Annotated in this window: 45 protein-coding genes and 6 pseudogenes; 29 read left to right on the top strand and 22 right to left on the bottom strand. The window is 37.0% G+C overall.

From position 1 onward, the window contains the following. Positions 1-342 precede the first annotated feature (342 nt). A complete protein-coding gene (locus tag F6K18_RS18210) occupies positions 343-963 on the bottom strand; it encodes a calcium-binding protein (RefSeq protein ID WP_287522684.1) in 621 nt (206 codons plus the stop codon). 87 nt (positions 964-1,050) lie between these two features. Here F6K18_RS18210 and F6K18_RS18215 point away from each other — a divergent pair, with 87 nt between their 5' ends. Then, positions 1,051-1,719 (top strand): DUF2301 domain-containing membrane protein, encoded by a 669-nt coding sequence (locus tag F6K18_RS18215; protein WP_287522685.1) that lies wholly within the window; start codon positions 1,051-1,053, stop codon positions 1,717-1,719. A 695-nt stretch (positions 1,720-2,414) separates the two neighbouring features. Beyond that, positions 2,415-3,074 (top strand): ElyC/SanA/YdcF family protein, encoded by a 660-nt coding sequence (locus F6K18_RS18220; protein WP_287522687.1) that lies wholly within the window; start codon positions 2,415-2,417, stop codon positions 3,072-3,074. A gap of 253 nt (positions 3,075-3,327) precedes the next feature. Here F6K18_RS18220 and F6K18_RS18225 read toward each other — a convergent pair whose 3' ends face one another. The 4 genes from F6K18_RS18225 to F6K18_RS18240 form a co-directional block, all read right to left on the bottom strand. Beyond that, positions 3,328-3,624, bottom strand: coding sequence for an RNA-binding protein (locus F6K18_RS18225; RefSeq protein WP_287522688.1), 297 nt, complete (start codon positions 3,622-3,624; stop codon positions 3,328-3,330). Positions 3,625-4,493: 869 nt separating this feature from the next. Next, positions 4,494-5,897 (bottom strand): NAD(P)(+) transhydrogenase (Re/Si-specific) subunit beta, encoded by a 1,404-nt coding sequence (locus tag F6K18_RS18230; protein WP_287522689.1) that lies wholly within the window; start codon positions 5,895-5,897, stop codon positions 4,494-4,496. Then, positions 5,897-6,187: an NAD(P) transhydrogenase subunit alpha gene (locus tag F6K18_RS18235; protein ID WP_094678584.1), complete on the bottom strand. Its 291-nt coding sequence runs from the start codon at positions 6,185-6,187 to the stop codon at positions 5,897-5,899. The genes F6K18_RS18230 and F6K18_RS18235 overlap by 1 nt, the downstream gene beginning before the upstream one ends. A gap of 278 nt (positions 6,188-6,465) precedes the next feature. Beyond that, positions 6,466-7,608 carry a Re/Si-specific NAD(P)(+) transhydrogenase subunit alpha gene (locus F6K18_RS18240; RefSeq protein WP_287522796.1) on the bottom strand — a complete coding sequence of 381 codons (1,143 nt, stop codon included), beginning with the start codon at positions 7,606-7,608 and terminating at the stop codon, positions 6,466-6,468. A 780-nt stretch (positions 7,609-8,388) separates the two neighbouring features. Between F6K18_RS18240 and F6K18_RS18245 the strand changes: the two genes are divergently transcribed. The 12 genes from F6K18_RS18245 (at position 8,389) to F6K18_RS18300 (ending at position 18,133) form a co-directional block, all read left to right on the top strand. Next, positions 8,389-8,916 carry a DUF2808 domain-containing protein gene (locus F6K18_RS18245; RefSeq protein WP_287522691.1) on the top strand — a complete coding sequence of 176 codons (528 nt, stop codon included), beginning with the start codon at positions 8,389-8,391 and terminating at the stop codon, positions 8,914-8,916. 120 nt (positions 8,917-9,036) lie between these two features. After that, a complete protein-coding gene (gene rpmH / locus F6K18_RS18250; RefSeq protein WP_124147110.1) occupies positions 9,037-9,177 on the top strand; it encodes a 50S ribosomal protein L34 in 141 nt (46 codons plus the stop codon). 57 nt (positions 9,178-9,234) lie between these two features. Next, entirely contained in the window at positions 9,235-9,642 is a 408-nt protein-coding gene (gene rnpA / locus F6K18_RS18255; protein ID WP_287522693.1) for a ribonuclease P protein component, read from the top strand. Further along, entirely contained in the window at positions 9,614-10,003 is a 390-nt protein-coding gene (locus tag F6K18_RS18260; RefSeq protein ID WP_124147112.1) for a PH domain-containing protein, read from the top strand. Before rnpA ends, F6K18_RS18260 begins: the two co-directional genes overlap by 29 nt. Before the next feature lie 191 nt (positions 10,004-10,194). Continuing rightward, positions 10,195-11,343, top strand: a complete 1,149-nt coding sequence (yidC, locus tag F6K18_RS18265; RefSeq protein WP_287522695.1) for a membrane protein insertase YidC — start codon at positions 10,195-10,197, stop codon at positions 11,341-11,343. Next, positions 11,343-11,843 carry a R3H domain-containing nucleic acid-binding protein gene (locus F6K18_RS18270; protein WP_287522697.1) on the top strand — a complete coding sequence of 167 codons (501 nt, stop codon included), beginning with the start codon at positions 11,343-11,345 and terminating at the stop codon, positions 11,841-11,843. The genes yidC and F6K18_RS18270 overlap by 1 nt, the downstream gene beginning before the upstream one ends. Before the next feature lie 402 nt (positions 11,844-12,245). Then, the gene (locus tag F6K18_RS18275; protein WP_287522699.1) at positions 12,246-12,749 is read left to right on the top strand and encodes a DUF177 domain-containing protein; all 504 of its coding nucleotides are present in this window, start codon (positions 12,246-12,248) and stop codon (positions 12,747-12,749) included. A 63-nt stretch (positions 12,750-12,812) separates the two neighbouring features. Further along, on the top strand, positions 12,813-13,406 hold the full coding sequence (locus F6K18_RS18280) for a methyltransferase domain-containing protein (protein ID WP_287522701.1): 594 nt from the start codon (positions 12,813-12,815) through the stop codon (positions 13,404-13,406). Positions 13,407-13,522: 116 nt separating this feature from the next. Then, positions 13,523-15,022 carry an AAA family ATPase gene (locus F6K18_RS18285; RefSeq protein WP_287522702.1) on the top strand — a complete coding sequence of 500 codons (1,500 nt, stop codon included), beginning with the start codon at positions 13,523-13,525 and terminating at the stop codon, positions 15,020-15,022. 104 nt (positions 15,023-15,126) lie between these two features. After that, on the top strand, positions 15,127-15,555 hold the full coding sequence (locus F6K18_RS18290) for an SH3 domain-containing protein (RefSeq protein WP_287522704.1): 429 nt from the start codon (positions 15,127-15,129) through the stop codon (positions 15,553-15,555). Positions 15,556-15,844: 289 nt separating this feature from the next. Beyond that, positions 15,845-16,021 carry a hypothetical protein gene (locus F6K18_RS18295; RefSeq protein WP_287522706.1) on the top strand — a complete coding sequence of 59 codons (177 nt, stop codon included), beginning with the start codon at positions 15,845-15,847 and terminating at the stop codon, positions 16,019-16,021. Between the two features lie 660 nt (positions 16,022-16,681). Further along, the gene (locus tag F6K18_RS18300; RefSeq protein WP_287522708.1) at positions 16,682-18,133 is read left to right on the top strand and encodes a peptidoglycan-binding protein; all 1,452 of its coding nucleotides are present in this window, start codon (positions 16,682-16,684) and stop codon (positions 18,131-18,133) included. A gap of 77 nt (positions 18,134-18,210) precedes the next feature. On the opposite strand, the gene F6K18_RS18305 is transcribed toward F6K18_RS18300, so the two are convergent. From F6K18_RS18305 to ffh, 7 genes and pseudogenes are all read right to left on the bottom strand, one after another. Continuing rightward, positions 18,211-18,723: a transcriptional repressor gene (locus F6K18_RS18305; protein WP_124147119.1), complete on the bottom strand. Its 513-nt coding sequence runs from the start codon at positions 18,721-18,723 to the stop codon at positions 18,211-18,213. Between the two features lie 670 nt (positions 18,724-19,393). Then, positions 19,394-19,804, bottom strand: coding sequence for a ChuX/HutX family heme-like substrate-binding protein (locus F6K18_RS18310; RefSeq protein WP_287522709.1), 411 nt, complete (start codon positions 19,802-19,804; stop codon positions 19,394-19,396). A gap of 245 nt (positions 19,805-20,049) precedes the next feature. Continuing rightward, on the bottom strand, positions 20,050-21,003 hold the full coding sequence (locus F6K18_RS18315) for a PhoH family protein (protein WP_287522798.1): 954 nt from the start codon (positions 21,001-21,003) through the stop codon (positions 20,050-20,052). A 28-nt stretch (positions 21,004-21,031) separates the two neighbouring features. Next, positions 21,032-21,202, bottom strand: a complete 171-nt coding sequence (locus tag F6K18_RS18320) for a hypothetical protein (protein ID WP_287273999.1) — start codon at positions 21,200-21,202, stop codon at positions 21,032-21,034. 84 nt (positions 21,203-21,286) lie between these two features. Next, positions 21,287-21,766, bottom strand: a complete 480-nt coding sequence (locus tag F6K18_RS18325) for a KH domain-containing protein (RefSeq protein WP_287522711.1) — start codon at positions 21,764-21,766, stop codon at positions 21,287-21,289. 91 nt (positions 21,767-21,857) lie between these two features. Further along, positions 21,858-22,127: pseudogene (rpsP, locus tag F6K18_RS36690) on the bottom strand (30S ribosomal protein S16); the annotation flags it as partial. A gap of 136 nt (positions 22,128-22,263) precedes the next feature. Further along, positions 22,264-23,715 carry a signal recognition particle protein gene (gene ffh, locus F6K18_RS18335; protein WP_287522715.1) on the bottom strand — a complete coding sequence of 484 codons (1,452 nt, stop codon included), beginning with the start codon at positions 23,713-23,715 and terminating at the stop codon, positions 22,264-22,266. A 969-nt stretch (positions 23,716-24,684) separates the two neighbouring features. On the opposite strand from ffh, the gene F6K18_RS18340 reads away from it, so the two are divergent. The 3 genes and pseudogenes from F6K18_RS18340 (at position 24,685) to cmoB (ending at position 29,500) form a co-directional block, all read left to right on the top strand. Next, positions 24,685-27,039 (top strand): GAF domain-containing protein, encoded by a 2,355-nt coding sequence (locus F6K18_RS18340; protein ID WP_287522717.1) that lies wholly within the window; start codon positions 24,685-24,687, stop codon positions 27,037-27,039. A 274-nt stretch (positions 27,040-27,313) separates the two neighbouring features. Beyond that, positions 27,314-27,943 (top strand): annotated as a pseudogene (locus tag F6K18_RS18345) (IS1 family transposase); the annotation flags it as partial. A gap of 558 nt (positions 27,944-28,501) precedes the next feature. After that, positions 28,502-29,500, top strand: coding sequence for a tRNA 5-methoxyuridine(34)/uridine 5-oxyacetic acid(34) synthase CmoB (cmoB, locus tag F6K18_RS18350; protein ID WP_287522718.1), 999 nt, complete (start codon positions 28,502-28,504; stop codon positions 29,498-29,500). A 212-nt stretch (positions 29,501-29,712) separates the two neighbouring features. Here the strand turns inward: cmoB and F6K18_RS18355 are convergent, their stop codons facing one another. Beyond that, complete coding sequence (locus tag F6K18_RS18355; RefSeq protein WP_287522719.1) at positions 29,713-30,732, bottom strand: polysaccharide deacetylase family protein; 1,020 nt, start codon at positions 30,730-30,732, stop codon at positions 29,713-29,715. 490 nt (positions 30,733-31,222) lie between these two features. Between F6K18_RS18355 and F6K18_RS18360 the strand changes: the two genes are divergently transcribed. After that, on the top strand, positions 31,223-31,570 hold the full coding sequence (locus F6K18_RS18360; RefSeq protein WP_192901056.1) for a hypothetical protein: 348 nt from the start codon (positions 31,223-31,225) through the stop codon (positions 31,568-31,570). An 819-nt stretch (positions 31,571-32,389) separates the two neighbouring features. Here the strand turns inward: F6K18_RS18360 and F6K18_RS18365 are convergent. Then, positions 32,390-33,226 (bottom strand): annotated as a pseudogene (locus F6K18_RS18365) (polyprenol monophosphomannose synthase); the annotation flags it as partial. 555 nt (positions 33,227-33,781) lie between these two features. Further along, positions 33,782-34,003, bottom strand: a complete 222-nt coding sequence (locus F6K18_RS18370) for a hypothetical protein (RefSeq protein ID WP_124143708.1) — start codon at positions 34,001-34,003, stop codon at positions 33,782-33,784. 180 nt (positions 34,004-34,183) lie between these two features. Here F6K18_RS18370 and gloB point away from each other — a divergent pair, with 180 nt between their 5' ends. The 4 genes from gloB to F6K18_RS18390 all read left to right on the top strand — a co-directional run bounded on the left by gloB (position 34,184) and on the right by F6K18_RS18390 (position 38,990). Then, complete coding sequence (gloB, locus tag F6K18_RS18375; protein ID WP_287522721.1) at positions 34,184-34,957, top strand: hydroxyacylglutathione hydrolase; 774 nt, start codon at positions 34,184-34,186, stop codon at positions 34,955-34,957. Between the two features lie 684 nt (positions 34,958-35,641). Beyond that, the gene (locus tag F6K18_RS18380; protein WP_287244538.1) at positions 35,642-35,959 is read left to right on the top strand and encodes a DUF2605 domain-containing protein; all 318 of its coding nucleotides are present in this window, start codon (positions 35,642-35,644) and stop codon (positions 35,957-35,959) included. Between the two features lie 264 nt (positions 35,960-36,223). Then, positions 36,224-36,541, top strand: coding sequence for a DUF2973 domain-containing protein (locus F6K18_RS18385; RefSeq protein ID WP_287275914.1), 318 nt, complete (start codon positions 36,224-36,226; stop codon positions 36,539-36,541). Between the two features lie 361 nt (positions 36,542-36,902). After that, complete coding sequence (locus F6K18_RS18390; protein ID WP_287522723.1) at positions 36,903-38,990, top strand: DICT sensory domain-containing protein; 2,088 nt, start codon at positions 36,903-36,905, stop codon at positions 38,988-38,990. 9 nt (positions 38,991-38,999) lie between these two features. Here F6K18_RS18390 and F6K18_RS18395 read toward each other — a convergent pair whose 3' ends face one another. Beyond that, positions 39,000-39,329 (bottom strand): STAS domain-containing protein, encoded by a 330-nt coding sequence (locus F6K18_RS18395; protein ID WP_287522724.1) that lies wholly within the window; start codon positions 39,327-39,329, stop codon positions 39,000-39,002. A gap of 1,139 nt (positions 39,330-40,468) precedes the next feature. Here F6K18_RS18395 and F6K18_RS18400 point away from each other — a divergent pair. Then, positions 40,469-40,897, top strand: a complete 429-nt coding sequence (locus F6K18_RS18400) for a photosystem I reaction center subunit II (protein ID WP_287522725.1) — start codon at positions 40,469-40,471, stop codon at positions 40,895-40,897. Positions 40,898-41,233: 336 nt separating this feature from the next. Beyond that, complete coding sequence (gene trpE / locus F6K18_RS18405; protein ID WP_287522726.1) at positions 41,234-42,769, top strand: anthranilate synthase component I; 1,536 nt, start codon at positions 41,234-41,236, stop codon at positions 42,767-42,769. Positions 42,770-43,077: 308 nt separating this feature from the next. On the opposite strand, the gene F6K18_RS18410 is transcribed toward trpE, so the two are convergent. The 4 genes and pseudogenes from F6K18_RS18410 to F6K18_RS18425 form a co-directional block, all read right to left on the bottom strand. Then, complete coding sequence (locus F6K18_RS18410; RefSeq protein ID WP_353735107.1) at positions 43,078-43,371, bottom strand: zinc-binding dehydrogenase; 294 nt, start codon at positions 43,369-43,371, stop codon at positions 43,078-43,080. Beyond that, a pseudogene (locus tag F6K18_RS18415) lies at positions 43,368-44,092 on the bottom strand (IS1 family transposase). Before F6K18_RS18415 ends, F6K18_RS18410 begins: the two are co-directional and overlap by 4 nt. A gap of 170 nt (positions 44,093-44,262) precedes the next feature. Beyond that, positions 44,263-44,374 (bottom strand): annotated as a pseudogene (locus F6K18_RS18420) (zinc ribbon domain-containing protein); the annotation flags it as partial. Positions 44,375-44,418: 44 nt separating this feature from the next. Continuing rightward, positions 44,419-45,387: an SDR family NAD(P)-dependent oxidoreductase gene (locus F6K18_RS18425; protein WP_287522727.1), complete on the bottom strand. Its 969-nt coding sequence runs from the start codon at positions 45,385-45,387 to the stop codon at positions 44,419-44,421. 43 nt (positions 45,388-45,430) lie between these two features. Between F6K18_RS18425 and F6K18_RS18430 the strand changes: the two genes are divergently transcribed. Continuing rightward, a complete protein-coding gene (locus F6K18_RS18430) occupies positions 45,431-46,675 on the top strand; it encodes an alpha/beta hydrolase (protein ID WP_287522729.1) in 1,245 nt (414 codons plus the stop codon). 472 nt (positions 46,676-47,147) lie between these two features. Here the strand turns inward: F6K18_RS18430 and F6K18_RS18435 are convergent, their stop codons facing one another. Further along, the gene (locus F6K18_RS18435) at positions 47,148-48,620 is read right to left on the bottom strand and encodes an NAD(P)/FAD-dependent oxidoreductase (RefSeq protein WP_287522730.1); all 1,473 of its coding nucleotides are present in this window, start codon (positions 48,618-48,620) and stop codon (positions 47,148-47,150) included. 181 nt (positions 48,621-48,801) lie between these two features. Between F6K18_RS18435 and F6K18_RS18440 the strand changes: the two genes are divergently transcribed. Next, positions 48,802-49,599 (top strand): SDR family oxidoreductase, encoded by a 798-nt coding sequence (locus F6K18_RS18440; protein WP_287522732.1) that lies wholly within the window; start codon positions 48,802-48,804, stop codon positions 49,597-49,599. A gap of 535 nt (positions 49,600-50,134) precedes the next feature. On the opposite strand, the gene F6K18_RS18445 is transcribed toward F6K18_RS18440, so the two are convergent. After that, positions 50,135-50,662 carry a zinc-binding dehydrogenase gene (locus F6K18_RS18445; RefSeq protein WP_287522734.1) on the bottom strand — a complete coding sequence of 176 codons (528 nt, stop codon included), beginning with the start codon at positions 50,660-50,662 and terminating at the stop codon, positions 50,135-50,137. Here F6K18_RS18445 and F6K18_RS36695 point away from each other — a divergent pair. The 3 genes and pseudogenes from F6K18_RS36695 to F6K18_RS18455 form a co-directional block, all read left to right on the top strand. After that, positions 50,632-50,739, top strand: a complete 108-nt coding sequence (locus F6K18_RS36695; RefSeq protein ID WP_353735108.1) for a hypothetical protein — start codon at positions 50,632-50,634, stop codon at positions 50,737-50,739. The genes F6K18_RS18445 and F6K18_RS36695 overlap by 31 nt on opposite strands. Positions 50,740-50,882: 143 nt before the next feature. Then, positions 50,883-51,497, top strand: coding sequence for a Rieske 2Fe-2S domain-containing protein (locus F6K18_RS18450; RefSeq protein ID WP_287522735.1), 615 nt, complete (start codon positions 50,883-50,885; stop codon positions 51,495-51,497). A gap of 78 nt (positions 51,498-51,575) precedes the next feature. After that, positions 51,576-52,134 (top strand): annotated as a pseudogene (locus F6K18_RS18455) (pheophorbide a oxygenase); the annotation flags it as partial.

A 52,134-nucleotide genomic window follows, 5' to 3' on the forward strand; every position in this document is an offset into this window, starting at 1 on the left:
GTGAGACTTAAAAAATAATTGCCGACCATAATATATTCCCATGTTAGTGAGCTTGTGAGACTGTTCACATAAGAATGTTAAAATAGCAATTAATTCGGGATTTTTACCTACTAAAACTTGCTGACAACAGTACATTTCAAACAGGGGTTGGAAAATTTTAATAATAGCACAAGACCACTTTAGTTATCTAGTCTAAACGACTCGGTTGTTTCCATCCCCCGGTTAAAACATGGGGGCCTTCAACGTTGCTTTTAGGTAAAATAAAATACATCGGATTAAAATCCGACTCCTCGCCTTTCATCCATCGCTTAAAAGACGATGGCTTTCATGCTCCCGTGTTATTTAGGTAAAAAACCACATAGAATAATCTTCTAACAATTCAGAATTCTCAGAATCTTCCATAACAGCTTCTAATTCAGCTAGTGGCAATATAAATTTTTGACTATCTGTAGTGCGCTCCAATTCTGCTAAGATTCCAGACTCTAAATCTAATTTATCATCTAAATTTAGCAGATTAAACACATCTGTATAGGATGGTTTTTTCTTCTTCAGCTTCTGATATTCTTTTTTACTCCCTGGACCCATAGTATAATATACTTCCCACTCAAATTCTTCTATTCCTGTTACTAAACAAGGAAATTCAAGATTTTGCTTGAGATATTTAAAAAAAGATTTTAAATTACTTTGATTAACTTTTAAATTACTTGTATTGAAAATTTCCTCTAACTTTTGCTCAAAAACTTCTAAATTAATTTGTTCTGCTTGATCATCATCTTCCATCCCTTGAAAAGCACCGATCTGCTGTAAAAAATTATCAATAGGTACACTAATAGTTATATTTTCTCCATTATTCAACTTACCAGTTTTCCCTGATATAATAGTCTCATCAATCTCAATTGGTTTTAGTTTTCTGGTATCAGGTTGAGACTTATTTTTATTTTGTCTTTGATTAGATTTTGCCATGAAGTTCTCCCCTTATCCAGGTTGATGATTAAAGAATATCTATAAATTAAAAAAATCAGTCGATCTATATTTCTTTAGGAGTAAATTATGACACAAATACTACAATCTCCAGAACCGATAGTTTATCAAGGACATTTTGGAGAATTTACGATCACAAAAAGCGATCGCCTTAGTGTCATTATTTATCGTAGTGGCCTGATGATAGCTGCCCTTAGTTTTGCATTAGGCAGCACCTTAGTCTTATGGCAAGGCAACAACCCAGCAGTGATTAAAGCACTAACACCCATCTATGGCTGTTTTTGTCTAGCTTTAGGTCTAAGTTTAGTCACTATTCATATCTATATGGCCATTTTACACCGACTACTCCAACTATTTTGGATTATAGGGACTATTACTACAGTAATCTTAGCAATTAACAGTAGTCAGCCCCTGCCCTTAGTAGTTTACACTAATCCAATTACCATTTTGGGTGTTGGTTTTACCTTTGCGGCCTTGACTGGTATTTATTTCAAAGAAGCTTTTTGTTTTAACCGCCTAGAAACAAAATTCCTCACACCTTTAGTACCTTTTTTACTCCTATCTCATATGGCTGACTTTTTATTACTTGAAGTCAAAGAGTTTTTATTAGGAATTTGGGCGTTTCTATTTATAGTTTTTGCTATCCGAAAGGTATTCCAAGCAATACCTCCAGATATTGGTGATAAGAGTGTTTTTGAGTATTTACACAAAAAACAAGAAGAAGTAGCTCATAGCTAGTGCAGCTACGCGGAAGTTAAAAGTCAAAAGTTAAAAGTCAAAAGTATCGATTGGTAAGGCTTTTAGGATTTTGTAACTGGTTAGTTATTTCTGCCATCCTGTACTAGAAAGAGCTATTAACATTTAACAGTAAATATTACTGAAGTTAAGTCATTTCAGTTATCAGTTATCAATTATCAGTACCTCTGCGATAAGGAGACAAGAAAATATGGAATTTTCTTTTTTTTATCCTCTTAAAAGAGAAGACTTCAGACCCAAATTTTTCGGTGAAGAAGATTGAGTCTTTTTTAATAGATAATAGTGATACCAAATGCGACATACTCCCACACTGAACGCCTGATTGAATATGCTGTCTCAAAAGTTGTGCTAACCTCATAACTTTGATTTTGCAAATTTATAAGGCACTCAAGTATAGCAACATTTTTAGTAATTGGTATTATAGCAATTCCCAAGCAGCATGAGGTACAAAATTCGTAATTTTTAGTAGGGACGTTGCATGCAACGTCCCTACCGAGTAGGGAGTAGAAAAGAAGCAAACAACTGTACCTCAGTAACTTGAGAAACGCTATATCTATATATCTAAAATTCAGTTAAATAAATTACTTATGAAGCTCAATAGTAAAGAACAGAAAAAATTATAAATCTGTTTTATTAAAAGGATTTAATGTTATCTGGAATCTATGTTGATTACTTAAATGTATCCAAAAAACATTTTATTACAATGGCAGGAAAAATTAATTTTAATAATCCAGGTATGGATATTAATTTTAGGATTAATTATCTTTCTAATTACGATTTGCTGCTTTAATATTTATTCATTCTTAGCACTAACCTCCCCCATAAAAGCAGATATACTAATAGTTGAGGGTTGGATGTCTGACTATGCAGTAAAGTTAGCGATCGCTGAATTTCAGCAAGGTGCTTATCAAAAATTAATTACCACAGGTTCGCCCATAGGTAAGGGATATTATCTATCAGAATATAATAACTTTGCCGAACTAACAGCCGCAACTTTAATTGCCTTGGGTGTCGATCTAGACCGAGTTGTTGCGATACCAACTCCTCAAGTTGTTAAGTATCGCACTGCTGCCTCTGCTATTGCGGTTAAAGAATGGCTAAAAACTTCTCATATGAAAGTAAACTCTATCAATATCTATACCTTAGGACCCCACGCTCGCCGTAGCTGGATGATTTATCGAAATATTTTCAGTCCAGATATTCAGGTAGGTGTGATTGCTCTTGAACCTAAAGATTATAATCCTCACAGATGGTGGCAGTCTAGTGCAGGTATGCGGACTGTTGTTGGAGAGGCGATCGCTTATTTTTATACCCGTTTTGTCAATTGGAAATCTTGAAGAAGGACTTAGGAGTTAGTAGAAAGGAAAAAGCATTAATTAGGCATTTAAGACCCATCACTCATTAAAGACTACCAAACATAAAATTTGGTAGAGGGTCTTAAACGCACTTGCGAAACATAAAAATTTTGCAGAATTCAATTCAAAATTCTGCACTTTGTTAATCCAACGTTTCCCCTACCTAAATTCTTTCTTGATAATTATAGGAGCTAAACTAAGTCTTATAATTAGGTTTTAATGAAAATGAATTAAATTAGTAGCGACGAGAGTTGTTTCTGCGACCACCGCCACCAAAGGAAGGTCTTTCCTCCCGTGGTTTAGCTTTGTTGACTTTTATTTCGCGATCCATCCATTCAGCACCATCAAGTGCAGCAATGGCCGCTTCTTCTTCTGCCTCGGTATCCATTTCCACGAATCCAAAACCACGAATGCGTCCTGTTTCACGGTCAGTTGGTAAATGAACCCGTTTAACAGAACCATATTCCTTAAAAACTTCAGATAGGTCATCCGTCGTGACCTCGTAGGATAAGTTGCCGACATAAATTGACATAGATATTCTCCAAAATTAAGATTTTTGTAGAGATTTAGATTTCGGAGAGAAGCTTGTCAATAGCGACAGGAAAGTAGCCCTCAATATAAACAAACATTATAACCGAATTTATTCTCACCTTCTATAATAGCACAATAGATATTTATATTCAGAGACTTTTTTGAAAATATTGAAAATATTTAAGACGAGAAAATGACCAACTAAGTTCGTTTCACTAAAGTCAGAAGTCAAAAGTCAGAAGTCAGAAGTGATATTTTAGACACTTATATAAAATCCGGTTATACAGTTATCGCACTTTCTACTTCCATTCAATGCAGACATAAAATGCCGGAATATCCCCAGATAATTCCAACTCTCATCCTTTCTTCTTACTGACTCGTGAGATCTGAGTTCTGACTCCTCTCATCATACAATAACTAATTATCCGGAACTATATTAAAACCTCTACTCTACAGTAATTTTAGCTTATTATTTGACTTCATCAGTTACCAACTATTTGTGACATTTTTTAAGTGAATTGGTATAAGTTCGTGTAGTCTTCTGTAAGGAATAATATCAAATCCGTTTTATTGGACATAAAAAAATTATCCAATAGTCATAACTACGCTCATCTTTGTAATTCTCTCTCCTCCTGACTCCTGACTCCTGACTCCTGACTCCTGACTCCTCCTAACTTAACCATTCTATGGCTGTTTAACTGGATTTGATATAACAAGAGCAAACAAAATAATGAAAAATCATTTGCTCTGGAACACTTAAAATGAGCATTGCTCAATGAACAATGCTCAGTATTGAATGGGTTAGAGGTAAGCGCTTTGAGACAAATATTATGCGCTTACCACAGCTAAATTTAATTTTAAGACCCCGAATTAAAGTTGCTTAACCTCAGAAACCAACTTAGCAACCATATCCTTAGCACTGCCAAATAGCATCATAGTTTTATCCTTGTAGAACAAGTCATTGTCTACACCAGCAAAACCAGTGCTAAGACCGCGCTTAATCACAATAGTATGCTTTGCCTTATCAACATCGAGAATGGGCATTCCATAAATTGGACTATTCTGATCCGCACGCGCCGCCGGATTAACCACGTCATTCGCTCCAATCACCAAAGCTACATCTGCCTGGTCAAACTGAGGATTAATGTCATCCATATCATATAACTGGGGATAAGGCACATTAGCTTCTGCCAACAATACGTTCATGTGTCCAGGCATCCGTCCTGCAACCGGGTGAATAGCATACTTAACCTCAACACCCAATCCTTCCAACTGGTCTGTCAACTCACGGACAGAATGTTGTGCTTGAGCAACAGCCATACCATAACCAGGTACAATTACCACAGAACGCGCATAACCCAACATCATTGCACCCTCTTCAGGGTCAATACTACGAACAGACTTATCAGTTGTACCACCAGCAGCAGCAGGACCACCACCTTCACCAGTACCAAATGCAGCAAACAGTACATTAGTCAAGGAACGGTTCATACCCTTACACATAATTACTGTGAGGATAATTCCAGAAGCACCAACCAATGCACCAGCAATGATCAACATATTGTTCATCACCACAAAACCAGCAGCACTAGCAGCTAGTCCAGAAAATGAGTTCAACAAAGAAATCACAACTGGCATATCGCCACCACCAATAGGGATGACAAACATTATACCCAATACTAGGGATACGCCTACCAATGCTAAAAATATGGGTAAGTTGAATGGCGTGACACATAGATAGACACTACCAACAATAAACCCACCAAATAGGAGAGCATTAACAGGTTGTTGTAATGGGAAAGTGATCGGAGAACCACTCATAATTCCCTGTAGTTTGGCAAAAGCAATTACAGAACCTGTAAAAGTTACACCACCAATTAATACGCCCAATAATGCTGTAATAGTAGTAGGCAATGGAGGAGACTGAGCAACAGCCAAATACCGCCAAAACTCACCTACTGCTACCATGGCAGAAGCAGCACCACCCAAACCGTTGAATAAACCAACCATTTGAGGCATATCAGTCATTTCTACTTTGTAAGCACCGATCGCTCCAATAATGGAACCGACAACAATTGCTACCAAAATCATTTCATAGTTGATTACTTCTTTTTCTAGCAGGGTTGCTACAATAGCAATCAACATTCCCACTGATGCTAACAAATTACCATTACGAGCTGTTGCTGGAGAACCCAACTTTTTCAGCCCCACGAAAAATAGAGATACTGCTACTAGGTAGCTTAATTGAATTCCGGTTGGTATAAATTCGGTCATTATGCAGCCTCCTTTTTCTTGAACATTTGCAACATCCGGTCTGTAACTAAAAATCCACCAACTACGTTAATGGTGGCAAATACTACGGCAATTAAACCTAAAATTACAGTGACATTCCAATCTTTGTCACCAGCAATAATTAGTGCGCCCAAAACTGCAATCCCTGAAATAGCATTAGCTCCAGACATCAGGGGTGTATGCAGAGTTGGAGGCACTTTATTAATTACTTCAAATCCGGCAAATGATGCCAAGACGAATACGAATAAAGCTGCAATTAATGTTTCACTCATAGTCCTTTTACAGTTAATTTTTGACTTTTATACGGCGTTAGCAAGGCATTCAACAATTGATAATGAACAATGAATAATGGATAATTACCTCTCCTTGAAAGCGGATAGGATTGAACTTAAGGAAAACATTTTCTTTTTATTTTCTTCATAAATGAAGAGGTCTTAGACCAAATTAAGCAATTATCAATTATCAATTATCCATTATCCATTGATAAATTCCTTCTCAACAAGAAAAAATGTTCTTCCTGAGTGCTAAAAACTGAGTGCTGACTGCTTAACTAACTACCAACAGCAACACCTAAAGCATTTTTGACTCTTTGATTGCGAATTTCACCACCATGGGCAACACAAGCACCAGCAATGATATCATCCTCAAAATCAAGATTTAGCTCTCCATCCTTAATCATCAACTTGAGCAAAGCAGAAATATTTTTGGCATACAACTCACTAGCATGAACTGGCATAGTTGCTGGTAAGTTGACCGGACCGATAATAGTCACACCATTCCACTGTACATCTTTGCCTGCTTCAGTACATTCACAGTTTCCACCCTGTGATGCTGCCATATCAACTATCACTGCTCCTGGTTTCATTTGGTCTACCATTTCTTTAGTTACTAGCAATGGTGCTTTTTTGCCAGGAATTTGAGCAGTAGTAATTACAATATCCGAAGCAGCAACGTGTTGGGTGAGAACTTCGCGAGTGTGTTGTTTAGCTTGCTCAGAAAGTTCTTTGGCATAACCACCCTCAGCAACAGTATCTTCCTGGAGAGTTACATCTACAAACTTTGCTCCCAAACTTTGCACTTGCTCTTTAACTTCTGGACGAATATCAAACGCTTCTACCACAGCACCTAGACGACGAGCAGTAGCGATCGCCTGTAAACCTGCAACCCCCGCACCCATTACTAATACCTTTGCAGGTTTAATCGTACCTGCTGCAGTAGTTAACATCGGGAAAAACTTGGGTAAAGCAGCAGAGGCGAGCAAAACTGCTTTATATCCACCAATATTAGCTTGGGAAGATAAAGCATCCATAACTTGCGCTCTACTGGTACGAGGAATCAATTCCATACTGAATGCAGTTATTTTCCGTTCCGCTAAACGTTGCACTATAGCAGGGTTTCCTAAAGGATCGAGGAAACTAATTAAAACAGTACCCTCTGGTAATTTATCAATTTCTGATTCCTGTAGTACCCCAATTTTTAGAAGTACTTCTGTTTCACGCCATAAGGTGTCACTATCAGAAATTATTTTTGCTCCAGCTTGTTCGTAAGCTCCATCAAAGAAGAAAGACTTTTCTCCCGCACCTGCTTCTACCTGGATTTCTAAACCCTGTTTGACTAATCGTGCTATAACATCGGGAACTAAGGCCACACGGGATTCATTGACCAGAGTTTCCTTAGCTACTGCTATTCTCATAAATTCTCCTTGTCTAGTGACATATTCCAACACTAACCATTCGGTATAATGTGGGCTTCTCGCTTCGCAGTCCTGCTATTGCATCGGACTCCACGAGCTTTAAGGACGGGATGCCCCGCCGCCCTTTTTGCAGAGGAAAAAACTAAGCGCCTAGCTCCGCAATCAGATTTTACGCTTACTGCCGATTCATCTCACACCAAATTGAAAATTTCGCGCGCAGGCTTCTCGACGGTTTAGCTAAAGTTTGATTTTCTTACCTAGGAACCGTACCTAAAATAATTGGCCTGAGTTAGCTAGCAATTTTATTGTTCTTTTTAGCTGTTATCTAATTATTATTAGATTAGGCTGATATTTAGTTGCTTGTTGCTATCTTTAAACTTGTCTTATGAATTCAAGGTGGCCATCAAGAAATTATGTAATTTTTAATACTAAATATTGGTTATTATTGAAGCCGTAACAAATTCAAAAAAATTGCTAAAGAGGATATTAAAATTGTGGATATCGGTCTCAAAGTCAATATTTTTAATTTGTCAGCTTGAATAGAGATACTATTCCTTACTCCCTACTCCTTCCTTTGCTGGAAATGTCTAATAGACATCTAGTAAAAATCAAAAATAAAATCAATTTTAGCACATAAATCATCAATTATTTCCCCCCTACTCCCTACTCCCTACTCCCTACTCCCTACTCCCTCAGATGTTGATTGTAAAAATCCTGTGCTGTACTTATAAAATATTGATAAAGTTTTAGTGAAGAGATTTTGAAGTTAGAGGAAATTTTATGAAACGTATACTTTCTACTTTGCTAGTTAGTAGTTGCTTATTAACAGGTCTCCCAATTACTAGCTTGGCTCAAGGGATGCCAGGATTTACATTATTTGGTGGCCCAGAACAAAAAAATCAGTTAAACTTCCGTTTAGATTCTGGTAAGTCCGGGACTTGGGATCGTTATCGACTACGAATACCAGCAAACAAATTAAATTTAGCAGTTGCCCAATTATCTATTTTTTATCCTAATTACTACAAGGGTTCATTTGATACTGAGAAAATAGAAATTCGTGTTGGGGGAGGAAGTTCAAAAAAACCAGAATCAATACCTATCGATGAAATAGTATGGGACAAAGAAAATAATTTTGTAGAAATTTACCCTAGTGAACCTATTCCTGCTGGTAATAAAATTGAGGTAGTCTTCAGCAATGTCAGAAATCCAAGATTTGGTGGAATGTATCACTTTAATGCCAATATTAGGACTCCTGGTGATGTGCCTTTACTACGTTATATTGGCACATGGCTTTTGACCATAGAATAGGATATTTGATTGAAAAATAGACGATAAATTTGCCATGTTTTACTTTATATGATATATGTGCTACAATAAGGGATTGTGACTTTAAATTGTGATTAGATTAGTGGCTAAGGAGTAGAAAAAATGACTCAAAGGACTTTACATGGTACAAGTAGAAAAAGAAGAAGAGTATCTGGCTTTAGAACAAGAATGCGTACTAGAAATGGCCGAGCAGTAATTAAAGCACGTCGGCAAAAAGGGCGGGAGCGTCTAGCAGTCTATTAGAAAAAGAAAATTAGAAATAATCCTGATGATTATAGACAAATTTTAAATAATCTCACTATGTTGCCTATCGAAAACAGGCTGCGTCATTATAAAGATTTTGGTGCTGTATATCAAAAAGGAATTCGCAAGAATAGTTCTTATCTGACATTAAAGGCTCTGCGTCATCAGCAAGAGCCTAAATTACCTCAAGGTACAGATAATTTAGAATCTTTGCGACCTACTCGCATAGGCATTACTATTAGCAAAAAAGTGAACAAAGGAGCAGTAGTCAGAAATCGAATTAAACGCCAAATTAGAGCAGCTTTACGTCAAATGTTGCCATTTATCTCCAAAGGATGGGATATAGTGATTGTAGTTAAACCAACAGCTCAACAGTGCAATTATTCTCAATTTCTGCAACAATTAGAAGAGTTATTGACACAAGTGGAGGTGTTGGATGGGTATTCGAGAGGAAGCCTTTTATGAAGGTGGTCCCCACATAGGAGATTTAATTCTTAACTTATTAATTGGTTTAACAATTATTGGCCTACCTCTAACTGTTGCTGCTATTGTTAGGGCTTTATGGCTACGCTATAGGATTACTAATCGTCGAGTTTCCGTAATAGGAGGCTGGATGGGACAAGATAGAACAGATATTGTTTACTCAGAAATTGTCAAAATAGCAAAAGTACCCAGGGGATTAGGAGCTTGGGGGGACTTGGTAGTTACTCTCAGAAATGGTACTCGTTTAGAACTAAGAGCAATACCAAGATTTAGAGAAATTGAATCTTACATAACTGAAAAGATGGCTGCAAAAGCTCAAAAAACTAATAGTCCTACTAATTGATAGTTATTTAACTATTATTTTTAAAAGTTAAATAACTATCAATTAGCTACTACTATAATATCGACCTAGTAAATGTTCTTATAAATGACTAATTTATATGTATTGAACTAGATACCTTTATTATATAGTAATCAAAAATTAAAAATAGTCGAAATTAGCAATATCACCAGCCCCAAGGTTGACATAAAATAATGGATTTTGGTATAGGGTTTCTTTCCAACAATATAATGCTGCCGATCCTAGATTTTTTCTACGGGATCGTACCAAGTTATGGTCTAGCGATCGTAGCTTTAACTCTTGTAATTCGCGCAAGTCTCTACCCGTTAAATGCGGGGTCAATTAGGAATATGCGTAAGATGAAAGTTACGCAACCTTTGATGAAAAAGCGACAAGAGGAGATTCAAAAACGCTATAAAGACGATCCACAAAAACAGCAGGAAGAAATGGCTAAACTGATGAAGGAGTTTAATCCATTGGCAGGATGTTTGCCACTGCTATTTCAAATGCCTATACTGTTTGCCTTATTTGCAACTCTGCGTGGATCGCCCTTTACTAATATTAATTACACTGTAGATGTACAAATATTTCCTCAAGAACAACTAGAGCGAATTCAGCCACAAGCTTATACAACTTCACCTCAAAATATATATGTTAATGATGGTGTCCACTTTCCGATTTTTGCCTTGATGCCTAGTGGTAATAAGTTAGTTGTTGGAGATAAAACTCAGGTCGAATTTCAAACAGTAGAGGGCAAATCTCTAGAAACTCTGAAACAGGAATATAATCAAACTGAAGTTAAACCTACATGGACTATAACTAAAGGTTCAGAAAGAGTTCAAATTGATGAAAATGGTAACTTAGTAGCTTTACAACCAGGGGACGCTACAATTCAAGGTACTATCCCAGGAATTGCAGCAAATAAAGGATTTCTATTTATTAAAGCTCTAGGTCGTGTAGGTGCTTTTGATGACAATGGGGCGATTCACTGGGATATATTAATTATGGTGATTGGTTTTGGAGTTAGTATCTATGCTAGTCAGACAATATCAGGTAAAGGACCTGGCGCTAACAATGCTAATCCTAATCAAGACTCAATCAACAAAATCACTCCCTTTTTGTTTTCAGGAATATTTCTGTTTACTCCTTTACCAGCAGGTGTGTTACTTTATATGCTTATAGCTAACATATTTCAAACGGTTCAGGCTTTTATTTTATCCAAAGAACCATTACCTGAAAACCTACAGAAATTAGTAGAAGAGTCACAACCAAAAACAACAAAAACAGGAAAGGGAAGAGAAGCACTGCCCTTTGAACCAGGACGTTCTAAGAAGAAAGCTTAATGCTAGTAATGAACGATAGTTATTATATAGAGCAAGGACTAGACCAAGGAAAGCAATGGCTAGAAAAACTGCTGATTTTAGCAGAAATTCCAGCAAAAGTCATAGGTCAACAACAAGAAGACGGCTATTGGTTAATAATAGATGAGACAAATCTTACACAAGAACAAATTTCTATTCTACTAGGATTTGATGGCAAAGTAATTGATGCAATTCAGTACCTTGTCAATACAATTCTGAATATAGCTAACGATTCAGAACAACATTTGTCCTACACTGTGGAAATAGCAGGTTATCGAGTTCGCCGTCAAGAAGAACTCTTATTAATAGCAGAGTATGCAGCAAAAAAAGTACGTTTGACTGGTGAAGAGCATGAGTTAACATCTCTATCTTCTGCCGAACGTCGTCAAATACATACTATGCTTCAAGACTGTGAAGATTTAGAAACTTACAGTCATGGACAGGAACCAGACCGCCGTTTAGTAGTGAAAATTAGAAGTTAACTACCAATAGAAAATATATAGAAAATATTTGGAGAAAAGAATGAGTTATAGAGATTAAAATCATTAGTGTAAGTAAAGCAAATTCAGAATTCTATCAAAAATGGAGCGAGAGGACTCCCGGTAAATCTGAGATTATACCGGGAGATGGATCGCTACCAAACAAACAATAAGCACTCCATGAAGAAAGTATCTGTAAAATAAATCTTAAGAGATGCTCAAAAGTTTAGGTTTTACTGGGTTACGGTGAATCACAAAGCTAACTATTAACTTTAACCATGTAATCTGCGCAATCCAAATCGTGAGGTTTGGGAGTCTCACGTTATAATCGCGAGATTTAATGGGAGAGGATGTCAAACTCAGAATTCTGAATAGCTGATATGGAATAAGTGAGGTATAAGGAAGATGGAAGTAATACATATTCCCAGTCTACTAAAAAAAACTGAGCAGACTGAGGCTATTAAGTTTGAAGAATTTATATCAGACTTGGACACACTGACTCCAGTTAGAGGCTATTTACAAGTAACTCATCATGGCAATTATCTGGAAGTTAAAGGAAAATCAGAAACAATTATTACTCTCACTTGTGATAGATGTTTAAAACAGTACAACTATAAATTGGCGATCGCTCCAAAAGAATTAATTTGGTTTAAAGAAATTCAAGAGCAAAAAGATTTATTTCACATAGAAGTAGAAAATTCTATGGAAGATTTGGTAGAAACTTTACCTCCAGATGGATATTTTAACCCTAGAGAATGGGTATATGAACAGTTGTGTTTGGCAGTTCCTCCCAGAAAGTTATGCGATAAAAATTGCCAGGGAATTAAATTATCTGAGACAAATTCTTCATCAATTCTAGACCGGCGATGGGCGGCTTTAGAGTCTATTAAAAAACAACGAAATAGTTGAGAGTGAGCGATTAAAGTTGGTTATTAAGTATTAACAAAAAAACTTTTTACCAAATCAAAGATTATGAATAATAAATTGATCGAGAATTTAATTTATTTTTTACCTGCTTCATTTAGGAAAAAATATAGTCCTTTAAAAAAGGAAGTGAAAATTATTTATGGTCAACTAACAAGACAAATTTTAGGACGGCCTGCATTGCAAAAATTAGATAATGGAGCTATCAACCTTCATGTTGGATGTGGTTCTATTAATCATCCAAAATTTATTAATATTGATGGATTATCAGGACCTCATATTCACTACATAAGCCTAATAGATAATTTAGCTCCTCTTAAAGATAACAGTGTAGACTTGATTTATGGTTCTCATTGTCTGGAACATTTTTCCCATTGTATGGTTTCTCAAGTCTTAAATGAATGGTTCCGAGTGCTGAAGGAAGGTGTTATTCTACGTGTTTCTGTGCCTGACTTTGATTTGTTAATAGATAAATACAGAGCAAGTGGAAATAATATTAATAAGATTATCTATCCTTTAATGGGTGGACAAGACTATAAGTTTAACTTTCAAATGACAGTATTTAATCAATCAAATTTAAAGTTACTTCTCAAAAAAATAGGATTTAAGGAGGTTAGAAAATGGCAACCAGGAGGGTGTTAAATGACTACATTTAATGATTCTCTCAAAAAACAATAAGCCTAAATCTTGAAGCAGTTAAGTAATTGTTTTTATTATTTAGTCTATCTAATCACTGTCACTATTTATAATGATGATTGATGAATTTTCAAGAAGAATTTGAACTACTATTACGCTCGCGCTACTCAATAATTTATATTCAGACTAGAGAAGAAGAACGAGTAGAAATCTCAATTACTGAATCAGCTAAAAAACAAGGTAATAGAGCAGTTTATATATGGGATTTTGTTGAAGGATATCAAAATAATCCTAACGATACAGGGTGGGGAAAAAGAAATCCTCTCCAAGGTTTAGAGCTTGTGGAAAAGTTGCCAGAATCTGCTCCGGCAATCTTTATTTTGCGTGATTTTCAAAGATTTTTGGAAGATATTTCTATTTCGAGAAAATTACGAAATTTGGCAAAAAAGTTAAAATCTCAACCTAAAAATCTAGTTATTCTTGCTCCTCAAATATCTGTTCCGGAAGATTTAACTGAGGTTATAACAATCGTAGAATTTCCACTGCCAAATAATCAAGAAATTTCCCAAGAGGTAGAACGTCTATTAGTGGCAATGGGTCAATCTTTAGAGAAACGTTTATTAGATGAAGTTGTTCGAGCAGCTCAAGGATTATCTATTGAAAGAATTAGAAGAGTTTTGGCTAAGGCAATTGCTACTCACGGAGAATTGCAGCTTAATGATGTTGATTTAATATTAGAAGAAAAACGCCAAACTATCCGCCAAACTCAAATATTAGATTTCTATCCTGCTCGTGAAAATATTTCTGATATTGGCGGTTTAGATAATCTTAAAGATTGGTTATTACGACGGGGTGGAGCATTTTCTGAACGAGCGAGACAATATGGTTTGCCTCATCCAAGAGGTTTACTTTTGGTAGGAATACAAGGTACTGGTAAATCTCTTACCGCTAAGGCGATCGCTCATCATTGGCATTTGCCTCTACTACGTTTGGACGTGGGACGTTTGTTTGGAGGGTTGGTCGGGGAGTCGGAGTCTCGTACCCGACAGATGATTTCTATTGCGGAAGCTTTAGCACCTTGTGTTCTCTGGATCGATGAAATTGATAAGGGTTTTGCAGGGTTGAAAAGTCAAGGAGATGCTGGTACTACCAGTCGTGTTTTTGGTACATTTATTACTTGGTTAGCTGAGAAAAAATCTCCTGTATTTGTGGTAGCTACTGCTAATAATATTCAATCTTTACCTCCTGAGATATTAAGAAAGGGCAGGTTTGATGAAATATTTTTTGTTGGTTTGCCTAACCAAGAAGAAAGAACAGCTATTTTTGAGGTACATTTATCTCGGCTAAGACCTCACAATATCAAAAATTATGATATAAATCGTCTAGCTTATGAAACTCCAGATTTTTCTGGTGCAGAAATAGAACAATCTCTAATTGAAGCTATGCACATTGGATTTAGTCAAAATCGTGAGTTTACTACTGAGGATATTTTAGAGTCTGCTAGTCAAATTATCCCTCTTGCTAGGACTGCAGAAGAACAAATCAAGTTTTTACAAGATTGGGCAGCAGCAGGTAGAGCGCGTCTTGCTTCTAGATATGGTAGCTTAAAAAGTAATTTTTAGTATTATCAATAATAATTCTATAGGACTATAAGTTTAGCAACTTTAATTTTGCTTATATATATCCAATTTTTTTGATTTCAATCTTGGAAAAAAGTCTTAAAATTATGAATTTTTATAGCTTCTTCAAATTTTTAATAGGGTTTATTTTAGCAATACTATTGCTAGCTGGTGCTAGTGCAGCAGCAGTTCTCTACTTTGCAGCAAAACTAACGAAAATGCCAGAAAAACCAATATTTACTAATGAAAAACCTGTTGCCCAAAAAGTGAGTACGTCTTCTTCAGAAACTACAAATAAAAATTTATCTAATGAATTAGACCCAGGAGCTTATAAAGCTATTGTAGTTGAGCCTATTGGTTTAATTTTGCGGGATACTCCTAGTAGAAATGCTAATCGTATTGGTGGTGTTTCTTATCAAGAAAAAGTTATAGTTTTGGAAGAAAGTTCAGATAAAAGATGGCAAAAAGTTCGAGTGGATGATGGTAGTAATCGTACAGGATGGGTATCAGGTGGTAATACTGAAAAATTGGAGTAGATTCTCTATTCTTTAATATCATTGAAGACTTACCTAATAAATATAAATTTTGAGTATAAAAACATATTTCTAGGTAATTATTTAATTTTTTTATTTTCTCTGCCACCTTTTCCCAACTTCTGCAAAAAATTTATCATTAAATAGTCTTGATTTGTTAAGAAATTTAGAGAAATTTTAATGTTAATTGCAAAACCAGGATAATTCCCATCTTAATTATTAATTAAGTGATAGGTTGAGACAACGTTGTTAGTTATGAATTGTTTCAAAAGTCTATCTGGGATAAATAATTATGTACAAAAATCGTTCAAACCGCGATCCATTAGTTGCTGCCGTTACTGCTGCTCTAGGAGCTGGTGTAGTGACGTCCTTTGCTGTTACTCAAGGTCAAAATCCTTTAACTGCTTTAGGAATAACTATTTTTGCCGCTTTAGTAGCTCTAATTTTTGACCGCGCAGGTTTAGTTTAAGCATTTTATAGTACAACAAAATGATAGAATATTAGATAGGAAAGTTTAAATTAAATTAATCTATAGATGTTCTTTCAGTAAGTTATTGTACTAACAATTTGATACCCTAATAGTAGTTGAATAATGAACAAAGACATAAACTCAAATAGAGAAGTCTTTAAAGGAGAGAAAAGTACCTCTGTGTTAATGGGGGAAGTTGTTTGAATATTTGAAGTTATAGATTCAAATATTTCCCTCTCCTGATGAGCTAGAGATTTTATTAGACTTGTCGCTTTATAACTATAAAAAACTGCTAAACCCTTATCATGTAAGGATTTTAGCAATTTCCAGTGCAAAACGTATGGAATTACTACTGTGTCTTAATTTGAGCGATTTTTTCTATCTATTTAGCGACAACTCTATTATACATAAAGTCTCCGTCTCTGTTCATAATAATTGAATTATTATACTCTGTTAAGAATTGCTTTAATACCAAATTCATCAGAAGTTGTATAGAATAATATTTTGATCGGGGTTGACTGTAGATCGAGACAGACAAGTAGTAATAAATTTCATAATTTTGTGCCGCCTTACATAAAATTGGTATAACTTCTTTAAGATAACAAGCTCAATCAATTTAGTTTGTTACTATTAAAATTTTAGAGTCCCCCAGGAAAATTTATGGAATCTCTTGCATATATAGAATTTTTTCTGGTTAATGAAGAAAACAAAGACTTCAAACTTATTGAAGGACTTAACTGGAAAAAACTGTCTAGCTTCGCTTACATAAATTTTTTATCAATAATGATTATTAATTTAATTATTATTGATTCTAGTTGTGCTAGAAGGCCAGAAATTCTCAGTCCTGAAACAAATAGTTATTTTAATGTTAGTCAAACATACCAAGGACAAATAGCAACAAACTCTTTTTTTTCTGGCTCTTCTAACTTTAGACCAGAAAGCGATGCTATTCTTTCCCCTAATAGTGCAGTCTATCTAAGACGTGGAGATAAAGCCGCAACAGTGACTGCAGTTCAAAGAAAACTGAGAGAGTTAGGCTATTTTTCTGCCAATCTAACTGGTTATTATGGTCCTATTACAGAAAAAGCTGTAAGACAATTTCAGGAAGACAAGGGTATTGCAGCTACAGGCCAAATTGAACCTACTACCTGGTCATTACTATTTGCAGGTAAAAGGTCTAATCAAATTCATTCTTCTCTATTAAATACTTCAACAAGACCATTATCTTTTGGACAAGTTAGCCCTCAAGTAGCAATTATTCAAAGAAGGTTAGCAGAATTAGGGTTTTACAGAGGTCCAATCAATAGTATTTATGACCAAAATACTAGAACTGCAGTTATCAGATTTCAAAACTCTCACAGAATTACGCCTACGGGTCAGGTAGGTATTACAACTAGAGAATATTTGTTTGGCACTAGACCTGTTCCTGTGGAGAGAGTATTTCTTCGACCTGGGGAAACAGGTGTAGAGATAGGAAGATTACAACAACGTTTGAAAAATTTAGGTTATTATCAAGGACAAATAACTAACTATTTTGATCGAAATACTGAGATAGCAGTAATTGAATTTCAAAGGAGGAATAGAATTACTCCTACAGGTATAGTAGGACCAACAACTCAATCATTTCTATTTAATCCTAGTCAAGTTCTGCCCCCAGGTCCTGTGTCTGACTCCAGGCAAAACTACACCACTAGGCAATACTCCTACTCAAGTTCTCTCAGAAGGGGCGATCGAGGTTTGGCTGTAAAACAACTCCAGATTTTGTTAACAAGATTGGGTTATTATCCTGGTGTCATTGATGGTGTTTTTGGACCTGCGACTGAGTTTGCGGTCAGACGTTTTCAGCAAGATGCGGGAACAAACGCCAGTGGAGTAGCTACAAGAAATACATTACAAGCTCTAAGGCATCCTATGATTGTTACTCCAAGTGCTTCCAAAGGACGAGCTACTTATATAGGTAGTCAAGCAAATGTCTTAGAACTGCAAAAGAGACTTCGGTTACAAGGATTTTATTTTGGTCCATTAAATGGAGTTTACAACTCAGAAACAAGAGTAGCAGTGGCGAAAGCTCATCTGCGTTATGGTTTAAGTGCTAAAGATATTGGAAACTAATTATTAGATTTATAAATCTTTTTTTATTTACCCCACTCAGAGATTAAGTGGGGTTGTTTATTTTATTCAGAGTTTTTTTATTCAGAATTTTCCGCATCTGCAAGTGCTCGTGGACAAGACCATTCACAAGATACTAGAGAAGGCCAGCCCATTCTTAGGGCTTCATAACAAATTGTATGAATAGTTAATTGACAATCTAATAGATGTAACCCAGATTTTTCTGTCTGCTTAAGACCAATTTTTAAAATAGAATCATTCTTAAATTCAACAGTTTTATTGCATTGTACGCAGACAAGATGATGGTGATGATGGGGATAAGGTTGATTTATCTCATAATGTTTATGTCCCTCCGCTAGTTCTAGTTCTCTGAGAATTCCCATCCTTGCCATTAACTTTAAAGTTCTGTAAATGGTAGATAGACTAATTCTTTCACCCCGATTTTGTAGCATATTATAAAGATCTTCGGCACTCAGATGATTGCCTTTAGGAAGATTTTGAAAAACGTGCAAAATTGTCTCCCGTTGGGGAGTCATTCGCCAACCTTTGTCATTTAGTTCTGCTTTAAATGAAGATGGTGTGTAAAGGGCCACGGTACTTTATCAAAAATGTACGCCTATTGATAATCATACACAATAACTAAACGATTGTCAAAAAAAGATATTATTGAAAATTGCCTGAAAATTTTTGGGAGCTTGAGAGTAATATCATGTCCGGTTGAATACTTATAAATCAGGGAGTAGGGAGCGGGAAGCAGCGATCATAGGGAGATTTGCCCTGTGTAAGAGGATAGGTTTTTTTATAACTAATTATCCGGACTTAATATCATAGACAGTAGATATAAATACCGAATACACTTTATCCTACAGGCAAAAAAAAAGATTATTTAGAGTTTGCAGAAAAACCCTTCAGAGTTTTAAAATAATAGACTTGTCGCTAAATAAAACCCTAAAAGTGGCAAAACAAAATTGTAAAATTGTGGGTTGGAGCTATCAAAATTAAGCGACAAGTCTAAGGATCGATCTTCGTAATTTGGGATTAAAGGTTGAAAAACTTCTAGTTGAGAGCTTTTTATAGTATCAAAAGTAATATCTTTTTTGAAGATAAAGGAGTAAAATTCTGGGGTTGTAACAAGAAAAATTTCCCTACTTTCTGTTCCTTAAGCTAAAACTTAGGACTTTTGAGGATACCCTAATTATTAGTATTTAACCATACAATACATAGTTTAATTTTTATTAAAACTCATTAGGTAATCCTCTGTAACTATTCCAAACTTTCCACAGGAACAGGTTTCCAAACTTCACCATATTTTTCTTTCAACCCTTGCCAAGATTCTACCTGTCCAGGTTCATATTCTCCTGGTTTTCCCCATTGTAAAAATGCACTCAAAGCAATTTGATCTTCACTATCTAAGAAACGAATTGCATAAGTAGTAAAATTTCCTCTTTTTGCTTCCCCAGTCTCAAACTTTACCTGTTTAATCATATCCATGTTTAGATGGAACTCAACAATATCGGTGTGCATATTGGCATACTTGCCTTTAGGAAGTTCAGCATAAAATAACTTTTGAATTTTGCCCCTAACTTCCAATACGGCAGCAGTACTTGTCACAATTAAACGTAAAGTTCCCAATTGTTCACAAGCTTCTAAAAAATCTTTTAGGTTAGTAGTCATAGATAGAAATATTATTTAATTATTTATTTTTGGCGTTGGTGATTTAAGGTATGATATAACCTGTAGACAATTAGGGATAGAATTCCGTTCCGCGCTCCGCCTTACATATCGCGTAGCTAAACAAAAAAACTTTCTCCTTCTTTTTTTCTCTTGTTTCTTCTTCTTTCTCCTCTCCTAACTCCTAACTCCTAACTCCTGACTCCTAAGTAATTAATACTAATATCATACACTAATTCAGCAACGTCTTATTTTTCATACTGCTCGTAAGCAGCAACTATTCTCTGTACTAGAGGATGTCGTACCACATCTGCTTGGGATAGTTCACAAATAGCAATACCCTCTACATTTCGCAGAATTTTCATAGCAACTGTTAAACCAGATTTTTGACTTAGGGGTAAATCTGTTTGAGTAATATCTCCCGTTACCACCATTCTTGAGCGGAAACCCAAGCGAGTTAATACCATTTTCATCTGAGCAGGGGTGGTATTTTGAGCTTCATCAAGAATCACGAAAGAGTTATTCAGAGTTCGACCTCTCATATATGCTAAAGGCGCAACTTCAATAGTGCCTTTCTCCATCAAAGTAGTTACTTTTTCTGGTTCTATTAATTCATAAAGAGCATCATATAGAGGTCGTAAATAGGGATTAATTTTCTGTTGCAAATCACCTGGTAAAAATCCCAATTTTTCTCCAGCTTCTACAGCAGGTCTAGTTAAAATCAAACGTTCATATTGGTTATCTAAAAGTGCTTTAACTGCTAGAAGTGCTGCCAAAAATGTTTTACCTGTACCAGCAGGACCCACACAAAAAGTCATATCGCGGGTGCGGATAGCTTGTACATATTTTCGTTGACGGAAAGTTTTAGCACGAATTTCTAACCCACGACGGGTTTTAACTAGAACGTCTTGTTGAAGTTCTTGTAGGTCATCTTGACGGTTAGTATCAATAGCATGGCGAGCAGTGAGAATTTCTACTCCAGTAATGGTTTTACCATGTTTCCAGAGGCTTTCGAGCGATCGCACAATTTGTTGGCATCGTTCTATTTGAGTTGCCGTGCCACTGATAAATAATTCTTGTCCACGCAGTACAACATTTGCCCCTGTATGTCGTGCCAGTAGTTTAATATTTTCTTCCTGATAACCAGAAAGATTGATCGCGCTATCAATACTAGGCAACTCTACTCTTACTGTCTCTGTCATGCCAACATGGTTCTCCATTCCATATTTGCTAAGACTCCCTAACAAATACTTTCTGTTTTTTTATCCAAGTGCTAGCACTAGATAACCCAAAGGCTGTCACAGTTGTTGGCAGTAGCAAAGCAAGTTGCTCAATGACCGCCCAACGCAAATTTATCTTATCGGTTTTTAAACTAGGAAACCATCTATATATTTTTATCAATAAATAGTCCTCCAATCTTAGAATAATGAAAGTAATGCCCCACTATTCCTAATAAAAGTTTTAGTGGTGGCATTCTGATAATTTTTACCTCATTCCACGATCGTCTCGTTTATATATAATTGGACTTGGAGTTGTACTACGACTACGAGATACTCTTTGTCTGTTGTAGGATGGGCGACTAATTGGCATAGTCTTTCTATCATAAGTCCCTTCTTCTCGATTGCTATAAGAGTAAGAAGGAGAAGGGCGTGGTGTATCTGAATGGTCTTCGTATATCTCCAAATGCACAGATTGACCTGCTGTTTGAGCTAATGCTGCTAACACAGTACGAACTGCTTGGATATTACGTCCTCCACGACCATATACTCGTCCTTTTTCGAGTTCGTCAAAAGCTAAACGAATCCAGGCTTTTGCTTGCCGAGGATTTACTTCACAGTCCACTCGTAAAGACTCTGGTGAATCTAGAAATGGCTCAATTAAACATCTCACTATTTCTGCGTAATCAGGGTTAGATGACTGAGAATTATTCCTCAGACTCGGTAGCTGCTGTTTCAGTTGACTCACTGTCACTGGTTTGGCTGGCTTCGGTATTGGCAGTTTCTTCGCTTGGTTGGGTATTGGTAACGGCTTCTGTCGATTCTGCATGGGAAACTGATACATTCTCTTGGGTGTTAATTCCGGTTCTTGGTGATTCAAGGACATTAGCTTTTCTCAATATGTCACGCACTGTTTGTGTTGGTTGAGCGCCTTGTTCAAGACGTCTAGTAATTCCTGGTACATCTAGTCTAGTTTCATCTGTTCTGGGATTGTAAAAGCCGAGCTCTTCTAATGGACGGCCATCACGTCGGGAACTGCTATTCATTGCTACTATCCGGTAGCTAGTCTCCCGTTTTTTTCCATATTTCTTTAATCGCAGTTTGATCATTTCGAGTGATTATACTCCTGTTTGAAATTTTAAGCTATTATGTTTCATGGTAACGAAGAAAGTATTGGGTATCTTTTGTCAAATTTACAGTTTGCCACCATATATTTTAGGACTCTTACTACCTGCTACCGTATTCTTAAAGTTGCCCAAAGCCCTTTTTCTTTTTCTGCTTCTTTTTCTTTTTGCTACCACCCATACCGGGGTAGTTTGGCAATCCTGGAGGTGTTCTCCCTCCTAGCATTCCTGGCATTCCCATACCTGGCATTCCTGGCATCCCCATACCTGGCATTCCTCCTTGGCCCATTTGTTGCATGAGCGATCGCATTTTTTGGAAGTCACTCACCAGTTTACTAACATCTTTTTCAGCATAACCTGAACCACGAGCAATACGTTTTCGTCGAGAAGGAGATTTTGCTAAAAGTTCTGGGGTTTGGCGCTCTTGCTTTGTCATTGAATTAATCATTGACTCACAGCGTTTGAGTTGAGTTTCTCCCTGCTGCAACTGATCATCACTCAATTTATTCATTCCAGGAATTAATTTCATAATTCCTCCCAGAGAACCCATGTTCTTCATCAGTCGCGTTTGCTTCAGGAAGTCAGTAAAGTCAAACTTAGCTGAGAGAATTTTCTCTTGCATTTTTTCTGCATCAGCTATGTCAAACTCTTCCTGAGCTTTTTCTACCAGGGTCAGTACATCTCCCATCCCCAGAATCCGAGAAGCCATCCTCTCTGGGTAGAAAGGTTGTAGGGCTTCTACTTTTTCTCCCACCCCCACAAATTTTATGGGCTGACCAGAAATTCTACGTACTGATAAAGCTGCCCCACCTCTTGTATCCCCATCCATTTTTGTGAGGATTGCCCCTGTAATCCCAATTTGATCGTTGAAGGTACGGGTTAATGTTGCCGCTTCTTGACCTGTCATTGCATCCACTACTAGCAATGTTTCTTGGGGCTTAACTGCTGCTTTAATTTTGGCGAGCTCCCCCATCATATCTTGGTCAATCTGTAGCCGACCTGCTGTATCTATAATTACAGTATCTATGCCCTCTGTCTTTGCTTTTTCAACACCTTTTTGAGCAATTTCTACAGGATCTATATCTATGCCTAATTCAAATACGGATACATCTATCTGCTTACCTAGCGTAACTAATTGGTCTATAGCAGCAGGTCTATAGATATCAGTAGCTACTAGCAAGGTACTTCTGTCTTGCTTCCGTAGGTGTAAGGCCAATTTAGCTGAGGCAGTGGTTTTACCTGTCCCTTGTAAACCTGCCATCAGAATAATAGTTGGTGCTTGTTCAGCTTTTGCTAGGGGAGCATTGGTTTCTCCCATGACGCGCACTAGCTCATCATGGACTATTTTGATGAACTGTTGATCTGGCCTTACTCCTGTTAATACATCTGCCCCTTTAGCCTTATTGCTAACCTCGGCTATAAAGTCTTTCACAACCTGTAAGTTAACATCTGCCTCTAATAGAGCACGACGGACTTCTCGTAGGGCTTCTTGAATATTGGAGTCTGTAATTTTATCTTGACCCCTTAGTTTTTTCCAGGCGACTTCTAAGCGGTCGGCAAGGGCTTCAAACATAAAGCAATTTCAGCTAAGCTAGTAGTAGTTTTTTATTATATATCATCTGAAAGGTTTTTTCTTTTTTTTACCTAATTTTTTTCCAACTGTGAAACTCAAAGCGTTCTGAATATAGATAGTTAGCTTCTGTTTAAATTTTATTTATTGCTTCTTTAAAGTTAAAAAAAATTTTCGTTAAATCATTGCTTTTTCTCTTTTACAACAATGTAATCTTTTATTCCTAACCTAATTTCCTATTCCCATAATCGATAACTATTTTGGTTTTTTATTCAGATATTCATAGATATATAGCAAATTCAGCGCATATTTTTTTCACATCTGCAATAATGTTGGAGATCTTTCAATATTTTTAGTACAAGATATTTCTCGGCATTTTTTGTAGCAAAACAACAATTATATAATTTACTTCTTCAAAACAACATAAATCACGATTTTCTAACTTTAACTCTACTCAATATTCAAGCAAATCGTAAATATTAATCTATATCCTTATCTTTAATTATATTATATCTACCATAGTGTATATATTCTGTCAATAGTTTCCATTTTATGTGGTTTTACCCATAATATTATTAACCTATCAGTAAATATTTGTCCAGTATCAAGCTTACTTGTCCAGATATATAGCTTCGATCTTGGATTTTATGGCCTATCATTAAAAACTTGGCCTAGTTTAAGATCGTATATATAACCCATTTGAGAGTTATCTAATTTATATAGTTTAAACATGGGGAGATGGGGAGATAGAGATATGGGAGCATTTTTCTACCTGCTTGGTGCGCGTTCCCTTGCCCCGTGCGAAGGCGCGGGGTCGCATCTGCTTTTTCCCCTATTCTATTTCTGAATTTCCTGACTTCACCAGGACTGAGTTCTGAATTCTATGCCAAAAACACATACCCTGTGCAAAGAGACCAAATGGGTTCTCATAGATACATAAAATAAATATTCAAAACATCAGGTGTAAAACAGATGCATACTTCCAAACAAAAAATTACAGATAAACATAACAAATATTATACAAAAGCTTTACCAGGGAAAACTTCTTCCATCCCAAACCATCAAAACAGTGAGGATATCAATATAGAGCAACTATTGCAAGCTCTAGCATCTCAACTATCCAATCACCATAATCAAGTCGATCAACTAAAAATTTGGAGACAAATAATAGAGCGACTTGAAGATTTTCCACACCAAAGCAGAATATTAACAGCAATTGTAGAACCAAGTAACCTCAGCATTAAATATGCTAATCGTGCTTTTTGCCAGCTAATGGGAATGAATCAGATCGATGAAATAGAATCAAAGCAAAACATTAAGCTGAATGAGTTGGTAAGTGATTGGGAGAAAACAGAACTAGAAAAAATTTACCGCCTGCAAATTTTGCACTGGATACTCAAAGAACTTTATCAAATAAATACAGCAAATCTACAATTTCAACATTATTCAATCATATCAACCATTAATTGCCCACAAAACTCAGAACCACAGTATATAGAATTCTGGTTTTGTTGCTCACAACAAAAAGTACAAAGAGTTGAGAAAACTGTAGACGATTTTACAGATATCAATTTCCAATCAATGTCAACATCTGAACAAATAGCTTGGTTGATACAACCGGGAAATCTAGAAATTTTAGCCCAACAGTTAAAATTGGAAAATTTCCAACTAGAGGGTTTATTTTTACTCGAAGGCTTAGATGTAACTATTCAAGAACAAAAACGAAGACTAACCCAACTGTTAGTGGAACCAGAATCATTGATGCAGCGAGAGAAATTTGAGCAAATAGACAAATTAATGCGGTCGCTTTTCCGAGCAGATGATATGATTCTACTGCGCAATGAAGGAGAAAAACAACTAAAATTATTCATCAGCAGTGAGTATTTAACCACAAGCAACTACCCTGGACTATATTCCACGCAGAGTCTACAGGATTCTCCAATCTTCAAAACTGCTAAAGATAATCAAATTCAGAATATTCCCGACCTGAAGATACATTGTCAAACTGAGTGTGAACAAAATCTATATCAAAAAGGAGTTCGCTCCTTGCTACTAATTCCTCTAGTAATTAAAGCTGCCTGTCCACAAGATAGTTCTGGACTTCAAGCAGTTTTGGGAATAGTAGGATTAACCAGCAAGCTCCCCAACAATTTTTATACCTCTGATTACAAACACGCTCAGGAACTTATTTCACCTTTAACCACTGCAGTTCGTCAAACAATTCAACAACGGTTCACAAATATTCGTAATATTCACCCGGCAGTTGAATGGCGATTTTTGCAAGAAGCAGAACGCCGTCGTTGGGGATTACCGCCAGAAATAATCGTTTTTGAAGATGTCTATCCTCTTTATGGTATCTGTGATATTCGTGGATCTTCCACCGAACGCAATCGAGCAATTCAAACCGATCTGCTGACACAATTTTGCTTAGGGTTAACAATTGTCGAAACTGTTTGTAAAATAAAAGATAGTGCTTTTTGTCAGCAACTACGGCAAGATCTGTTGGAATATATTAAGTCTCTAGAAGCAAAAGTATCAGTGGATAGTGAAATTACAGCAAGAGAATATCTAAATTTACATCTAGAAAATTACTTTGATTATTTTTTGGAATGTGGAGATGCGGTCAAAACTTCTGTAGAAGCTTATTTAGCTGCTTGTGACAATGAACATCATAGTGTTTATCAAGCTCGCGATCGCTACGACCAGATGTTGCACAAAATTAACTACCATCTTCAAAATACTTGGGAAAAGTGGCAAAAGCAGATGCAGCAAATTATACCCCACCATTGTGATTTTGAGGCTACCGATGGCATAGACCACATGATGTATCTGGGGAAATCTATTAATCCTAAATTTAGTCAATTTCATCTCTGTAGTTTGCGTTATGAGCAACTACGAGCAATTTGTGATTGTGCTAGAACAATTTTGCGCCTGAAAGCTGAATCTGAGGAAGTTACTTTGGGAGTTGTGCATCTGATCTTAGTGCAGAATTCTACAATTGATATTTATCACAATGAAAGTACAGAAAGATTGTTTGATGTCAAAGGTAGTCGCGATATTCGTTATGAAATTGTTAAAAAGCGAATTGACAAAGGTGTGGATCAGGAAACAAAGGAGCGGATAACTCAGCCAGGGATGTTGACTGTGGTTTATTCTACTGATGAAGAGTGGCAAGAGTATCAACAGTATTTCCGTTATCTAGTTCGTGAAGGTTGGGTGGAGGATAAATTTGAGAGTGGTTTGGTTGAACCTCTACAGGGAGTAAGTGGTTTACGGTTTGTTCGAGCAAAGGTACTGTTGCCTGAAGAAGCTACATCTACTAAGTAGGTCGATAAAGTTGGCGTTGTCAGAAAAGAAGATGATTGAGAGAATGATCAGCGTGTAAAGTTCAAGGAAAAATGCAATGGAATGTCCAGAATGCCACAGTTACCACATCCATAAAAATGGTCACGCGAAAAGGTAAACAAAATTATAGCAATGTGCCCTGGCATATTTACAAATTACAAGAACTGTCCAATAGCTAAAAGTCTTATATTATAGGTTTTTCATTCCCCCTTCCGGAGCTGTTGCCTTCCGGAGTTGTTGCCTGCGCACAGTGCTATATATCTGTGTCAAGTGTGGCCGTCAATTGATCCCAGAATATCAACCCATACGGATATAGTGATGATGCCAAACGCAACTGCTGGAAAATGTATGTTAATGGCATGGGTTTTCTTGCCATAGAGAGAATTACAGGAGTTTCACGCACAACGATTATGGATGGGGTCAAACTTGTGGGAACACTTCTACCAGATGCCTATGAGGCAGAAACTATCCCAGAGGTCGGAGAATTGGAGCAACTAGAAACCTTTGTCGGAAAAAAAAATAAAATCTGGCACAGGAGCTGCTGTAGACAATTTTCCAGCCGGTATTTTAGGCTTGTTGTAGGTGACCATAGTGCGGAAACATTTATGGTATGATGGCAGACTATTTTCTGGTGGCAATGTTACTTTTGGGTAAGGGATGGTAATCCAGTTTATACTAAATTTATTCCGGCAGGAGATCAGATTGTGAGCAAGACTTACATGACTGGTGTAGAGGGAGAAAATACACCTTTACGTTATTACTGAGCTATATTACATCGCAAAACCTTGTGCTATTCCAAGTCTGTTGAAATGTTAAAGCACTCAATTGACTACTGATTCATTACCTTAAGTTTAAAGAGGTCTCTGTTCCCACCCTGTCCCTATAATTCATCTTTTAATCTGACAACGCCATAAAGTTATTATTATGATAGCAGGAGTCGGGGGTTGGGGAAAATCAGGTAAGAAAGATATTTCTACTGAACTCGTCAATCTCATAGTTTTATAGATTGTATATTATCCGGACATGATATAATACCAAGTTCGGTTGAACAACCTCACTTCAATTTAGTAGTCAGTAGTTAGTGGGACTTAAACATTTTTAGGTCGAAAAATGGCGCTCGTGTCAGTCTAGATAAAGGAATTACGTCAATGGCCTAAAAATGCCTAAAACCTTTGGTAATTAAGGATTTATGCCTTTTTGATGTCAAAGCCTCTTCCTGTCTATATTTGAGCCTATTTTCGACTTCTATTTTGTGTAAGTCCCATTAGTAATCAGTACGCGGATGCCAAACCCTTAAATGTTAATTATTGCTAAAAATTTTACTATTCCCTCACACCGAGTGCGCAACAGCGGTGCATCTGTCGCCCCCGCGAGGTCGCACTGCTATTCCCTATGACCTATCGTCTCGCATTGAATCTATTTGCAATTAAACGGATTTGATATAATGACTAAATTTAGTCTCATGTTTAATAATAGTATCGGCCATATTCCCTCAGATTATTTATATAAATATGACATCCCGATCAATACAGAAGCAATATTAAAAACCCGTCAAGAAAAACACAAAAAATTATTTGAAACCTCTACTCAAAAGTATTACGAAGCAGTACAAACAGTTACAGATATCAAAAGTCATTTTTTCGACTTTTCCTGCGCAGCAATAAAAGTCGGTCGTGCTGAGGAACTCTCCCCAGAGCAACAACAACTGTTCCGGAACAGTTTGCAAACATTTTGTCCTTGGAAAAAAGGTCCGTTTGAACTATTTGGTATAAACATTGATGCTGAATGGCGTTCTGATTGGAAATGGGAGCGTATTTTGCCACATATTAGTTCTCTGAAAAATCGTAGAGTCGCCGATATTGGCTGCCACAATGGTTATTTTATGTTCCGCATGGCAGCTCAACAACCCGAGTTAGTTATTGGTTTTGAACCCTACGCAAAACATTTTTGGAATTTTCAACTTATTCAAAATATTGTGCAACAAAAAATGCTGATATTTGAACTGTTGGGAGTTGAACACATTCACTATTACCCTCAATTTTTTGACACCATTTTCTGCTTGGGTATTCTCTATCATCACACTGACCCTATTGCTTTACTACGCAAAATGCGAGAAGCTTTAGCGCCCAAGGGGGAAATTATTATTGACTGTCAAGGCATTCCTGGAGATTTACCAGTAGCTCTAACACCTCGGAAACGTTATGCTCAAGCACGAGGTATTTGGTTTCTCCCCACTCAGTCTTGTTTAGAGAGTTGGATAGGGCGAGCGGGGTTTAGTGATATTAATTGTTTTTTTGCCGAACCTTTGTCAGTAGCAGAACAACGGCGCACTTCTTGGGCAAATATTGATAGTTTGTCAGAATTTCTCAATCCTGAAGACCCTTCGTTGACAATTGAAGGTTATCCTGCACCTTGGCGCTATTATGCGATCGCTCGTAAATAATGAGCGGGGGTGATGGGGTGATGGGGTGATGGGGTGATGGGGCAAAAGGCCGTTTGCTTGCGCATACTCCCCAGGTGCTTGTACAGAGAAGTAAACATAAGAATAATTAACATTAACTGGGCTGCTATTAGCAAACACCTTAATGAGACTTGATATTAAGCCTTCCTGCCTCTTCCTTTTTTCTTCTTCCTTGTGCTATAATAATTAAATTTTTATTTTGTCAACTTACGAATTTTTTTGAGTGTTGAAGCTCGAGTTGCTAACCGGATTAACTTATAAGGAGATGTGCGACTACCAACTGTAATTCGAGAAATGCGGAACTTATTTTTCAGATAATTTACTTTCAAAAAATTATCATCATAAATAAATCCAGTTAGATGATATTTAGGTAACTTTTTTTCCACCTTTGTATTGATGGCACCATAGGGATAAGCAATATGAGCAGCGACAATTTTATTCCTATCTAAATCATTAGTACATTTTCTCAAAGCTAACTTCGCAAAATATAGTTCTACTTCTAATTCCTTGGAGCTAATTTTTGTTAAATTTTTATGAGTAAATCCATGAGATTGAATATCATAAAAATCTTTCTGATATCCTTCTCTTAAATCTTGACAACTAAGATGTGGTAAATCTTTTCCATTATTAACTCCCAGAGTTTTAGGATTAATAAACAGAACAAATCTTACTTTTTCACCATATTTTTCTTCCATCATTTCTAAGATGGGCATTCCATTTTTATGCACTCCTTCATAGCCATCATCAAAAGTAAGCATTACAGGTTTTTGACCTATATGTTTACTTGGTATAGGTTGAGATTTATTAATAAAATATACGAATAAATCTTGAGAGGATAACAACCAGTAATTTTTCTGTACTAAATACTCTACAAACTTTTCTAAATCTTGCTTAGTATAATCCATACCATAAAGAGGGCGATATGGTGGTAAATCAGCTTGATTCTGTAAATCAATAATGTCATGGAAACCAAAAATCGGAATTTTGACAGTCGGAGATTTAATAGCTGCAGCAGTCAAACCTAAACTGACTATAAATATTAGTGAAAGGTATACAAGTTTACTTATCCACTTTGGTAAAAACTTAATTAAAAAGCAATTTTTGTACAAATGTATAATAGTTAAATTTAACTTCTCTACAGTGGAAAATAAAGATTGAGTTACATTCCTACTTAGTAGCTTAATCTGATCTTGAATCCATTTTTGATTAATCATATCTTTCCCTAATATTCAATCGCAAATCTGTGAATTATTGCTAGTTATTGATGATACTATCACTATTTTTTCCTGACTAATATAAAAAATTTGTTTTGTTTCGTAGGAGTGGACGATCGCCACTTATTGAAGAAGGAAAAAGGAAAAAGTGGATGGGGACTCAAACCCCAACCAATTGTAAACACCGTATAGACGGCGGTGTATTCAACCTAAAAGAAAAAGATAAACAATCCCCCCTGATAAATTGAGGCATTATTTTCCTGAATTAGTATCAAGGTGAATGAAATTTACATCTATAAGAGTTAAATTTGTGTAATACTATTCAATCAAAAAATGCTAAGGCTGAGAAAGTGGGAAATTATTATTACTTGTATAGTTGTGTAGATAGATTTTCCTCAATATCAAAAATCTGAAATTCTCAGTGATATAATGGCTGTAGTCTGATAAGTTAAGAAAAATTAAGCATATTCTCAAGCAGGAGGTGAGTCCCGTGTTTAAGCAAGATCATCAAAATCTGAAAGTAGTTAAACTAGAGGAAGGAATATTGGTTCATACTCAACTCAGAAGCGCTTATATTCCTGCATTGCGTTCTGGGTTTGCCGGATACCCAGTTAATCCTCGTTGGAGTGGAGTCAAATATTATGCTTGGAAGACAGGAAAACAATGGCGACAGGCGCTTTTGAATGGAGAGATGGTAGTGCGTTTGAGTGATTCAATGTTGGTATCTATTGATCAAATTAAAGACTTAGAAGAAAAGTCTTATGTGGTATGGTGGGACTACCAAAAATCATTGCCCAAGAGTAATTGGGAATTTGAATGCCCTGTCTTTCAGGGATGAAAAACTACTTATACTACATCTGTTTTAAAGTCTGTTAGTAATCAAGGGAGGCAACAAGGAGTATGAATAATTTATAAATTTCTTTTACTTATAGAACTTACGCAAAAACATTACATAAATTTAGTTAAACTATAGTGCTATACTAAATACAATGTTCATAACTAAAAAATGCAATGCGTAAGTTCTAACTTATATATATATGTTACCTAATAATTAAGGTTTAAAGTCTCTGATTGACTGCGCCACGGACTGTCGCCCTACAAGCACCAAACAAGAAAAATTTTTCCTTTTCATCAATCCTCATTCTTTTCAAGTAAAGGTCATTGTTAATAATTAATTAGGGCTTGCTGATTAAATATAAAAGCATTGACATATAAAGACTTTAGCCTTTTTGGGAACGAAAAAAGTGCGCCTGTTTCAGTCTAAAACGCTCAAAAAGTTAGTATTTTAGGCGCATAGTTGGACAGAAAAATCAAGGGACAAAACTTAGCTCCTACTTCCTCTAAATTCCCATTTCTCCTGTCTCCTGTCTCCTGTCTCCTACCCCTACTAAAATACTTTTCAGCAAACCCTAATTATTAATTTTTGAAGTAGTCTGATCACAATTCCTAAAAATCACCCCATGTTTATTGAATACTTCAGTTATTAAGTAATAAGTCACCTTCAGTAATGTTTTTAGCAATTATTTGTATGAAGTAAATATATCTGATTCGTTATTTACCTACTCCCTACTCCCTGCTTTCAAAAAAATGTAACAAAAATGCGTGATATTTGGTATTAGACTAATATGGTTCACAGCGAGAATATATTAAAAACAATAAAACCAACTGTACCGAAACAGATAAATCGACTAGGCCATCTAGCCAACCTTAAATTTAGTAGGTGGTGTAAATATTCTATATATTGTTTCCAGGTAACTTTACTTTCCCCTTCTAGACGTTCATTAAATACATACCCCACTTCTCCCACCCAACAAATACTGCCTCGACCTAAAACTTCAATCAAAATTTTGTACCCTACTGGCCTAAGAATTTTTTCTGCGATCGCCTTTCGGCGGACCATAAAATAGCCACTCATGGGATCTGAGACTCTCCCTACGACTCCAGGTAAAATAATTAATCCCAAAACTTGAGCGCCACGAGACAATAATCTTCTAATAATATTCCACTCACTGACACCTCCTTCCTCAAAGTGACGACTAGCCACTGCTAAGTCAGCACCTTGCTCCATTTTTATCAATAGTTTTAAGAGAGTTTCTGGAGGATGTTGTAAGTCTGCATCTATTACTCCCAATATTTCTCCTTTTGCTACTTGCCAACCACGAATGACTGCAGTGGAAAGTCCTCTTTCTTTTTCCCTACGCATTACCTGGAGTTGAGGATATTCTGGTGTCATATTCTGAGCCGTCTCCCAAGTTAAGTCGGGACTATTGTCATCTACCACAATTAATTCATAAGCATCGGGAATTTGAGTATCTAGTAACTGAGTTAGTCTTTGAACAATCTTTGGGATATTTTGACTTTCTTGAAATGTGGGAATAACCAGAGAAAGTTTGATTTCTGGACTATCTGGTTTTATAGTATTTTTTACTACAGCAGGAACTTGTAATAAACCTGTTGGTACTGTTAGTAATGAATTTGGTTTAGTTGCACTCATTATCAATTTTCTCTATCTGAGGTATTAGTTAATTGTGGGTTTAACAGAAATCAGAATATAGTCAGGTTTATATTTACAGCAGATTCGGTAGTATATGAGGTGCAAATTTTAAAGATCCAGTGCGGGCATCTTGCCCACCATGGTAGGGCATCTTACCCACCACAGATGTACCTCACTGATATGAAATATGCTGTATATCAAGTTGCCAATTATTACTTACTGTACTTTATTAATTTAATTTGCCAGTGTATATCTTTCTTTAGCTATTAATGCAATATTGAGACTATTTTTAATTTCAAAAAAATATAATATTTTAATGCAGGTAAAATATCTCATTCACAATTATTGCTAAGACTTATGAAATAGTTGTTTGCGTAGCACTCCGCAGGAAAAACCAAAGAATATGAATAAATTTATGTCCTAAGTATAGCTACATTTTTTGATACATTATATTTTCTTTTTCATGTTGTCTATTCCCTATAATTTTAAATTTTGTACTTAATCCAAGAAATAAACGCTATCAAGTATTTACTAATATTTTTTACTCTTAAATATCTATGAATAATAATTATCATCAACTAACTTAATTTTACGAATTTGAAGAAAGTCAAATATCTGATTAATTTGATGTTGTTCTTCATCTGTTATGTTTTTACCACATAATATTGCCGAAGTAAGTTGTAGGTGTTCCCGGCGACTAAGTTTGCCTGATGTAATAACTCGGTTCACCATTTGATTAATTGTCACATTTGGTTTATTTTGCTCACTCCATAACATAATCTTTAATATCCTCTATATAACTTTTGATATTGATTATATGTTCAGTAATATACCCGATCAAAGTAGTCTCAGAAATAAATATTACCTTTGTTCTCATTCCTAAGTTATTTTAATAGTTAAGAGGGCAATAATATCCCTAAGTGAAAATTTTGTATATAAGGCATTAATTTAGTTTCTATGAAGATTTATCGACTGCCAGCACTTTCAGACAACTATATCTTTTTACTACATGACCCAAATCAAAAGATTGCGGCTGTAGTCGATCCAGCAGAAGTTAGGCCAGTGACCGAAAAACTAGAATCATTGGGTGCTCAGTTGGTAGCTATTTTCAACACTCACCACCATTCAGACCATGTAGGAGCTAATCAAAAGTTAATTAAGAAGTTTCCTCAACTTACAGTGTATGGCGGATTTGAAGACCGAGGTAGAATTCCTGGACAAAAGGTATTTTTACAAGAAGGCGATCAAGTCCAATTTTCTGACCGACAGGGAGAGATTCTATTTGTGCCCGGTCATACAAGTGGCCATATTGCTTATTACTTTCCTCCTGTAGTTGCTGGAGAAGCGGGGGAATTATTTTGTGGTGATACTTTATTTGCTGGTGGTTGTGGCCGCTTATTTGAAGGAACACCAGCTCAAATGGTACAGTCTTTGAGTAAACTGCGTAATTTGCCTGACAATACACGAATATGGTGTGCCCATGAATACACTTTGAAGAATTTGCAGTTTGCGATAACAATCGATGAGCAAAATTTAGACCTACAAGCTCGTTTAGCTGAGGTTAAGGCAGCACGCAGTCGGAATGAGGCTACTGTGCCATCAATGATTGGTGTAGAAAAACGCACAAATCCTTTTCTGGGTTGGGATCGACCTAATCTACAGTTAGCGGTTAAAAGCCAAGATCCAGTACAAACTTTTGCCCGTTTGCGAGGAAAGAAAGACCAATTTTAAAGAATGCTACAAATATAGCGCTGCGCGCAGGCAACAGGCAATAGGCAACAGCTCATCTGGGGGAATAAAAAGCTGTTTGCCCAAGCATTCCATAGGAATCATATAACACTTTATAGCTATTGGACACCTCCTGCAATTTGTAAATATCCCAGCGCACATTGCTATACTTCCAGTTTCGCCAAGAGTCAGGAGGAATAGTCTTTAAGTATTTCTTGGGGTTTGCCGTTTAACCCTGTAGTGGTCGATCCACTTGCGTTCAACTAAGCTTTCAGGCTTTTGAGTAAGTTTGAGTAAGTTTAGTTGAGCGGTAAATATCTCTTTATTGACTCAAATTATTTGTAATATTCTTTTTTCGCACTTGTTATTACTTATAGACATCTCCAAAAATCAAAAATCAAATCAATTATTTCTCCCTGTTCCCTGTTCCCTCTTTTCTGTTCCCTTTTTTCTGGAGATGTCTAATAATTTTTGTCAGCCTTAGCATTTTTTGTACTTTTAATATGTATAAATTAATCATATTTTTGGTATAAAATAAGTATCAAAGGTGACTGGCTTTGGCTCTAAAATCCTTACTCCTTTAGTTTTCAAATCTCAAGCTCCCTTAGAAAACATTTATTAAGTAAAATGTTAAAAAGTGTAAAGAGTGTTAAGATAAAATCTAGAATAAGAAATTAATTTAGAAAAATGCTAAATCCAAGACTGCCCGAACCAGATTTACTTAAAGCAGTACTTAAACCCTTGTTAGAGGATTTTCAGTATTGCTTTGAGCGTTCCCGTCAGTTATTGGAGAGAGAAAAAATTCCTTTTCTTAGTAGCACTGAACAATTCGACCTACTTAACAGAGTTAAGCAAGCTCAACAGGAAGTGAGTACAGCACAAACTCTTTTTCATGCAACTGAAGGTCAAGTTGGGGTAGAAACTACAGTGCTTATGCCCTGGCATCACTTACTAACGGAATGCTGGCAAGTTTCAATGCGATTTCGCAAAGAACAATCTAGATAGAATTGCTCATTACACTCAAATTTAAGTATCAATTCATAAATCAAAAAATAAAATTTAGTTAACTTTTAACTAACTATAACAGTTTTGGAATTGATAACTATTAATTTTTCGATAAAAGCACTATCTTCTCTGGAAATTGATGATGACTGACCCAGATAATTTATGGGGATAAAACTCATCCAGAGTTAAGTAGATATAAAATAAGAAAAACTGTTTAAACTTTTTTAAAATTTGCTGAGTGCCTATATGGCCCTGGAGAAAACCATGTTACATCTGCTTTATATCCTAGCCTTTACTACTGTTGCCGTTTTGGCTGTTCGTAATTTAATCCGTAGTCTATTAACTGTGGGCCTTGAGTCTCAATCTTTACCCTCAAACCGAGAATGGTCTTCTGGTGATTCTTATTCTAAGTCTCGTAGAATTCCACATCCGGAACTATTAGATGAATCTGGGAATTTTATTGATGAACCTTTGTTGGTGATGCGTTCCGTTAATGTACAAGAAGCTCGTCAACAGTTGGATGCTATTTATAATTCTGAGCTTGAATCTAGTAGTGAAACTAGAGACGAGAAGGATAAATAAAGACTGCAACAAATAATGCAAGATTTGTAAAAATTACAAGATATACATAAAAAGTCTAAAGTCTTTAATTCTCTAATTATCAGGTATTTTCTGTACAATCAAATTCATAATTGCTGTAGCAGAAAATTGATAAAAACTTAAAAACTTGCTATTGCTTTGTTTCAAAAAAACTGATAATAGCAAGTTATTTTTATAATTTTAAAATGCTAAATATTTGAGATAAAATAATTTATACTTATACTAAATACCCGGCTATAAATCAGGGATCAGACAAAACTAAAGAATAAAAGCCTCTGTAGTGTTCACACTAACAATGTATATTTAGTATTAGTAGTGCAGTAGGGTAAAGATTAACCGCCAGATGACCATCCCTAAGTCCGTATTGGCAGAACTGGTGCAAGAGATTCCGCAGTTGAGACCACAAATTTACTTTAAGTCATCCCTGACTGCTCTATCTCATGCAATAGAAGACCAGGTTTTAGCAAGCTCCGATCAACCTCTGGTAATTGCAACTTTTCAGCAAGAGCGTTTTTATCGTCAGGAAGCTCATCGTTATCGACGAATTGCTAACCTAACATCCCAAGTATATGTACTAGCAGCACCAGAAACAGCATTTAAAGATTCTTCTGAGTATTACGAAACAATAGCTTTTAATATTAAAGAGATTCTAAGTAAGGAATGGAATTTACTGGTACTTGGTCAACAGTATTCAAGTTGTTTGATTTGTAATGAGGGTTTTAATTCTGGTAAAAGTGATGAAACATCTGAGTTGATTGCCATGGATCAGGCACGTCGATTTGAAGGTATCTGGACTTTTGACCGTCAAGTATGTGTCCAAGCTGCTGAATTATTACTGAATAGAATACTCAGATATAGGCCACAGTTAGAAGAAAAAGTACAAGCAGCACGAGAAGTTTATAGCATCAATCTTGATGTAGAGATGGGAAGAAAATCTGCAAAAAGAAAATCTAGCTCTAATCGTCGTTACCTAAAAAAAGCTTCAGAAGTAGTTACTCAAAATCCTCAATTTAACGATCCTTTTGCCCAACGTTTGGTGACTTATTTACAGGCAAGTCAATATAAGTTACTTAAAGCATATCGCTCGATCGCTGTTCAGGAACAAAAACAGCGCCTGATTAATATTATTTCTAATGCCATGAGGCGATCGCTAGACTCTGATGAGATTATCAAAGTAGCAGTGCAAGAATTGGGAGAAGCACTTTTAGCTTGCCGATGCTTAATTTATCAATGTCGAGCTTTAGATGTCACAGCAACTATTACGCATGAATATTTAAGTTCGTCAGTTACATCTGTGGTTAATCAAGAATGGCCTTTACAAGATAATCCTTTATTTCAAAGGGTTGTTCAAACTCAAGAGCAAGTCTCTATAGAAGATACAAGCTTACTACCTAATTATTGTTTGACAGAAACACCACAAAGCTCTAAAGTTCAGGCCAAAAACTGTATCGAAACATTAATATCTCAATGGAAAATTAAGAGCTGGTTAATGGTACCTTTGCTTTATCAAGGAAGACTTTTAGGTATGGTGGAGTTACACCACTGTGGATCGTGTCCCCATAATTGGTCTGATGACAAAATAGATTTGGTAGAAGCGATCGCTACTCAATTAGGTATAACTTTGATCCAGGCGGAAACTTATGCCCACTTAGAAGAATTAAATCAACAATTAGAAGCTCTGGACCGGACTCGTAGTAATTTAATTGCAATTACTGGCCACGAGCTACGGACACCTTTATCAACTATTCAAGTTTGCCTTGAAAGTTTGAGTCAAGAACCAGATATGCCTGCAGAGTTACGTCAAGTTATGTTGGAAACTGCATTAGCAGATGCAGATAGAATGCGTCATCTTGTGCAAGATTTCTTAACATTGTCTCATTTAGAAAGTGGTACGGTTGAGTGGAATGTAGAATATCTGCCTCTATTAGAATGTGTTGATTTGGCTCTGAGTAGTATTCGTGCCCATCATTTACAAAGAGATTTACCGAATATTACTACTCAGGTATCGACAGAACTACCTTTAGTTTTAGCTGATGGAGAATGGTTAGTAGAGGTATTGTCAAAACTCCTGGATAATGCTTGTAAGTTTACTCACTCTGAAGGAACAGTAATGATTGGAGCTACTTCTAATGGAGATAATATGTTGGAAGTGACAGTCTCTGATACTGGTCGTGGGATTGAACCTAAGCGCCTAGAAGCTGTATTTGATCGCTTTTATCAAGAGGAAGGTGCTTTACGGCGCAGTGTTGGTGGTACAGGTTTAGGTTTAGCCATTTGTCGGCAGATTATTACTCGCTTGGGAGGAAAAATTTGGGCAGAGTCAGCGGGTAAAAATCGGGGTAGTCAGTTTCACTTTACAATTCCAATTGTTAGTAATAGTGAAAAAATGGAGAGGGAAAATCAAACAAGAAGAAAGGAATCTAATTCATAAACTTAGCAGCTAGCAAAGTAGTAGCTTAGGTTTTAATGAATAGAGAAATGATTCATCTTCTAAAAAATGAAATCCTTGGTCCAATCCAGTTAATTGAAAAACTAATTGAATATCATCTTGGATATTGAACAGATATAATAGACATCCTCTTTTTTCAGAAATTTTTCGGATAATAACTAAAGTAGTTAATCCCAAATTATTAATTTTGTTTACTAATCCCATATCTATTATCCAGTATAAATTTCGTGTTTTGTCGATTAGTTTGTCTATTATTTGCTTGAGTTGATAACTTCTCTTTAAATCTAAGTTGCCTTGAGGGCGAAATAAAATTGCTTCCATATAGTCCGATATAATTCAATAAATGAAGGTGAAAAATAAGTTTTAGTTATATTGTATTAAAAATCGTGAATAAAGTGTAATTGGTAACGTTCGGTTTTCACCAAAAGTTAGTTACTATAAGTATTTCCCATAAACAAAAAAATTGTGCTTTTTTGATTCTACGAAAAATATCTATAGCAATCAGGAATGATTTGTGAGGAATTATTTTTTCACATCTACCACTCATTTGAGACAGAAAAAACTCTCTTACAACTGATAGCTGATTTCTATATAGCAATTCTCTTCCGGTTCTGTAAAAAATCTCCTGAAAAAAGCAAAAGGTAAAAATACTCAAGAAGTGCCATGAGTAGCAATACTTAGGGTTTGCTGAAAAAGTCTTTTGGTAAGGGTAGGCAACAGGCAGCAGGCAACAGGCAAGAGGTTAGAATATCTGCTACGGCCAAATTTTCCGCATTGTCAGGGGAAAAGTATTAGCATTTTTAGACTACAACAGCTAAAAACCTTGCACTTTTTCAGAATAAAAAATCCTGGAAGCCTTTACAGGTATTGATTACAATTTTATTTAGCAAACCCTACTTATTTTAGTTGTAAGATATTGTTCTCTTTTTAGAGAACAGCTTAACTAGAAGCCGAAAGTAGTTAATATTTCACAAATTATTTAGGATTACTCTAGATAATACACCACCTGTAGGGGTGGTTGCTCTTTATGATACTATATATAGTGGTTATATCTAAGTCCTGATAGTTTTATTACCCTTTATGTGGCAGGTTTAATACTCCACCATCACCCGTGATGCTTAAAATTGTTTGGGGTTTATAGATACGAAGTGGCCAGTCGTTGACTATCCATAAGCAATTTTCTCTTCTGCATAGTTGCCTTCTTCAATCAATTATTCATCTAGACTAAAATCAAGTCATAGTAAAATTCAAGAGGACTATTGCAATTACCCTCTTTTTTAACTTCAACCATAACCGAAAAAAAAGAATGATACTATCTTTAAGTCGATGGCAATTAGTAACTAATGGCCCAAAGTCTGGCCATAGTCCTAAAATATCCTTTTGTAACAGAACCTTACAATTTCTTAAACCTGGGTAACTGTGGTGATAGGATTCCATAAAAAGGTTCATATAAAAAATCTATGGCAGACGAACTAACAGGTCAACCCCCTATTTTCGGTGGCAGTACTGGTGGCTTACTGACCAAGGCCGAAGTTGAAGAAAAGTACGCTATTACCTGGACTAGCTCAAAAGAGCAGGTATTTGAGATGCCTACAGGTGGTGCAGCTATTATGAATGCAGGTGAAAATCTACTATACTTGGCTCGCAAAGAGCAATGCTTGGCCCTCGGCACTCAACTACGGACTAAATTTAAGCCCAAAATTGAGGACTTCAAAATCTATCGGATTTTCCCTGATGGTTCTACCGAGTACCTACATCCGAAAGATGGAGTCTTCCCTGAGAAGGTTAATGAAGGACGTCCTTATGTAGGTAAGATCGACCGTAACATTGGCAGTAACCCAGAACCTGCTGCTCTCAAGTTTACTGGTAAGAAACCATACGACTCATAGGTTGTGATTAATCAGTAGATAAAAGCGCACCGCCTGCTAGTCAACGGCTTCCTCAGCGTAAAGACAGAGCAAGAAAGCTTGGGTCGATTGTTTATATGAGATGCAACTCAACTTGTTTGATTTGTATATCTAGGCTGAGAGTCTGTGTTTAGCTCGGCGACATTAAATGCGTAGCGTTGCGTCAGCAAAACAATAATTTTCCGTTATAATCATGTGATTTAACGGCGAGAGTGTCAATTTCTATGATCACCTTGGCTTCCAGATATTTCATCTGAAGCTGAGGTTTTAATTTTATTAGAGTCGCTGCTGAATCTCAAATCTAAAACCTCAAAATTTATGATATTCCCAGACTTCTCCAAATTTTCCCAACTAGCAAAACAAGGTAACTTTGTTCCTGTCTACCAAGAATGGGTAGCAGACCTCGATACTCCTGTTTCTGCTTGGTATCGTGTATGCGCGGGTCAACCATACAATTTTTTACTAGAATCAGTTGAAGGTGGGGAGAAAATCGGACGCTATAGTTTTCTTGGCTGTGACCCATTGTGGACATTGGAGGTAAGAGGGGAACATACTACCCAAACTTACCGCGATGGCACAGTTAAAACTTTTGAGGGAGACCCCTTTGAAACTCTAGATAACTGTCTGCAAAAATATCAACCTGTCAAACTACCTCAACTACCACCTGATATTGGTGGCTTATTTGGTTTTTGGGGTTATGAGTTGATTCGGTGGATCGAACCTCGTGTACCTGTTTACCCATATACTGAAAATGATTTGCCTGATGGTTTGTGGATGCAGGTTGATAATCTTTTGGTTTTTGATCAGGTAAAACGGAAGATTTGGGCGATCGCCTATGCAGACCTCCGCTCTCCAGAGGTAGATTTAGAAGTAGCTTATCAACAAGCTTGCGATCGCGTTTCTCAGTTAGTAGATAAATTGCAATCTCCTCTATCACAACAAGATACTTTACTAGAATGGCAACCACCTGGTGGAAAAAGTCGAGAAGTTGGAGATATCTATAGCAGTAATACATCCCGCGAACAATTTTGTGCCAATGTTGAAAAAGCTAAAGACTACATCAAAGCAGGAGATATTTTTCAGGTAGTTATTTCACAACAACTTTCAACGGAATATACAGGGGAGCCATTTGCTCTTTATCGTTCCCTACGATTAATTAACCCTTCTCCCTACATGGCTTATTTTAATTTTGGTGATTGGCAAATCATTGGTTCGAGTCCGGAAGTTATGGTAAAAGCAGAAAATACCCCTGATGGCAAACGTCTTGCTACGGTGAGACCAATTGCCGGAACTCGTCCCCGTGGCAAAACTTATGCAGAAGATAATGCTTTAGCTGAGGAGTTGTTGCAAGACCCGAAAGAAAGAGCGGAACATATTATGCTAGTCGATCTAGGTCGGAATGATTTGGGTCGTGTTTGCCGAGTGGGAACGGTCAAAGTTGATGAATTAATGATAATTGAACGTTATTCTCATGTGATGCACATTGTTAGTAATGTGGTGGGAGAATTGGCAGATGAGAAAACTGTTTGGGATTTATTGAAGGCTTGTTTTCCAGCGGGTACTGTTAGCGGTGCGCCAAAAATTCGGGCGATGGAAATTATTAATGAATTAGAGTCTTGTCGCCGGGGTGCTTATTCTGGGGTTTATGGATATTATGATTTTGAGGGTCAGTTGAATAGTGCTATTACGATTAGAACTATGGTTGTTCGGCCGAAAAATGATGGTAAACACACTGTAACTGTGCAAGCGGGAGCTGGTTTGGTTGCTGATTCTGTGCCAGAAACAGAGTATGAGGAAAGTATTAATAAAGCTAGAGGTTTGTTGGAGGCAATTCGGTGTTTGAAAAAGAGTTAAAAATGTTGGTAAAAAGTTAGTTTGACAATAGCTTTGTTGCACAAAAAATGATTAGAAACAGGGCTGACGCACGCAGACGAAATTATACACCATTTGTAAGGGTTAACGGCCGTTAACCCCTACTATTTCCTACCTTTTTCCTAAAAATCTATTCCCTGTTGCTTTCCGGAGCTGTTGCCTGTTGCCTGCTATGTGCAAACAGTCTATATCTTTTTCACGCCTATGTCTAATAGACATCTGGTAAAAATCCAAAATCAAATCAATTCTCGCACATAAATTATCAATTATTTCCCCCTACTGCCTACTGCCTACTGCCTACTGCCTCTTTTCTGGAGATGTCTAATGGAAAAAATCGTGCCTTGGGGTTTAATAGCTTTAGTCATAGCTTGCCAGTGACCATCAGTGTCGTTCAAGCACAGAATATAATCGACATTTTGATCACCAAATTTATCAATCTCTTCCGCAAGATTATTGCGATGATTGACCACTTCATCAGCACCAAGTTTTTGACACCAAGCGATAGTTTGAGGACGAGAAGCTGTAGCAATAATATTAAGCTTGGCTAACTTTTTGGCGTTGGTGAATGTGTAATGCTTTATTATGGGATTGGCACAGTCTTAAATTTTAAGTAGTACAATAGTAAGGAAATGGAATACTTAAGCATTTTTAGAGATGGGTGAGTAACATAAAGTTTTTCGTTTTAATCTTGCTTTTAGGATGTCTTAAACGAGTGTTTTCACCCTCTACTCTGGTCATGTAAGTTTTACTAACACTCTGGATGCAACTGGGCTGAATATAACTTTGATCAACTCACTCTACCATCTGTTACATACCAAAAACGCGAGCCAACATTTAATTATTTGCCACAGTAACTCAAAAGTTTGACTAGAGCGATCATGCTCCGCATCGCTATCGCGAACGCCAATTACCCAAAGCAAAATTCCTTCTCTCCAATGATTCACGCTCTGTCCAAATCCAGACTTTGTTCTTTTTAGCTGCTACAAAGGTTTGTAATTCATCTAACCCCTGTAATTTCAGGAATTTCAGTATCTAAGGGTTGATCAGATAATTCTTCTGCTGCTTGCGCGGGCCCAGTTAATGATGGTTGCATGATTGATTTGAGTTACTCTAGCTTAAGCTGTGAATCCCATACCATTAAAATACATTTTAAGACATAGTTGTTTAACTTCAGGGTGATCTGCTTTGGGGTTAGGAGATTCAACAATCTTGTTGGCCACAGTCGTGACAACTTAAAGAATTGTTTTTGCCCTAACGTTAACCATTTTTCTGATAACGAGAAGATTGGCATTTGGGACAGTACATTTTTTCTTGAGTTTGACAACAATTTTATTCTTAAGCATTCTATATTCACCAACGCTAACTTTTTCGCTATTTGAATCGCAATAGAACCAACTCTCCCTGCACCATTGATAATTAAAATTGGGCGTTGGTAAGTGAAGGTATGATCAGGTAAAGAATGCGTACGCTAAATAGTTAGAGCAGGTTTTAGAACTGGGAAACCATCTATCAACGATGATTAACTCAGCAACCATATAACTCACACTTGTATTCTAGCTGTCTTCTGAATTCATAAAAACCCATAGACGTCCCACACTCCCCACACCTCCTATACCATTACTATCCAATAATTAAATTTGAGGTGATATCAACCTTGCCCATAGCAATAAAAACCAAGGGATTTTGAAATTTGGTATTAACCAGGCATATTTTCTCAGTGCAGGAATAGTAAAAGGAATTAAAAAACGAAGGGAACGTACAGATATAGGGCAATTACCATTCTCATCTACAATATTATATTTTTCAGCAAGTTCAGCAACAATTCGCACCTTACCCGTATGACTCATAATACTTGGTTCAGCAGCCAGATTGGCAATAACTCTACCTATAAACAAAGGAGTTTCCCAATTTTCACTATCACCAAAACTATCTACAGTATTGCTTTGACTCAATTGATTGGTAAAATTAATTATATGCTCTGTACCGACAATTCCCGGCCAAATAGATATAGAAGCAATATTATCTGCTTTTAACTCTACTGCCATATCTGCTGCCAGGCGATCGCTTGCTGCCTTACCCGCACCATAAGCAGCACCAAATAGATAAGACATACCACCCCAGGAAGAGATAGTCAAGATAATTCCCCCCCCACGAGGAGCCATCATTCGGGCAGCAAATACACTGCTAATATAGTGACTGCGAAGACCTACATTATTCACAAGATCCCAAAGACTAGGTTCAGATTTCCAGAATGGCTGACCGTAGGCATTTCTAATGGCCTCTACTCCTGAGAAAACATTGTTCACTAATATATGGAGTTGCCCCTGTTGTTCATTTTCGATACGCTCAAAGAGTAACCGTACTTGCTCGTCATCCGCATGATCTACTTGAACAGGAATACACTTACCACCTGCTTTTTCAATAGCTAACTGTGTTTCCTGGAGAGTACCGGAAACGCCATCGTTAACACAAGGTTTTTCGAGACTACGACCTGTAATATAGATAGTAGCACCGGCCTCACCTAAACCTATTGCAATGCCCTTACCTATACCCCGCGTTGCTCCTGTAACCAATGCTACTTTACCTTTCAGGTCTGTCATAATTACTTACTATAGTTTACCAAATACAGTTTAGCGAAAAACGATGCCTCAACCAAACTTATCAGGGATTTTACAGTTCTGGTGGTTAATTCCGTTGCTATTGAGTATATTAGAACTTTTTTTCAGTCTCTGGATTATAGTTCCTGCTCCAAATCTTTTTCTTTTACCTTTGGGAGTGGCAACTCCAGAAATTAGCCCTTGGCTGATTTGCCTGAATCTGCTTGCGCTGATACTAACAATTTTTGTTCACAAAACTTGGTGGTCTGCTCTCATTTTCATCTCTAGCTTACTTGGCCTCATATTAAGTTTACTGCCACTGAGCCAGCTAGCTACTACCAACACTAACTTTGCTGTTGAGATGGAGACGGTTTTGGGAACAGACTATTTACAAAGTGTTCCTGAAGACTTAAAAGCCCAAATGCGTCCCCAACCATTTGTCCTTGCAGATGTTTTTCGTGGGCTTCCTAAAAAGGAAGTTCGGACTCAAAGAGGTATTGTCTTTGCCAGTCCCGATGGAGTAGACCTCAAACTAAATGTTTACCAGCCTTTAGTTACACAAAAGTTGCAGAAGTTTCCTACTGTGGTAATTGTCTACGGTGGAGCTTGGAGACAAGGCAGTCCTGATAACTATGAGAGGTTTAGTTGTTACATAGCAGCTCAAGGCTACTCAGTAATAGCTATTGATTACCGCCATGCACCCAAGTATAAATTTCCCGCTCAACTCGAAGATGTACGAGCAGCCTTGCAGTACATTCAAGCCCATGCGGATAATTTGGAAGTAGATATTGAGCGCATAGCGATAATGGGCCGTTCAGCAGGAGGCCATTTAGCAACTCTGGCTGCTTACGAGCAAGGTGCTATGCCTTTTCGAGCAGTGGTAAGTTACTACGCACCTAGTAACTTAATAGAAGGGTTCCGCAATCCACCTTTTCCCAATCCTATCAATACAAATACTGTCCTGCGGGATTTTTTGGGAGGAACACCAGACGAACTCTTAGAACTCTATCAAAAAGCTTCTCCCAAAAGTTATGTTAGACCTGCTCTTCCCCCTTCTTTACTGGTTTATGCAGGTCGCGACCACGTAGTACAACCTAAGTTTGGACGAATTTTATACACTCAACTGCGAGCAACTGGCAACCAGGCTATTTTTTTAGAAATCCCCTGGGCAGAACACTCCTTTGACGCAGTTTTTCCTGGGATTAGCAATCAGCTTGCTTTGTATTATACCGAACGCTTTTTAGCATCTGTGCTTCACGGGGTGATATCAAATCCGGTAGCATCGGTGTAACCCACATTTTGCACCACAAAATATAGTATAGAATCAGGAGACAGGAGACAGGAGACAGGAGACAGAATTTTATAGCGCTGTGCGCAGGGAACAGGGAACAGGGAACAGGGAACAGGGGGAATAAATTGCCGATCATATAAGACTTCTAGCTCTTTTGCCCCTACTACAATTTGTAAATATACCAGCGCTCATTGTTATAGAAGAAAATCATAATTAAACGGATGTGATATAATAAGCGCTTCAACACTATTGTTGGATAAGGGTTTCAACTATTAAGATACTGTCTAAAATCTTGATTTTTCGCATTTGATAATAATAATCATTTATCAAAATAATATGGGTCGCGCAACCCCGCCTTTGAAGGCGCAATATTTTTGGAGCCTTGCTCAAAACCCCGTTACAAAAATAACTTCTGTAGGTCGTCCTACCGACTGCTCCCCTATCTGACTTCTGACTTCTGACTTCGTTAAAGTTATATTTCCTTGTTGCTAAATATCAACGCACCATCTTCGAGTGCCCCATGACGAATCATTTTCTTGTCGCGTTGGTAGTTCTGCGGGTAAATCCAGGGTTCGCAGTCACCCTGCTTTGGGAATAAGTGCATCACGCGCTGGATATAGCCAGAAGAAAAATCTTTGATTAAAGAGCGTGCTTGCATATTCCCATCTCGATCGCGCAGGCGTGGCGTACACTGACGAAATCCCATCTCGTCCATGTAGTTAATCAACCGACACACATATTCCGCCACGAGTTCGGCACGCAGAGTCCAGGAAGCATTGATGTAGCCAAAGACCGAGACCAAGTTCGGTACATCCGAATACATCACGCCCTTATAAGTATAGGTCTTCGGAAATTCAATTGCCTGGTTGTCTACACTGAATTGCACGCCACCGAGTATAATCAAATTGAGCCCCGTCGCTGTAACAATGAGGTCAGCTTCCAACTCTTTGCCCGATTTCAGGAGTATGCCCTTCTCAGTGAAGGTCTCAATTATATCAGTGATGACGGAGGCATTACCTGACTTGATTGCCTCAAATAAATCGCCGTTCGGTACGAGACAAAGGCGCTGGTCCAAAGGGTTGTAGCGTGGGGTGAAATGAGTCTCGACATCGTAGTCATCTCCAAGTTCTTTGCGGACCAGCTCGAGAAGTTTCTGCTTAACCATCTCAGGTTTCGTGCGCGTAATACGGTAAGATAATTGTTGGTGTGCGATATACTTCCAACGAAGTATAGCATAAGCCAGCTTTTTGGGCATGAACTTGTTTAAGAGATTGGCAAGCACATCAGACTCAGAGCTTGAGACAACATAAGTAGGCGATCGCTGCAACATTACTACGTGTTTTGCATCCTTTGCCATTTCCGGGACTAGGGTAATTGCAGTAGCCCCAGAGCCAATGACAACTACTTTCTTACCGCGATAGTTGAGGTTTTCTGGCCAATGCTGTGGGTGAACTATTTCTCCCTTGAAGGACTCCATCCCTTTGAATTTAGGTGTATAACCCTCTTTGTAACTGTAATACCCAGAACACATTAGAAGGAAGTTGCAGCTAAAGAGAAGGGTCTTAGCCGTCTTCTTGCATTCAGTTTCAACTGTCCAGACAGCACGATCGCTTGACCAACTAGCTTTCTTCACCAGGAGACTATAGTGAATGTGTTTGTCAATGCCGTTCTCGGAGGCTGTTTCCTGAATATATTTCAAAATTGATGGCCCGTCAGCAATAGATTTAGCTTTGGGCCAGGGCTTAAAGCTATAACCCAGGGTATACATATCACTATCGGAGCGGATGCCTGGATAACGGAAGAAGTCCCAAGTTCCGCCCATTGAGTCTCTACCTTCCAGAATGATGTAGTTTTTGCTGGGACACTTGAGCTGTAGATAGTAAGCAGCTGCGATACCAGAAAGTCCAGCTCCGACAATTGCAATATCAAAGTGTTTCGTGGACATGATTTAATTCTCCTATCTTCTTATTTGGCTGCGAACCCGCTCACCTCACTGTTTTTTATATTCTAATCTTCTACGAAAAAAAAATATGTACAGCTAACTGTCTTAACTTAGAATTTTAACCAAGTCTACCTTAGAATGTTAAGCACATCAATATAAGTGAGTTACCATACAACCAAATCAGATGACCGAACTAAATAATGCTACAGTAGTCCTGACTGGTGCCATAGGGGGGTTTGGCCAGGAACTTACGCGCCAGTTATTACAAGCTGGTAGCCATTTAGTCGTGAGCGATATCAAACAAGATTCTCTAGATGAGCAAGCTTCTAAAATAACCAGCGAAATCACTACAGGGAAAATAATTTCTTGTATTGAGAGCGATCTTTCTCACCGCGAAGGTTGCTTGAATCTCTATGATCGAGTTAAAGCATTAGATATACCCATTGATATTTTAATTAATAATGCGGGAATAGGATTATTTGGTCGGATGGACGAAGTTCCCTCTGATAAATGGGAACGGTTGATGCAGGTCAATTTACTAGCACCAATGCGGTTGAGTTCTCTTTTTGCTGCAGGGATGATCGAACGCCAAAAAGGACACATTGTCAATATTTCTTCTCTAGCAGGTTGGATAGGTGCTGGGGGAATGGCTCACTATTCCAGCAGTAAATTTGGCTTGCGTGGTTTTAGTGAAGGACTTTTTAATGAAGTAAAAAGCCATAATGTTAAAGTCACTGTTGTTTATCCCTTTTTCAGTCGTACTCCTATTCTTCTCTCAGAACGTTATGGAACGCTAGCTCAAGGCAAGGAAGGTTTTCCTGAACACTTGGCAACTAATCCAGCTAAAGTAATGGAAAAAACAATTAAAGCCATTGTTCGTAACCAACTTCATGTATTTCCCGATGGAGCAGCTCAAAGTTTGCATATTTTCAAGCAGTATTTCCCTGGGTTGGTTGATTGGATTAGCGATCGATTGATTTGAAATCAAAAGACAATCTAATATCAAATCTGGTTAAACAGTTATAGAATGGTTAAGTCAGGAGGAGAGAGAATTACAAATACGAATAGTAAGATCGATAAAAATAATTTCCAGGAGATGTTCCTTTGAGCAAAAAAGATAATTTACGCCCTAAAAAAAAATAGTATTAAAGCTATTCCCATACGACTCCTGATCTCAAATCCGTTTAATTGGACATAAAAAAAATCTTCAATCCTCATAACTACGCTCATCTTTGTAATTCTTTCTTCTCCTGACTCCTGACTTCCCCTCCTGGGAGGGGGAGGAGCGAGGGGTGGGTTGACTCCTGAGGACTCCTAACTTAACCATTCTATGGTTGTTTAACCGGATTTGATATGACTCCTAAGAAATACCCTAGATATTTGTAGCAAACATTTATCAATTTGGTATTATACAGCATTTGTAAGGGTTAACGGCCGTTAACCCCTACAATATCTGGTAGTTATGTGTCAATCCTAGTGTTATACCTGAAAGCTGATAGCTGATAGCTAGTTAAAAATTAATTCCATTCAGCTAAAACAATTTTTCCAATAGTTCTAACCTTTTCAAGACGTTGATGAACATCCCGTAGATTTTGAGCATCGATCGGTTTGACTACCTCATTGCAAGTTGTAACAATTACACCATCTTCGATCAGTTGACTCAACTCATTAAGTAAATTGCTTTGCTCTGCCATATCTTCTGTTTGATACATGGAGCGAGTAAACATAAATTCCCAAACAAAGCCAGCACTCTTACTCTTCAAAGTATTCATATCTAGCGGTTGTTCGTTTTCGACAATGGAACAGATCGTGCCTTGGGGTTTAATCGCTTTAGTCATAGCTTGCCAGTGACCATCGGTGTCATTCAAGCACAGAATATAATCGACATTTTGATAACCAACTTTATCAATTTCTTCCGCAAGATTATTGCGATGATTGACCACCTCATCAGCACCAAGTTTTTGACACCAAGCGATAGTTTCAGGCTGAAGTACCGCCACACGTAGAATATTCCCTGACAAATTATGGTCGTACTCTGGATCCAATTATGATTTCTATGAGAGATTGGGGTGCCAAGCATACTAAAAACATGATTTCATGGAAGTCAGAATGGGCGAAGTGAAAGTTGATAGACTTAAAGTATTGACGCTTACAATAATTTCAGCCTATGATTCTAGATCATCAGTTGCTGACTATTTGTGACATCCTTAGAGTAAATTGGTATAGATGAGACAAATTGACCTAAAAACTACTACCTAAAATAAAATGCAAACCGAATTTAATTTTTTTCAGCACTGGTATCCTCTTTCTCCCATTGAAGACCTCGATCCAGAAATACCTGTTCCTGTAACTCTGTTGGGAATACGTTTAGTTATCTGGAAGCCAAGATATTCTGAGAATTACCAGGTATTTTTAGATGTTTGTCCTCACCGTCTAGCACCCTTAAGCGAGGGTCGTATTGATGAGAAAACTGGTAATTTAATGTGTAGTTATCATGGTTGGCAATTTGATGCTCAAGGTATCTGTACTCATATTCCACAAGCTGAAAATCCTGAAATTATCGCCAAAAATCAAAAAAATTTCTGTGTAACTGCCTTACCAGTACGCCAGGAAAATGATTTACTCTGGGTTTGGCCTGATGCGAAAACAGTAGACCTAGCTGCTAGTACACCCTTACCATTATCACCACAAATAGATGCTGAGAAAGGTTTTGTGTGGTCTTATTATGTCCGCGATCTAGAATATAATTGGCAAACTCTCGTAGAAAATGTCGCAGATCCTAGTCATGTTCCTTTTGCTCATCACGGAGTGCAAGGAAATAGAAACAAAGCAATACCAATAGTGATGGAGATTGTACAATCAACAATCAATTTAATTTAAATTTTCTATTTCTCAAATGGCAACAATCTTGTAAAAATTAATTTTGAACCACCTTGTCGGTTAGAATATTTAGTTAGTATTGGTGATACTGAAAAAAAATTAGGACTTATTCTTTATTGTTTGCCTGTATCTCCTGGAAAATCTAGAATTGTTGTTCAATATTCAAGGAACTTTGCTAAAACAATACATCGGTTAACACCCCGTTGGTGGAATCATCTTAAAATTTGGAATTTGACTTTTGATGGAGATATGGTTTTACTGAATCAGCAGGAACATTTACTGCAACAAAAACAATCAAGTGAAAGTTGGAAAACAGCTTATAATTTACCTACAAGTGCAGACCGTTTAGTCATTGAGTTTAGAAATTGGTTTGATAAATATTGTCATGGTAAATTACCTTGGAATGAAGTCGGAATTAGTGATTCCAATAATTATCTAATAAATAATAATCATGCCTCACTATTGGATCGTTATCAACAACATACTCAGCATTGCAGTAGTTGTTGGCAAGCATTGAAAAATCTACAAAGATTACAAATTTTCCTGATAACTTATTTCATAATTATTGTGTCTGGAGTTGCTATTTTTCCAGATAATTTGCGTATCAAAGTCGGTTTACCTTTAGTAATTACAGCAC

The organism is Okeania sp. SIO2C2, assembly GCF_010692625.1.
GTDB classification, from domain to species: Bacteria; Cyanobacteriota; Cyanobacteriia; order Cyanobacteriales; family Microcoleaceae; genus Okeania; species Okeania hirsuta.

What these genes read in the sequence shown, in the direction of transcription:
- F6K18_RS18210 (WP_287522684.1), bottom strand. Translation starts at nt 963, where the DNA reads ATGGCAAAATCTAATCAAAGACAAAATAAAAATAAGTCTCAACCTGAT.
- F6K18_RS18215 (WP_287522685.1), top strand. Translation starts at nt 1,051, where the DNA reads ATGACACAAATACTACAATCTCCAGAACCGATAGTTTATCAAGGACAT.
- F6K18_RS18220 (WP_287522687.1), top strand. Translation starts at nt 2,415, where the DNA reads ATGTATCCAAAAAACATTTTATTACAATGGCAGGAAAAATTAATTTTA.
- F6K18_RS18225 (WP_287522688.1), bottom strand. Translation starts at nt 3,624, where the DNA reads ATGTCAATTTATGTCGGCAACTTATCCTACGAGGTCACGACGGATGAC.
- F6K18_RS18230 (WP_287522689.1), bottom strand. Translation starts at nt 5,897, where the DNA reads ATGACCGAATTTATACCAACCGGAATTCAATTAAGCTACCTAGTAGCA.
- F6K18_RS18235 (WP_094678584.1), bottom strand. Translation starts at nt 6,187, where the DNA reads ATGAGTGAAACATTAATTGCAGCTTTATTCGTATTCGTCTTGGCATCA.
- F6K18_RS18240 (WP_287522796.1), bottom strand. Translation starts at nt 7,608, where the DNA reads ATGAGAATAGCAGTAGCTAAGGAAACTCTGGTCAATGAATCCCGTGTG.
- F6K18_RS18245 (WP_287522691.1), top strand. Translation starts at nt 8,389, where the DNA reads ATGAAACGTATACTTTCTACTTTGCTAGTTAGTAGTTGCTTATTAACA.
- rpmH (WP_124147110.1), top strand. Translation starts at nt 9,037, where the DNA reads ATGACTCAAAGGACTTTACATGGTACAAGTAGAAAAAGAAGAAGAGTA.
- rnpA (WP_287522693.1), top strand. Translation starts at nt 9,235, where the DNA reads ATGTTGCCTATCGAAAACAGGCTGCGTCATTATAAAGATTTTGGTGCT.
- F6K18_RS18260 (WP_124147112.1), top strand. Translation starts at nt 9,614, where the DNA reads ATGGGTATTCGAGAGGAAGCCTTTTATGAAGGTGGTCCCCACATAGGA.
- yidC (WP_287522695.1), top strand. Translation starts at nt 10,195, where the DNA reads ATGGATTTTGGTATAGGGTTTCTTTCCAACAATATAATGCTGCCGATC.
- F6K18_RS18270 (WP_287522697.1), top strand. Translation starts at nt 11,343, where the DNA reads ATGCTAGTAATGAACGATAGTTATTATATAGAGCAAGGACTAGACCAA.
- F6K18_RS18275 (WP_287522699.1), top strand. Translation starts at nt 12,246, where the DNA reads ATGGAAGTAATACATATTCCCAGTCTACTAAAAAAAACTGAGCAGACT.
- F6K18_RS18280 (WP_287522701.1), top strand. Translation starts at nt 12,813, where the DNA reads ATGAATAATAAATTGATCGAGAATTTAATTTATTTTTTACCTGCTTCA.
- F6K18_RS18285 (WP_287522702.1), top strand. Translation starts at nt 13,523, where the DNA reads ATGAATTTTCAAGAAGAATTTGAACTACTATTACGCTCGCGCTACTCA.
- F6K18_RS18290 (WP_287522704.1), top strand. Translation starts at nt 15,127, where the DNA reads ATGAATTTTTATAGCTTCTTCAAATTTTTAATAGGGTTTATTTTAGCA.
- F6K18_RS18295 (WP_287522706.1), top strand. Translation starts at nt 15,845, where the DNA reads ATGTACAAAAATCGTTCAAACCGCGATCCATTAGTTGCTGCCGTTACT.
- F6K18_RS18300 (WP_287522708.1), top strand. Translation starts at nt 16,682, where the DNA reads ATGGAATCTCTTGCATATATAGAATTTTTTCTGGTTAATGAAGAAAAC.
- F6K18_RS18310 (WP_287522709.1), bottom strand. Translation starts at nt 19,804, where the DNA reads ATGACTACTAACCTAAAAGATTTTTTAGAAGCTTGTGAACAATTGGGA.
- F6K18_RS18315 (WP_287522798.1), bottom strand. Translation starts at nt 21,003, where the DNA reads ATGACAGAGACAGTAAGAGTAGAGTTGCCTAGTATTGATAGCGCGATC.
- ffh (WP_287522715.1), bottom strand. Translation starts at nt 23,715, where the DNA reads ATGTTTGAAGCCCTTGCCGACCGCTTAGAAGTCGCCTGGAAAAAACTA.
- F6K18_RS18340 (WP_287522717.1), top strand. Translation starts at nt 24,685, where the DNA reads ATGCATACTTCCAAACAAAAAATTACAGATAAACATAACAAATATTAT.
- cmoB (WP_287522718.1), top strand. Translation starts at nt 28,502, where the DNA reads ATGACTAAATTTAGTCTCATGTTTAATAATAGTATCGGCCATATTCCC.
- F6K18_RS18355 (WP_287522719.1), bottom strand. Translation starts at nt 30,732, where the DNA reads ATGATTAATCAAAAATGGATTCAAGATCAGATTAAGCTACTAAGTAGG.
- F6K18_RS18370 (WP_124143708.1), bottom strand. Translation starts at nt 34,003, where the DNA reads ATGTTATGGAGTGAGCAAAATAAACCAAATGTGACAATTAATCAAATG.
- gloB (WP_287522721.1), top strand. Translation starts at nt 34,184, where the DNA reads ATGAAGATTTATCGACTGCCAGCACTTTCAGACAACTATATCTTTTTA.
- F6K18_RS18380 (WP_287244538.1), top strand. Translation starts at nt 35,642, where the DNA reads ATGCTAAATCCAAGACTGCCCGAACCAGATTTACTTAAAGCAGTACTT.
- F6K18_RS18385 (WP_287275914.1), top strand. Translation starts at nt 36,224, where the DNA reads ATGTTACATCTGCTTTATATCCTAGCCTTTACTACTGTTGCCGTTTTG.
- F6K18_RS18390 (WP_287522723.1), top strand. Translation starts at nt 36,903, where the DNA reads ATGACCATCCCTAAGTCCGTATTGGCAGAACTGGTGCAAGAGATTCCG.
- F6K18_RS18395 (WP_287522724.1), bottom strand. Translation starts at nt 39,329, where the DNA reads ATGGAAGCAATTTTATTTCGCCCTCAAGGCAACTTAGATTTAAAGAGA.
- F6K18_RS18400 (WP_287522725.1), top strand. Translation starts at nt 40,469, where the DNA reads ATGGCAGACGAACTAACAGGTCAACCCCCTATTTTCGGTGGCAGTACT.
- trpE (WP_287522726.1), top strand. Translation starts at nt 41,234, where the DNA reads ATGATATTCCCAGACTTCTCCAAATTTTCCCAACTAGCAAAACAAGGT.
- F6K18_RS18425 (WP_287522727.1), bottom strand. Translation starts at nt 45,387, where the DNA reads ATGACAGACCTGAAAGGTAAAGTAGCATTGGTTACAGGAGCAACGCGG.
- F6K18_RS18430 (WP_287522729.1), top strand. Translation starts at nt 45,431, where the DNA reads ATGCCTCAACCAAACTTATCAGGGATTTTACAGTTCTGGTGGTTAATT.
- F6K18_RS18435 (WP_287522730.1), bottom strand. Translation starts at nt 48,620, where the DNA reads ATGTCCACGAAACACTTTGATATTGCAATTGTCGGAGCTGGACTTTCT.
- F6K18_RS18440 (WP_287522732.1), top strand. Translation starts at nt 48,802, where the DNA reads ATGACCGAACTAAATAATGCTACAGTAGTCCTGACTGGTGCCATAGGG.
- F6K18_RS18450 (WP_287522735.1), top strand. Translation starts at nt 50,883, where the DNA reads ATGCAAACCGAATTTAATTTTTTTCAGCACTGGTATCCTCTTTCTCCC.